Origin of the sequence: Collinsella aerofaciens (assembly GCF_015558785.1) — a bacterium.
GTDB lineage: Bacteria > Actinomycetota > Coriobacteriia > Coriobacteriales > Coriobacteriaceae > Collinsella > Collinsella aerofaciens_P.
Genome location: NZ_JADMOP010000004.1, coordinates 1 through 45611, shown reverse-complemented (window position 1 = coordinate 45611; position 45611 = coordinate 1). Strand labels below are relative to the sequence as shown.

34 protein-coding genes and 2 tRNA genes are annotated in these 45611 nt (G+C 58.5%); 4 read left to right on the top strand and 32 right to left on the bottom strand.

The features are described from left to right. Positions 1 to 3: 3 nt before the first annotated feature. The 29 genes from I2G40_RS02950 to uvrA all read right to left on the bottom strand — a co-directional run bounded on the left by I2G40_RS02950 (position 4) and on the right by uvrA (position 35514). Positions 4 to 79, bottom strand: a tRNA-Gly gene (locus I2G40_RS02950). 105 nt (positions 80 to 184) lie between these two features. Beyond that, a complete protein-coding gene (locus I2G40_RS02945; protein WP_195544126.1) occupies positions 185 to 931 on the bottom strand; it encodes an anti-sigma factor antagonist in 747 nt (248 codons plus the stop codon). Positions 932 to 1008: 77 nt separating this feature from the next. Continuing rightward, positions 1009 to 3354, bottom strand: a complete 2346-nt coding sequence (locus I2G40_RS02940) for a GAF domain-containing SpoIIE family protein phosphatase (protein ID WP_195544125.1) — start codon at positions 3352 to 3354, stop codon at positions 1009 to 1011. Positions 3355 to 3413: 59 nt separating this feature from the next. Beyond that, positions 3414 to 3503, bottom strand: a tRNA-Leu gene (locus I2G40_RS02935). Between the two features lie 593 nt (positions 3504 to 4096). Further along, positions 4097 to 5125 carry an ABC transporter ATP-binding protein gene (locus tag I2G40_RS02930; protein ID WP_195544124.1) on the bottom strand — a complete coding sequence of 343 codons (1029 nt, stop codon included), beginning with the start codon at positions 5123 to 5125 and terminating at the stop codon, positions 4097 to 4099. Then, on the bottom strand, positions 5125 to 6216 hold the full coding sequence (locus I2G40_RS02925) for an ABC transporter ATP-binding protein (RefSeq protein WP_195544123.1): 1092 nt from the start codon (positions 6214 to 6216) through the stop codon (positions 5125 to 5127). Before I2G40_RS02925 ends, I2G40_RS02930 begins: the two co-directional genes overlap by 1 nt. Before the next feature lie 2 nt (positions 6217 to 6218). After that, positions 6219 to 7154: an ABC transporter permease gene (locus I2G40_RS02920; protein WP_035138881.1), complete on the bottom strand. Its 936-nt coding sequence runs from the start codon at positions 7152 to 7154 to the stop codon at positions 6219 to 6221. A gap of 14 nt (positions 7155 to 7168) precedes the next feature. Next, positions 7169 to 8206 carry an ABC transporter permease gene (locus I2G40_RS02915; RefSeq protein WP_022094885.1) on the bottom strand — a complete coding sequence of 346 codons (1038 nt, stop codon included), beginning with the start codon at positions 8204 to 8206 and terminating at the stop codon, positions 7169 to 7171. A 156-nt stretch (positions 8207 to 8362) separates the two neighbouring features. Next, positions 8363 to 10039: a peptide ABC transporter substrate-binding protein gene (locus I2G40_RS02910; protein ID WP_195544122.1), complete on the bottom strand. Its 1677-nt coding sequence runs from the start codon at positions 10037 to 10039 to the stop codon at positions 8363 to 8365. Between the two features lie 291 nt (positions 10040 to 10330). Next, positions 10331 to 10585, bottom strand: a complete 255-nt coding sequence (gene secG / locus I2G40_RS02905; RefSeq protein WP_006236144.1) for a preprotein translocase subunit SecG — start codon at positions 10583 to 10585, stop codon at positions 10331 to 10333. A 164-nt stretch (positions 10586 to 10749) separates the two neighbouring features. Continuing rightward, on the bottom strand, positions 10750 to 12303 hold the full coding sequence (gene gpmI, locus I2G40_RS02900; protein WP_055310511.1) for a 2,3-bisphosphoglycerate-independent phosphoglycerate mutase: 1554 nt from the start codon (positions 12301 to 12303) through the stop codon (positions 10750 to 10752). A gap of 5 nt (positions 12304 to 12308) precedes the next feature. Beyond that, positions 12309 to 13076 carry a triose-phosphate isomerase gene (tpiA, locus tag I2G40_RS02895; RefSeq protein ID WP_022094882.1) on the bottom strand — a complete coding sequence of 256 codons (768 nt, stop codon included), beginning with the start codon at positions 13074 to 13076 and terminating at the stop codon, positions 12309 to 12311. Beyond that, positions 13069 to 14259 (bottom strand): phosphoglycerate kinase, encoded by a 1191-nt coding sequence (locus I2G40_RS02890; RefSeq protein ID WP_006236149.1) that lies wholly within the window; start codon positions 14257 to 14259, stop codon positions 13069 to 13071. Before I2G40_RS02890 ends, tpiA begins: the two co-directional genes overlap by 8 nt. 140 nt (positions 14260 to 14399) lie before the next feature. Next, complete coding sequence (gene gap, locus I2G40_RS02885; protein WP_055286941.1) at positions 14400 to 15425, bottom strand: type I glyceraldehyde-3-phosphate dehydrogenase; 1026 nt, start codon at positions 15423 to 15425, stop codon at positions 14400 to 14402. 193 nt (positions 15426 to 15618) lie between these two features. After that, the gene (gene whiA / locus I2G40_RS02880) at positions 15619 to 16548 is read right to left on the bottom strand and encodes a DNA-binding protein WhiA (RefSeq protein WP_195544121.1); all 930 of its coding nucleotides are present in this window, start codon (positions 16546 to 16548) and stop codon (positions 15619 to 15621) included. 6 nt (positions 16549 to 16554) lie between these two features. Further along, positions 16555 to 17475 carry an RNase adapter RapZ gene (gene rapZ / locus I2G40_RS02875; RefSeq protein ID WP_022094878.1) on the bottom strand — a complete coding sequence of 307 codons (921 nt, stop codon included), beginning with the start codon at positions 17473 to 17475 and terminating at the stop codon, positions 16555 to 16557. A 98-nt stretch (positions 17476 to 17573) separates the two neighbouring features. Beyond that, positions 17574 to 18260, bottom strand: coding sequence for an N-acetylmannosamine-6-phosphate 2-epimerase (locus I2G40_RS02870; protein ID WP_006236154.1), 687 nt, complete (start codon positions 18258 to 18260; stop codon positions 17574 to 17576). Between the two features lie 141 nt (positions 18261 to 18401). Further along, positions 18402 to 19367 (bottom strand): ROK family protein, encoded by a 966-nt coding sequence (locus tag I2G40_RS02865; RefSeq protein WP_195544120.1) that lies wholly within the window; start codon positions 19365 to 19367, stop codon positions 18402 to 18404. A 172-nt stretch (positions 19368 to 19539) separates the two neighbouring features. Further along, complete coding sequence (locus tag I2G40_RS02860) at positions 19540 to 20460, bottom strand: dihydrodipicolinate synthase family protein (protein ID WP_035138887.1); 921 nt, start codon at positions 20458 to 20460, stop codon at positions 19540 to 19542. 68 nt (positions 20461 to 20528) lie between these two features. Beyond that, complete coding sequence (locus tag I2G40_RS02855) at positions 20529 to 21380, bottom strand: acetylxylan esterase (RefSeq protein WP_055286947.1); 852 nt, start codon at positions 21378 to 21380, stop codon at positions 20529 to 20531. Next, complete coding sequence (locus I2G40_RS02850) at positions 21373 to 22350, bottom strand: acetylxylan esterase (protein WP_055310506.1); 978 nt, start codon at positions 22348 to 22350, stop codon at positions 21373 to 21375. Before I2G40_RS02850 ends, I2G40_RS02855 begins: the two co-directional genes overlap by 8 nt. Positions 22351 to 22430: 80 nt before the next feature. After that, a complete protein-coding gene (locus tag I2G40_RS02845) occupies positions 22431 to 23258 on the bottom strand; it encodes an ABC transporter ATP-binding protein (protein ID WP_006236159.1) in 828 nt (275 codons plus the stop codon). Next, positions 23259 to 25274, bottom strand: coding sequence for a dipeptide/oligopeptide/nickel ABC transporter permease/ATP-binding protein (locus I2G40_RS02840; RefSeq protein ID WP_022094872.1), 2016 nt, complete (start codon positions 25272 to 25274; stop codon positions 23259 to 23261). Positions 25275 to 25277: 3 nt separating this feature from the next. Beyond that, positions 25278 to 26234 carry an ABC transporter permease gene (locus I2G40_RS02835; RefSeq protein ID WP_022094871.1) on the bottom strand — a complete coding sequence of 319 codons (957 nt, stop codon included), beginning with the start codon at positions 26232 to 26234 and terminating at the stop codon, positions 25278 to 25280. A 155-nt stretch (positions 26235 to 26389) separates the two neighbouring features. Then, entirely contained in the window at positions 26390 to 28003 is a 1614-nt protein-coding gene (locus tag I2G40_RS02830) for an ABC transporter substrate-binding protein (protein WP_195544119.1), read from the bottom strand. A gap of 365 nt (positions 28004 to 28368) precedes the next feature. Next, complete coding sequence (gene uvrC / locus I2G40_RS02825) at positions 28369 to 30309, bottom strand: excinuclease ABC subunit UvrC (protein WP_022094869.1); 1941 nt, start codon at positions 30307 to 30309, stop codon at positions 28369 to 28371. Positions 30310 to 30315: 6 nt separating this feature from the next. Next, the gene (gene murJ / locus I2G40_RS02820; protein WP_195544117.1) at positions 30316 to 31896 is read right to left on the bottom strand and encodes a murein biosynthesis integral membrane protein MurJ; all 1581 of its coding nucleotides are present in this window, start codon (positions 31894 to 31896) and stop codon (positions 30316 to 30318) included. 105 nt (positions 31897 to 32001) lie between these two features. Next, positions 32002 to 32502: a Cys-tRNA(Pro) deacylase gene (gene ybaK, locus I2G40_RS02815; RefSeq protein WP_195544116.1), complete on the bottom strand. Its 501-nt coding sequence runs from the start codon at positions 32500 to 32502 to the stop codon at positions 32002 to 32004. A gap of 132 nt (positions 32503 to 32634) precedes the next feature. Continuing rightward, the gene (gene uvrA / locus I2G40_RS02810; RefSeq protein ID WP_195544115.1) at positions 32635 to 35514 is read right to left on the bottom strand and encodes an excinuclease ABC subunit UvrA; all 2880 of its coding nucleotides are present in this window, start codon (positions 35512 to 35514) and stop codon (positions 32635 to 32637) included. Between the two features lie 193 nt (positions 35515 to 35707). Between uvrA and I2G40_RS02805 the strand changes: the two genes are divergently transcribed. The 4 genes from I2G40_RS02805 (at position 35708) to I2G40_RS02790 (ending at position 41830) form a co-directional block, all read left to right on the top strand. Continuing rightward, a complete protein-coding gene (locus tag I2G40_RS02805) occupies positions 35708 to 37861 on the top strand; it encodes an LTA synthase family protein (protein ID WP_195544114.1) in 2154 nt (717 codons plus the stop codon). A gap of 145 nt (positions 37862 to 38006) precedes the next feature. Continuing rightward, positions 38007 to 38837, top strand: a complete 831-nt coding sequence (locus I2G40_RS02800) for an Mrp/NBP35 family ATP-binding protein (protein WP_006236172.1) — start codon at positions 38007 to 38009, stop codon at positions 38835 to 38837. Next, complete coding sequence (locus I2G40_RS02795) at positions 38838 to 40109, top strand: NAD(P)/FAD-dependent oxidoreductase (RefSeq protein WP_195544113.1); 1272 nt, start codon at positions 38838 to 38840, stop codon at positions 40107 to 40109. 80 nt (positions 40110 to 40189) lie between these two features. After that, positions 40190 to 41830 (top strand): NAD(P)/FAD-dependent oxidoreductase, encoded by a 1641-nt coding sequence (locus I2G40_RS02790; RefSeq protein ID WP_195544112.1) that lies wholly within the window; start codon positions 40190 to 40192, stop codon positions 41828 to 41830. A 65-nt stretch (positions 41831 to 41895) separates the two neighbouring features. Here the strand turns inward: I2G40_RS02790 and uvrB are convergent, their stop codons facing one another. From uvrB to coaE, 3 genes are read right to left on the bottom strand one after another with little or no spacing between them, the layout of a single operon-like run. Next, positions 41896 to 44136, bottom strand: coding sequence for an excinuclease ABC subunit UvrB (gene uvrB, locus I2G40_RS02785; protein WP_035138903.1), 2241 nt, complete (start codon positions 44134 to 44136; stop codon positions 41896 to 41898). Positions 44137 to 44187: 51 nt separating this feature from the next. Then, positions 44188 to 44769, bottom strand: a complete 582-nt coding sequence (locus tag I2G40_RS02780) for a lytic transglycosylase domain-containing protein (RefSeq protein WP_195544111.1) — start codon at positions 44767 to 44769, stop codon at positions 44188 to 44190. Next, entirely contained in the window at positions 44762 to 45403 is a 642-nt protein-coding gene (gene coaE, locus I2G40_RS02775) for a dephospho-CoA kinase (protein ID WP_055286973.1), read from the bottom strand. The genes I2G40_RS02780 and coaE overlap by 8 nt, the downstream gene beginning before the upstream one ends. Between the last annotated feature and the right edge of the window lie 208 nt (positions 45404 to 45611).

The following is a 45611-nucleotide window of genomic DNA, read 5'->3' as shown; positions in this document are numbered from 1 at the left end:
CAATGGAGCGGACAACGGGGCTCGAACCCGCGACCCCAACCTTGGCAAGGTTGTGCTCTACCAACTGAGCCATGTCCGCTTGCGGGTTATTAATTTACGCGAGTTGTCCAAAAGACGCAAGTACTTTTTTCAAAAAAATTGCCTGCCGCATGTTCTTGGTAGCTAAACGCGCTAAAGCGATTGGCTAGGCACACGATTCCGGCGCTCCGTTAAACAGCTTCACCATCTGCACACGCGTGCCGGCGCCGTCCGTACGACGAGCAACCTCCACGTTATCGACGAGCATACGCATAAGCTTGATACCACGGCCGCGCTCCTCAGATGCGACCGGTTCGCTCGTTTCATCGATAGAGTAGCCGGCACCTCGATCAAGTACCTCGACCACAACGCGATCGCCATAGGCCTGAACCGTCAGGACGCACCCGATACCGCCCGCATGGTCATAGGCATTACCCAGCGCCTCCCCCGACGCCAATGCGACATCGTAGCGCTCGTCACGGCGCAACGGAAGCGATTCGAGGAGTTCGGCGATGCGATGTCGGTAGTATGGAAGGTTCTCGATACCTTGACGGACCTCGACGCTCTTGCTCCAGCGAGGCAGCTCCCCCACCGGAATGGCGGGAATAGACTCCCGTGCCGGACCCGCAACATGCAGGATGTCGACAAGTCGGGCAATCTCCAAAAAGCGAATAACCTCATCGGAGGCGTTAACAAGCGAAAGCAGGCCCTCTCGCCTCATGAGCTCTCTGGCACGTGTAAGCAAAAACGCCAAACCTGTCGAGTCGATAAAGCCCACGGCCTGGCAATTGATGACAACGCGACGCACGCCCCGGTCGATCAAATTATCCAACCGTCGGCGCAGCACCGGCACCGATGCGATGTCGACATCACCCGGTGGCGTCAAAACCGCTATGTCATTCCACTCATTCATACGACCATGGTTCCCAAAAAAGCCCACTCGATGCATTCGTTTCCCCAACCGTGCGGATTCAGCCCGCCCAGCGTCGTCTATGAACGACCCCGTAAAAACTCAAGGGACACCAATGCAATGTCATCGTCCAGCGCCGATTCGGTAAATCGGTCAAGCTCGCCCAAGACCTTGCCGCAAATGCCCGACACGCCCTCCCCCGAAATAGAAAGCAGAAGGTCGCGCAAGCGCTGCTCGCCAAAGAACGCTCCGGTGCGGTCGCGGGCCTCAATCGTTCCATCCGTATACATGAAGAGCATGTCGCCGGGGGCAAACGTAAACACGCCTGTCTCGTACACCATGCTCTCAAAGGCACCGATTACGCCCGATTGGCATCCAAGCAGCTCAACCTCTCCCCCACGGGCCTCGCCGCCACCCAGCGGCATCGACTCTGGCCTGATGACCATGGTCGGAGGATGGCCCGCCGAACAATACGTTGCGCGTCCGGCTTTAAGGTCAATCTTGGCGATAAAGGCCGTCACGAACGTCTCGACCCTCGAAAAGCCCATGAGCATGCTGTTAAGGGAGCGTGCCATACGGGCCGGTCCAGCGCCCTCCCAGGCATATGCCGTCAGGGCCGTCTTGACGAGCGCGGACATCGATGCGGCCTCAATGCCTTTGCCAGACACATCACCCAGAATCATGACGGCGCAGTCGTCGGGAAGACGGATGAGCGTATAGAAATCGCCGCCGACCAACGCCGAGTTCGTGGCCGACAGGTACACCGAATCGGTTGCGATACCCGGAACATCCCCCAGGGAATTTCTCATGCCGATCTGAAGGGTCTGAGCGATACGGCGCTCCTCGCGCTTTTGAGATTCGCCTTCGTAGATCAGTTCAAAGTCATGCGCCAAGTGCACCAAGTAGTCATATTCAAGATCATCAATCGGCTCTTGGCTACCATCACGAAGCAGCAGCGCGCGCGTCGTAGGGCTCTTCGCAACAGAAGCAGGAACAATCGCGTCGTTACTGTGCTTGCCATCACCCTCAGAGCGCGGGCGCCCCGCCTCGATGCCGGAGTCAACGTAGAGACCTTGACAAGGCAGACCGTGCGCCCTAAGCCAGCCTCCCATAGGCATCGATTCGTCAACGCGAGTTATACGGACGTGTTTAAGGTCCTCGGCACTCGTACCGCCCAAAACAGATGCCTCAAAGCCATCAGGGCCAGCCCCCAGACGTGCCGCTGGCGCCGTCGTGGAAAAGAAAAGCTTCTCGGGATCGTCCGGCAAAGCAACGCGACTGCCACCTTCAAAATCTATGACGTAGGAATCCAGACTGGCGTCATACTCAACAGGGCAAAAATGGCAGTTAAGCATATTGCAGATCTCGGACGATACCGCCTGGGTAGCCGCGGCGGAATCGTCTAGAAAGGCAAACAACTCTTCACGTAAGACATTGAGCGAGCGGCCAAGCTCGGCCGTGCGACGGGAGCGAAGGCTCGATGCCATGCCGACCAGCTGGATAGACAGGTAATCGCAAATGACCTCGAGCACATTAACGTCATAGGCGAGCGGTGCCTGGGGGCGTTTCCAACCAACTTCCAGCACGCCAAGAATCTGCGTACCGTAAAAAACGGGAAGACAGATCTCGCTGCGGTACGGAGGCATATCCTGCATGCGCAACAGGTGCTTAGAACGATTGTCCAGGTCCATAAACATACCGGAGGCGGCCCTATCGCCCTCAAGGTCCTGTTGAATCGACAAGCGACAGGCACGCGACTCACGAAGAACATACGTCGGAATGCCAGCGCCATACGGCAAAAACTCGGGCAGGTAGCTGTCGTACAGCTCCTTGGAAACACCGCGAAGTTTAAAACCGCCGCTCTCAGAAAAATAGATAGCGGCACCCGAAGCATCGAGCGTTCCTACAAGCTGGTTCAAAACAGTATCAAGCAGGCTGGGTAACTCATCGGAGCCCACAGTGCTCATAATGACCGAGAGCGTGCCAGAGAGACGCTTGTTCGCCACTCTAAGCTCCGATAACGCACGCTTGAGTTGACGGTCGTGAGAATACTGTTCTTCGATGCTATGGAGCGCCACCAGGACACGTGGCGCGCGGCGCCCAAAGATGCGTGGAGGCGTCACGGAGCCCGCACGAACCAAGACGGGGATAAAGGAGCCGTCACTCAGCTTGAGCATTAGTTCGTTCTCGGAGCCATCAGTTTCAAATGGCAGACAATGTTCCGTCGCACGTTCAAAAGCGGATGAGTACAGGACGTCTTTAACATCTCCACCGATGACGTCGGCGCGTTCCTCGCACATCAAACCAAGTAAGCGATTATTCACATGCAGAATGGTTCCGTCGAGCTCACAGATGATGACAGCATCGCTCGTGATCTCGACTAGTTGGGCAACGTCTGCCCACTCGTTGCGTTCAAGCGTTTCCATCGTGGACCCCACCGTCTGTCGGTAACAAAAAAGCCTCCGAAGAGGCTTCTCAAATGCGATGGTGTCGGAGGCGGGACTTGAACCCGCATGACCAAAAAGCGGTCACTAGCACCTCAAGCTAGCGCGTCTGCCAATTCCGCCACTCCGACATGCTATGTTGTTGATTTGCGGTCCGTTTTGTTGGACCCGCGCGTTCAACGAGGAAGATAATAACCTATGATTCGAGAACTGTGCAAGCACTTTTTAGAAAAAAGTTTACGAATTTGTAAATGCGCAGGTAGATCTATATGTCCGGCCCCGTATCGGTGTTGCCTCCCGGCGCGTCCTCGGGCATGAGCGATATTTTGCTACGCACTTCGTGCTGCGAAATATCGCTCCCCCTGCGGAATGCGCCGGGAGGCAACACCGATTCGGGGCCTGCAAATACGTACTTCAGACACAGTTCTCAAACATGTTCTGGGGGCTGATATAAATTTAGTGGCTCGGCTTTGCCGAGCCCTTATATGAGGAGGCCGGAGCCAAAGGTCCGGCCTCACTAACTTTTCCATTTGATTAAGTGAGCGATCGAGGAATCGCACTCCCCCTGCCGAGTTGCCGCAGGGCCCGCCCTGAAGTTATTTTTCAGAACACTCCGCAGGACGCAAGAAACCCCCGCCGCACGAAGTGCGCAGCGGGGGTTTCTTGCATGTCCGAGGACGTTCTGAAAAATAACTTCAGGGCGGGCCCGGACGATAACAACCGACTACAGGTCGATGTGCGATTCCTTAATCGGGAACGGCTCCGCGAAGTGGCAGGCGCAGCGGTGGCCCGGGGCAACTTCCTTAAACTCGGGAAGCTTCTCGGAGCAGATGCCCTGCGCGATCGGGCAGCGCGTGTGGAAACGGCAGCCGGTCGGCGGATCCAGCGGCGACGGCGGATCGCCGGCGAGGATGATGCGCTTGCGGGTCTTCTGGATATCCGGATCGGGCACCGGCACGGCAGACAGCAGCGACTGCGTGTACGGATGGTGAGGCTCGCTATAGAGCGTCTTCCAGTCCGAAACCTCGACCATCTTACCCAGATACATAACGGCAACGCGATCAGAAATGTGCTGCACGACGGACAGGTCGTGAGCGATAAACAGATACGCGGTACCGAACTTGTCCTGCAGTTCCTTGAGCAGGTTCAGAACCTGGGCCTGAATGGACACATCCAGAGCGGAAACCGGCTCGTCGCAGATAATCAGCTTAGGCTTCAGCGCAAATGCACGGGCAATGCCGACACGCTGACGCTGACCGCCGGAGAACTCATGAGGATAGCGGTTAATGTGCTCGGGGTTCAGTCCGACAACGTCGAGAAGCTCGCGGACGCGCTCAATGCGCTCCTCCTTGGTGCCCACGCCGTGAATGGTCATGGGCTCGGAGACGATCTCGCCGATGGTCATGCGGGGATTCAGCGAAGCATAGGGATCCTGGAAGATAAACTGCATCTCGCGACGCATGTCCTTGATCTCATGCTTGCTCATCTCGGCAACATCTTTACCCTGGAAGAACACTTTGCCTGCCGTCGGCTTGGTCAGGCGCATGATGGTACGGCCCGTGGTGGACTTACCGCAACCAGACTCGCCGACCAGGCCAAAGGTCTCACCCGGATAAATCTCGAACGAAATGTCATTCACAGCAGAGACGACACGCTTGGAGAAGCGCTTGGCGAACATGCCGGACTCAGCGGGAAACTCCTTAGAGAGGTGCTCGACCTTCAGCAGCGGAGTGCGCTCGTTGGTATCTGCCATTACGCCTCGCCTCCCTTCTTGGAATCCTTGCGCGTACGGGACGTCTTAGGAGCGTTCTTGAGGAACTCGGGGTCACCGGAGTAGTGGCACGCAGAGTAATGACCAGACTCGGTGACAACGCGCTCGGGGCGCTGCTTGCGGCACTTGTCCGTCGCATAGGGACAACGAGGCGAGAAGACGCAGCCCTCAGGCAGGTTCATGAGCGAAGGCGGGTTGCCGCGAATCGGCGTAAGCGGCTTCTTCTCATCGATGGCCTGCTCCGGGATGGAGCGGATAAGGCCCCAGGTGTAGGGGTGGCGGCTCTCGTAGAAGATTTCCTCAGCAGTACCGAACTCGACGGGACGGCCTGCGTACATAACCATGATCTTATCGGCCATATCGGCAACGACGCCCAGGTCATGGGTAATCATGATAATGGCGTTGCCGTTCTTCTCCTGCATCTCCTGCATGAGCTCGATAATCTGAGCCTGAATGGTAACGTCCAGAGCCGTCGTGGGCTCGTCGGCAATCAGGATATCGGGATCGCAGGCAAGAGCCATAGCGATCATGACACGCTGACGCATACCGCCCGAGAACTGGTGCGGATACTCATTGACGCGCTTCTCGGGCTCGGGGATACCCACGAGGTCCAAAAGCTCGGTGGCACGCTTGAGCGCCTCCTGCTTGGAGTAGCCACGGTGCAGACGAAGGCCCTCGCCCACCTGCTTGCCGATCTTATAGACCGGGTTCAAGGAGGTCATAGGATCCTGGAAGATCATCGCGATATCGTTACCGCGAATGTGCTGCATCTCTTCCTCAGTCATTTCGAGGATAGAACGACCGCGATAGCGAACGTCGCCGCCCTCGATCTTTCCCGGAGGCATCGAGATAAGACCCATGATGGTCATGGCGGTCACGGACTTACCGGAGCCGGACTCACCGACGACGCCCAAGGTCTCGCCGCGATCGAGCGTGTAGGACACACCGTCGACAGCGCGAACGACGCCGTCCTCGGTATGGAAATACATCTTAAGGTCATCGACCTCGAGCAGATGCTGGCCCTCGGGAACAGGCTGGTCCTTCAGGTCCACATAGTTCTTGTTCTTCTTCATCCTTATGCGTCCTTCATCTTGACGTCGAGGGCGTCGCGCAGACCGTCACCCAGCAGGGTGAAGGCGAGCACCGTCGAGAGAATTGCCAGACCGGGCATGATCATCATCCAGGGAGCAGTCAGAAGATACTGCTGACCGTCCTGAATCATGGAGCCCCACGAAGGCGTAGGCGGAATAACGCCCATGCCGAGGAAGGACAGAGCGGACTCGGTCAGAATGGCGCCACCAATGTTCATGGTCGCGTAGACCACGATGGAAGCGACGGAGTTCGGGAAGATGTGACGTACGACGATACGAGCATCAGATGCACCCATCGCGCGCGCAGCATCAACATAGTCGTTTTCCTTGACGGTCAAGATCGCAGAGCGGAAGACGCGCGCAATCGAAGGCCAGCCGAGAATACCGATGGCGATAAAGACGTTCTGAAGACCACGGCCGATAACGGCGATCATGGCGACAACGAACAGCACGTACGGGAACGCCAGGAAGATGTCCGCACAGCGCATGATGATCGTATCCCAGATGCCGCCGTAGAAACCGGCCAGAGCACCCATGACCAGACCGATCAGCGTGGAGATCGCGGTGGCCATAATTCCGACAGACAGCGAAACGCGCGCACCGTAGATAACGCGGACGAGAATGTCACGACCAAGGGCGTCGGTGCCAAACGGGTGCTCGGCACACGGAGCCAGCAGCGACGTCTCGGCCATGGTGGTCGAGTCGGAAGCCGTCGGAGAACCGAGCCAGGGCTTAGCCCACAGATCTGCGGTCAGGGCAACCACAACGACGATGATGATCCAACAGACACCGATAACGGCGAGTTTGTTCTTACGAAGACGCTTAAAAGCGTCGCCCCACAGCGTGCGGGACTTGGCGGGAGCAGATGCGGCCTTGGTGGCGGTAGCCTGCTCCTGAGACTGAGAATCAGTTTCCTGCATGAGACGTACCTCCCTTAGGCCTTATCCGACGGACCGCCAAGGCGGATGCGCGGGTCGAGGAATGCATAGCTAATGTCGACGAGCAGGTTGATCACCATGACGACGACAACGATGAGCGTAACGCCGCCCATAACGATGGGCCAGTCACGCATGCTAATGGCGCGATAGACCTCATAGCCGATACCGGGCCAGTTAAAGACCGTCTCGGTCAGGATGGCGCCCGAAAGCATGCCGCCAAAGTCGACACCAATATAGGTAACGACGGGGATGAGTGCATTCTTAAGCGCATGCTTGACGATGATCGCGCGATTGGAGAGACCCTTGGCCTTTGCCGTACGGATGTAATCCTGGTTCATGACGTCAAGCAGCTGCGAGCGCATAATGCGGGCGGCGTAAGCGGTCGAAACCGAAGCCAGCGTAATGGTCGGAAGCACATAGTGCATCCAATCCTGATACTGAGAGCTGGAACCGCCGGCACCCGAGATCGGCATGGAGATTGCACCGCCCGTGGCGTCCTTGAGGATGACGCCAAAGAACAGCTGCAGCAACATACCGAGCCAGAAGGCCGGGACCGCAACGAGGATCGACGTGGTAAGCGTTACCAAAATATCCCAGAAGGAATACCGCTTTACCGCCGAAATGATACCCGCACCGATACCCATAATTGCCTCGAGCACGATGGCGCACGCGGCAAGTTTGACCGTATACGGATACTTCTGGGCAAAGATTTCCGTAACCGGCAGCTTGCGCTGATACGAATTGCCCAGATCGCCATGAAGCAGGCCGTTCATGTAATACAAGTAACGGTCCACGAGCGACGTTTGAACGGGATCGCCGTTCTCGTCAAGAATCGCGTTGCCGTCCTCGTCCGACTGGACTAGGTGATAGCGGACGCGAAGCTGAAGCTCCACCTCGGGGGACAGAGCCTTGTCTCCACCGATCAGCTTGATCGGATCTCCCGGCACGATATTCTGGAGGGCGAACAGAATCAGCGTAACGCCCAAAAACACCGGGATGAACTGAAGCACACGTTTAACGATGTACTTACCCATACCACTCCCCTATCTAGGGATTAACCTAAATGGGATGCCGATCGCCAGACCGGCATCCCAAAATTACCATCAGCCAGTTTACCCCAGGTTAGGGAGAACTGTATGTTTCCCATGAGGTCTACGTAAATACTTGACCCTCACGGAAGCTGCAAACTCTTAGGCGAGCTCAGCGGTACCCAGCTCGGCATGCTTCTGCGGATCGACATAGAGGTGCTTGATGCGATCGGAACCGACGATGGTGTGCGTGTAGAACATCACAGGGATGACCGGGCAGTCGGCAGCGACCATTGCGTCGGCCTCCTGCATCTTAGCGACGCGCTCCTTGTCGTCAACAATAGTACGAGCCTCGTCGACCTTGGCGTCGAACTCGGGGTTGCTGTAACCAGAGCGGTTGTCGCCACCGAGGGAGTCGGAGTGGAACAGCGGATACAGGAAGTTGTCCATGATCGGGTAGTCGGCAATCCAACCCAGACGACCGAACTGATAGTTAAAGTTCTGATACTGCTCGAGCAGGGCAGACCACTCAGGGGTATCGGAGACAGCGGTAACGCCAACCTTGGCGAGGTCGCCGATGATGGACTCCATGATCTCCTTGTGACCGCCGTCCTGGTTGTAGGAAAGGGTCACGCTAATGCCACGATCCCCGTTAGCGCCAGCGGGAGCGACCTTGTCGAGGTACTCGTTAGCCTTGTCGACATCGTAGGCGCAGAACTCCCATGCGCCCTCCTTGTAGCCATCGATGCCCGGAGGAACAATGCCGTCGGCAGGGGTACGGGTACCCTTGAAGATGGTCTTGCAGATGGCCTCACGGTTGATGGCCAGGGAGATGCCCCTACGCAGGTCGGCGTTGTTGAACGGCTCGGCCGTGGTGTTGCAGGTCAGATAGTACGTGGAAGGCTCGGCGCCGAGCAGCATGCGCTCGCCGTCACCCATGGTGTAGCCGTCCTTGGACACGCCGCGATCCTTCTTGGCGGCATCGATCTGAGCAACGGGAACGTCGCAGACATCGAGGTTACCGGCCTGGAACTCCTTGTAAGCAGTCTCCATGTCCTTGATGACCTGGAAGTGGATGCTATCGATCTTGGCCTTGTCGCCATAGTAATCGTCGAACTTCTTGAGGTTGATCTCCTGACCATCCTCCCACTTGCCGTCCATCATGAACGGGCCGTTACCGACCGGTGCAAGATAGAAGCTCTTGACATCGGACTCGGCGCACTCGGGAACCGGGGCCAGAGCCGGGTGAGAGGCGACGAAGGGGAAGTCGGCGTAAGCGGAAGACAGCTTGACGACGAGGGTCTCATCGTCGGGGCAAGTAACACCGCTGAGCTCGGTAGCGTTACCGGCAAGCAGGTCGTCATAGCCCTCGACCATAGAAAGGTGATAGGAGACCTCGGAAGGGCCGTACTCGGTAGCGATGGCCGACTTGGTGTTGACCAGACGCTCCCAACCGAGCTTGAAGGACTTGGAGGTAACGTCGTCACCGTTGTGGAACTTGGCCTTCTTGATCTTGAAGGTAAACTCGGTGGCGTCGTCGTTGGCCTCGAAGGACTCGCAAGCCAGCGGAACGATCTCGCCCTTCTCGGCGTCGTAAGAGGTCAAAGCGTCAAAGAGCTGGTACTCGACCTGAGTGCCCTGGTCCTCCTGGACGTTATAGGGGTCGATGCAGACCGGGTTGTTGATGTAGAAGTTCAGCGTCGAACCGGACTCAGAACCGGAAGCGTCGCCGCCCTTCTTGCCGCATGCGGCAAGAAAAGCCATGGAGCTCGCAGCAAGGGTACCGCCGACAAAGGCGCGACGACCCATAACGGGCTGGTGGAACATAGAATCAGCCATGCCATCCTCCTTATGAGATAGGACAAAGTAAGTTCGGTCGGGCAACGTCAAGACAGCCCAATCAAACCATTCAAACGCGGTCCGCCGTTTTGGCTGGTTATACAAAGCGGACCAACGTATTGCAATACAGTAGCGCATTTTATGCACGATTTGGGGCTAATTCCGGTTAACGGTCGAGATTTTCTTTAGTTGGGCGAAGTATATGAGGATATTTTGACTCTGTTACAAATATGTAAACAAAAAGGGTCCCGCACTTGCGGGACCCTTTTCAAGTATTTACGCGGCTCGTGATTAGTAGCCCACGATGCCCTGCGGGAAGAAGAACATGCACAGCACGACGCACACGGCAAACACGACAGCCATGATGACGGTCAGGCGGTCAAGGTTCTGCTCCATAACGCCCGTGGCAGAGCTGGAGTTATACAGCGAGCTGGCAATCATATCCGAAACGCCGGTACCCTTACCGGAATGCATCAGGACGAGAATCGTCAGCGCCACGGCAGAAACAGCCCAAACGACAAACAGAAGAATCTGGAACGGACCCATAGATAAGCTCCTTAATAGAACAGTTCAAACTCCAGTACTGTACCACAATCCCCCGCTCTCCCCTACCTGCCACTCAAGGACGGGGTGGAAATGGCAGAAATACCAAAAAGGGGGTTGTCCGGTTGTGGACAACCCCCTTGCTAGAAAACGGTATTTGTTTTCTATTAGGCCTCGGTAGCGAGCACGCGGCCCGTCATCTCGGCGGAAGGCTCAATACCAGCCATGGTGAGCATGGTCGGAGCGATATCGGAAAGACGGCCGTCCTCGATACCGGTGAGCTTGGCCTTCTCATCAACGATGATGAACGGCACGCGGTTGGTGGTGTGAGCCGTAAACGGATGCTTGGAACCGTCGGAAGCAACGTCAAACATGTGATCGGCGTTGCCGTGGTCGGCGGTAATCAGTGCAAAGCCGCCCTTGGCGAGAATCGCCGGGACAACCTTGGACAGGGCATCGTCAACAGCCTCAACGGCCTTAACGGCAGCGTCGAAGACACCGGTGTGACCAACCATGTCGCAGTTCGCGAAGTTCACAATGTAGAAATCAGCGCGATCCTCGTTGATGGCGGCGACGAGCTTCTCGGTAACCTCGGGAGCGCTCATCTCGGGCTGCAGATCGTAGGTAGCAACCTTGGGGGAAGCGACGAGCACGCGCTCCTCGCCCTCCTTGGGCTCCTCGATGCCACCGTTGAGGAAGAACGTCACGTGGGCGTACTTCTCGGTCTCGGCAGTGTGCAGCTGCTTCAGGCCATTGGCGGCGATAACGTCGGCCAGGACGTTCTCGGGGAACGTCTTGGGGAAGGCGACCTCGACGTCAAACGTCGGATCATACTCGGTCATCGTCACAAAGTGCGAAAGCTTGATCTGCTCGCGCTCAAAGCCGTCGAACTCCTTGTCCGTGAACACGCGGGTCATCTGACGAGCGCGGTCGGGACGGAAGTTGAAGAAGATGGCCGCGTCGCCCTCGTGAATGCCCTCGTTGTGGGCAGCGAAGGGCTCCACGAACTCGTCGCCGCGCGGGTCCTTCTCGTAGTAGGCCTTGATACCGGCAACGGGGTCGGTATCAGCATCGGACGCGTTGACCATGACGTCGTAGGCGCGCTGGATGCGCTCCCAACGATTATCGCGGTCCATGGCCCAATAACGGCCCGAGACGGTGGCAACGCGAGCGTCGCAACCGGTCTCCTCGGAGATCTTAGCCAGGAAGGCGCAGAACTCACTCATGTAACCGGCACCGGACTGCGGGTCAACGTCGCGACCATCCATGAAGGCGTGGACGCGAACGGTCTTGACACCGTGCTCGGCAGCCATCTTGACCAGAGCCTCGACGTGGTTCATGTGAGAATGAACACCGCCAGGGCTCATAAGGCCCATGAGGTGGAGAGTCTTACCGTCAGCCTTGACATCGTCCATAGCCTTGACGAAAACCTCGTTCTTGGCGATGGAGCCGTCCTTGATGGCATTGTTGATGCGCGAAAGCTCCTGGAACACGATGCGGCCGGCACCGATGTTGAGGTGACCCACCTCGGAGTTACCCATCTGGCCGTCGGGAAGGCCCACGTCCTCGCCCGAAGCACCGAGCGTGGTGTGGGGGTACTTCTCGTACAGGCCATCAAGGAAGGGCGTCTTGGCAGCGGCGACGGCGTTCTCGCCATCGGCCGGAGCAAGGCCGCAGCCATCCATGATAATCAGGAGTGCAGGAAGATGACGTTGTGCCATATGTCCTACTCGCCTGCCTTGACGACCATAGAGGCGAAGTCGGCAGCCTTGAGCGAAGCGCCGCCCACGAGGGCGCCGTCAACGTCGGGCTTGGCGACGAGCTCGGCGATGTTGCCGGGCTTGGCGGAACCGCCATACAGCACGCGGATGCCGTTAGCGAGCTCCTCGCCGAACATCTCCTTGAGGGTCTCACGGATAGCACCGCAGACCTCCTGAGCGTCCTCGGCGGTAGCGGTCTTGCCGGTGCCGATGGCCCAGATGGGCTCGTAGGCGACGACGACCTGCTTGGGGCAGGTGATCTCAAGACCAGCAAGGCCAGCCTTGACCTGGTTCACGACGTGCTCGACATAGGTGCCAGCCTCGCGGACCTCGAGGGACTCGCCGCAGCAGAAGACGGGAACAAGGCCGGCGGCAACGAGAGCCTTAGCCTTCTTGTTCTGGTCCTCGTCGGTCTCGTGGAAGTAGTCGCGACGCTCGGAGTGACCGATGATGCAGTAGGTGCAGCCAGCGGACTTGAGCATGTCGCAAGAGGACTCACCGGTGAAGGCACCCTTGGCCTCCCAGTACACGTTCTGTGCACCGAGGGCGATGGGGGCAGCCTGAATGCGATCATGAACCGTGGTGATGTCGATGGTCGGAGGGCAGACGAGCACCTCGACGCCAGCCGGAACCTCGGGCAGAGCCTGAGCCAGCTCGTCGGCGAGCTTGGCAGCCTCGGCGACGTCGTTGTTCATCTTCCAGTTACCAGCGATAAGAAGGGTGCGATTAGGCATCGAGAAGCGCCTCCACTCCGGGCAGGGCCTTACCCTCGACGAGCTCCATGGAAGCGCCACCACCGGTGGAGATCCAGCTCATCTTGTCGGCCAGGTTGAACTTGTTGACAGCTGCGACGGAGTCGCCACCGCCGATGATCGAGGTGCAGTCGGCCTCGGCGACAGCCTCGGCGATAGCCTGAGTGCCGTGAGCGAAGTTGTCGAACTCGAAGACGCCCATGGGGCCATTCCAGAACACGGTCTTGGCGCCCTTGACGGCCTCGGCGTAGAGCTCCTCGGTCTTGGGGCCGATGTCCATGCCCTCACGATCGTCGGGGATAGCGTCGGAAGCGACAACCTCGGGGACAGCGTCCTCGCCAAAGTGATCGGCAACGCGGTTATCGATGGGGAGCAGGATCTTGACGCCCTTCTCCTCGGCCTTCTTGAGCATCTCGCCAGCGCGCTCGACCCAGTCCTCTTCCTTGAGGGACTGACCAACGGACAGGCCCTGAGCCAGGAAGAAGGTGTAGGCCATGCCGCCACCGATGATCAGGGTGTCAGCAGAGTCGATGAGGTGATCGAGCACGCCGATCTTGGAGGAAACCTTGGAACCGCCGACGATAGCGACGAAGGGACGCTCGGGCTCGGCGAAGATGCCGGTCAGCGTGTCGACCTCCTTCTCGAGCAGGAAGCCAGCGACTGCGGGCAGGTAAGCGGCGGGGCCCACGACGGAACCCTGGGCGCGGTGAGCGGTGCCGAAGGCATCGAGAACGAAGACGTCACCATAGGAAGCGAGCTTCTTAGCGATCTCGGGATCGTTCTTCTTCTCACGCTTGTCAAAACGGACGTTCTCGAGAACGAGAACCTTGCCCGGCTCGACGGCGGCGACAGCCTCAGCAGCCTTCTCGCCGTAGGTGTCGGCGACAAAGGCAACGTCGAGACCAGAGAGCTCAGCGAGCTTCTTGGCGACGGGCTCGAGGGACAGCTCGGGCTGGAACCCGGTGCCCTCGGGACGGCCGAGGTGGCTCATGAGGATGACGCGAGCGTTGTGCTCAACGAGGTAGTTGATGGTGGGCAGGGCAGCCTTGATACGGGTGGTGTCGCCAACGACGCCATCCTTGATAGGCACGTTAAAGTCAACGCGGACGAGAACGCGCTTGCCGTCGACATCGATGTCGCGGACGGTCTTCTTGGTAAAGGCCATGTTTGCTTCTACCTTTCGTACGTGTCTGCCTCCCATTACGGCAGACGATTTCCTATAAAAAGGGCGCGACCCTAGGGTGTAAGCCCTATAAGGCCGCGCCCTTCTTTAGACGCTCAACGAGCTATTCGCTAAAAACTAAATTAAGCAACGAACTTCTCGAAGTACTTGATGGTGCGGACCATCTGAGAGGTGTAGGAGTTCTCGTTGTCGTACCAAGAGGTGACCTGAACGAGGGTCTGGCCGTTGCCGAGGTCAGAGCACATGGTCTGAGTGGCGTCGAAGATGGAGCCGTGGGTCTCGCCGACGATGTCGCGGGAGACGATCTGGTCCTCGTTGTAGGCGAAGGTCTCGGGGATGGTCTCGGCGTAGGCCTTCATGGCAGCGTTGACCTCGTCGACGGTGACCTTCTTGTCAACGACGGCGTAGAGGTTGGTCAGCGAGCCGGTCGGCGTCGGGACGCGCTGGGCGGCACCGATGAGCTTGCCGTTGAGCTCGGGGAGAACCAGGCCGATGGCCTTGGCAGCGCCCGTGGTGTTCGGGACGATGTTCTCGGAGCAGGCGCGGGAGCGACGGAAGTTGCCCTTGCGCTGCGGGCCGTCGAGCGGCATCTGGTCGCCGGTGAAGGCGTGGATGGTGGTCATGATGCCGGACACGATGGGAGCGAAGTCGTTCAGACCCTTGGCCATCGGGGCGAGGCAGTTGGTGGTGCAGGAAGCAGCGGAGATGATGTTGTCCTCAGCAGTCAGCGTCTCATGGTTGACGTTGTACACGATGGTGGGCAGATCGCTGCCGGCCGGAGCGGAGATGACGACCTTCTTGGCGCCAGCGTTGATGTGGGCCTGAGCCTTAGCCTTGCTGGTGTAGAAGCCGGTGCACTCGAGAACGACGTCGACGTCAAGGTCGCCCCAAGGCAGGTTGTTAGCGTCGGCCTCCTTGTAGATCTTGATCTCCTTGCCGTCAACGGTGATGGAATCCTCGCCAGCAACGACCTCGTGATCGCGAGCGTAGTTGCCCTGCGTGGAGTCGTACTTCAGCAGGTAAGCGAGCATATCGGGAGAGGTGAGGTCGTTGATAGCGACGATCTCGGAGCCCTCATGACCGAACATCTGACGGAAAGCCAGACGACCGATGCGACCGAAGCCGTTAATAGCAACCTTTACTGCCATTGTGTCTCCTTTCGTAAGGCCCCCGCGAGCTACAGCGCCCGCCGTTGAGGCCCACAAACTAACCACTCGCCTAATATACCTTTTTTTTGACTTGAATTTCACGAGAATGCTCGAAATTGAAAATCAAATTTACGTTAAAACGTTTTAAAGACTAAAATAGCAGCTAAATCCATATATAAGTCGTTACTTCAAACTACCTGTTTGCTTCAATGAGCTTTTCAAGCCGTAAAACACGATGGTAGAGGGCTGACTTCGACAAGGGAGGGTCAGCCATCTCCCCCAAATCACGCAGCGACAGATCAGGATAGCGCTCGCGCAGGTCGCAAAAGACCGCCAAGGCGTCCGGAAGCGTGTCGCGCAAACCTCGCTGTTCGAGCTCATCGATCAACGCAAGCTGATGCTGGGCGGCACCCGCACTTCTGGTCTGATTGGCCAGCTCGGCATTCACGCGACGGTTCACATCGTTCTTAACCAACTTGACCGCGCGCGCCTCCTCAATCTCGGCAACGCTGCGCTTGGCACCAATCAGCTTTAATAGATGCTCGATTTCCTCGGCGCTCTTAATGTACACGGCATATGACCCCCGCCGTGCATTAACACGAGCATGGACCCCAATCTGCTCCAACAGATCGCAAAGTCCCTTGGCATATTGCTCGCCTTGCACCGCGATCTCCAAATGAAAATCGCCGCGCGGATCGGCCACGAAACCGCCGGCGATGAGCGCGCCGCGAATGTAGGCAAGCCTGCAGCAGGGACGGGCAACGATGTGCCGGGGAACACCAGCGACAAGTCCTCCCCTACGGTCGAGGATACCCAGCAGAACCAAGGCCTTATCCAGGTCTGGCTGATCAGGCAAGGTGATGAGGTAGTTTCGAACCTTATGCAATACAGATTTACGGACGGTGAACTCCGTTTTGAGCTTAAGGATACGATGCGTCAACGTGATCATCGTGCGCGCGACGGCTCCCGTCTCAGTCGCAACCGTCAAACGATACCGCCCAGAGCCGGCAAGCGAGAGCGTACCGCTCACGCGCGTGAGGGCGGCAAGCGTCGACAAGTCGCAGTATTCACATTCGGGTTCGCAGCGCGCAAGCTCGTCACGCACCTCGGCGGTAAACGACATGCAGGCCTATGCCTTCGTGTTGGCGCGCGACAGGTCGCGGTGGGAGATGCTCACATGATACTGAGCGCCTTCCAGGTAACGGGCCGTGGCCTCGGCAATGGCAACGCTGCGGTGCTGGCCGCCCGTACAGCCGATGGCGATAGAAAGCTGCGGCTTACCCTCCGCGATATAGCCCGGCATCACCGTATCGAGCAGCTGTGTCCAAGCCTTCCAAAACTCCTGCGTCTTGGGATGATCCAGAACAAAATCGGAGACCTTTTTATCGAGACCGGTCATCGTGCGCATCTCGGGATCGTAGAACGGATTGGGCAGGAAGCGGACGTCGATCATAATGTCCGCCTCGACGGGCATGCCGTGCTTAAAGCCAAACGAGAACACGTGGACGTCCATGAGCTGCTGGTCGGACAACTCGGAAAATGCCATACGTAGCTTGTTGCGCAGCGCAGAGGTACGCAGACGGCTCGTGTCGATAATCATATCGGCTCGGTCGCGCACGCCCTGCAGCTGAAGGCGCTCGCGCTGAATGGCATCGGCCGTAGTCTCCCCCGGCTTGGCAATGGGATGACGGCGGCGATTTTCGCTGTAGCGACGAATCAGCACCTCGTCAGAGGCCTCGAGAAACACGATGTCACAGCTCATCTCGCGCTCCTCGAGTGCGGCAACGGCATCGAGCAGCTCATCGAACAAGCCCTGGCTGCGCAGGTCGCAGGTGACGGCAAGATGCCTGCCCACGCCCGTATTGATGCCGACGAGTTCGGCAAGCTGGGCGATCAGACGCGGAGGCAAGTTGTCGATGCAAAAGTAGCCCATGTCCTCGAACACATGCATGGCCTGCGTTCGGCCCGATCCAGACATTCCGGTGATGATGACGATATCGGGGATGCGCTCCGAGCGCTCCGCCGCATCCATGGCATCTCCCTTTTGCATGTGCGCCTCCTAAAACAAGCGCGGGACCCGGCCAGCGGATCCCGCGCGATCAATTGCCTTTATTGAGTATACCGCCCCGAGCGGATACGAGGCCTGTCTTACGCCTCAAGCGCAGCCTTGAACCAACTTGTAATACTCGTGGGATGCGTGATGGCGGTGCCGACGACAACGGCCCAGGCGCCAGCATCGATCGCGGCGCGAGCCTCCTCGGGCGTGTGCACGCGGCCCTCGCAGATGATGGGAAGACCGGGGAATTCCTCGGTCGCCTGACGCAGGAGCGGCAGATCGGGGCCATCGGCCATGGTGCAGTCGATGGCAGCGACACCGTGAGAAAGCGTGGTAGATACCAGGTCGAAGCCCATATCAACCGCACGGCGAATGTCCTCGATGGTGGCACAATCCGCCATCAGGAGCACACCCTCCTCGTGCAGCGGGCGGAAGGTATCCTCGACCGACTTGCCGTCGGGACGCGGACGATCGGTGGCGTCGATCGCCACGATATCGGCACCCGCAGCAACGCAGGCGCGAGCGTGACGCAGCGTCGGCGTGATGTAAACGCCCTCGTGCCCATCCTTCCACAGGCCGATAACGGGGACCTCACAGCGACCCTTAATGGCGGCAATGTCGGCAAGGCCCTGGCAGCGAATGGCGGCGGCGCCGCCGAGCTCGCAAGCACGAGACATTTGAGCCATGGTCTCGGGCGTACGAAGCGGCTCGCCCATATACGCCTGAACGCTCACGACGAGCTTGCCCTTCAGGGACTGGATCAAAGGATCAACGGTCATGTTCGACTCAACCTTTCTCAAAAACAGCCTTCTGAGACACCGCACCTTGACGTTCAAACCGTCGCTCGCGTACCGAAGTACGCTTCGCTCCTCTTTCACGTCAATCTGCGGCACCTCAGAAGGCGCACTTGGTAGCTATGTTTATTTCAACGACGCAAGAAGGTGTTCGGCGGCACCGATGAGCGGAGCATCGCCCTCAAGAGAACCGATGAGGATCGGCGTGTCCTGAAGCGGATCGAGCGCCTGGCTGGCATAGCCCTCGTGTACCGAATCCTTCCACGTCTGTGAACGCCAATCGGGACCTTGGTGAATCACGCCACCCGAAAGCACGATGACCTCAGGGTCCAGGATGTTAGCGAGCGAGCCCAAGCTGGCACCCAGCGCAAAGCCGGCGTCATGGATGACCTCAGTCGCCTTTGCGTCGCCCGCGCGGCACAGGTCGTTTACATCGCGACCGACCGAAGGACGGCTGGGGTCGACGCGGCCAAAGCGCTCGTCGTACATGCGACCAATGGAAGTGCCCGAAGCAACAGACTCCAGATGGCCAGAACGCCCGCAGGCGCAGGGAATGCCGGCGGCAGCCGAGCACTCGATGTGGCCCATATGACCGGCAGCACCGTGGAAGCCCTGCATCACGCGGCCGTTCTCGACATATGCGCCGCCGATGCCCGTACCGATGCCCAGACACAAGACGGAGAACTTGCCCTTGCCGACGCCCCAGTGGGCCTCGCCCAGAGCATGAGCCTGCACGTCGCCCACCACGGCAACGGGAAGACCAAGGTCCTCGCGCAGACGCGGCCCCAACTGAACGCCAGACCAGCCGGGCATGATCTCGTTGGCGTAGGCGATGGCGCCCGTCTTGGGGTCGACGACACCGGCGGCGCCAATACCGATACCGAGGACCTCGACATCGGGATTCGCCTCGAGAGCAGCTTTGATGGACGCCTCGATACGCTGGAAGACGGCCTCGCCGCCCTCCTGGGCCTCAGTAGGAACCTCGGCCTCAAAAACGGGATGGGGCACGCTGCCGTCAGCCGGGTACTCCATGATGGCGGTCGCGATCTTAGTTCCGCCGATATCGACAGAGCAGACGTACTTGTTCTCCATGTCGTTCTCCTTCGGAGACAAAACAACAACTACAGGAAATGAAGGCGGTGTTATCGCCGCAGCTTGATAAAGGTTTCCCAGGTGCCCGAGGTTGGGGTGAAAGTGGTCGGGCGTTGACCTAATGGGTCACGCCCGACCACTTGAGCCTCAAGATCGGGTGCCTGGGGAAGCTTTACAGGAGACCGTTGTCCTGAAGGACCTTCTTAATCGCCTCGACGTTCTCACCGGTCATGGCCTTCACCGGGCGCGGCATGGTCGGGCTGTCGAAGATGCCCATGAGGTTCATAGCGGTCTTGAAGGCGCCGACGCCACCGGCATAGCCCTGGACGCCCGAGGTGACATCCCAGATGTGGGAGATCTCATTGAGACGATCCTGCTCGGCCTTGACGGTAGCCCAGTCACCAGCCTGAGCGGCCTTCCACTGACGCACGTAGCCCTCGGGCTCAACGTTGGCGAGACCCGGGACGGAACCGTCAGCGCCGCCGAGATAGGCGCCGTCGACAACAACCTCGTGACCGGTGAGGATGCTCATCGGATGGCCGTTCTTCTCGTTCTCCTGAACGAGGTAGCGGAACGAGATGTCATCACCCGAGGAATCCTTGACGCCAGCAAGGACGCCCTCGGCGCCGAGCTTGGCAAGGAGCTTCCAGGGGAGCTTGGTGTGAACGCAGACGGGAATGTCATAGGCAAAGATGGGCAGGTCGAGCTCCTCGTGCAGGATGCGGAAGTGCTCCTCGACCTCGGTCATACCCTGCAGGGCATAGAACGGGCAGGTGGCGACGAGGGCATCGGCGCCCAGCTCCTGGGCGACCTTGCCGTGCTCAATCATGCGCTCGGTCTCGGTATCGATGATGCCGACCAGAACAGGCACACGGTGGTCGACGATACGAACGGCCTCGGCGATAATCTGGCGACGGCGCTCATCGGTGGAGAAGACGACCTCGCCCGAAGACCCCAAGAAGAACAGACCATCGACGCCGGCATCGATCATGCGGTTGATGCTGCGCTCAAAGGAGGCAACGTCGAGCTGGTGGTCTTCGGTATCGGGAACAACGACGGGAGGGATAACGCCGGTGAATTTCTGAGTTGCCACAAGAATCTCCTTAGCTGTCTGGCGAGCGGCCCTATGCCGCTCACTCTTGTTGGCAGTGTCCAGGCCGTCTAGGCCAAAGAACACGGATAGAACGTTTGGTTAAAGAAGTCGACGACTTCGTTTTCGAACGCGTTAATACGCTCATGAGCGTATTTGGCATAGATGATATGCCTCCGGTCACACTCAAGACCGTTGAATACGGCAAACTGACCCTTGGGGTCGCTCACGGTATCCATGAGCGACGTGCCCATGAGCACCGATCCGCGCACCCGAGACGACAGAGCCTCGAGGCCACCGGGAATTGGATTGGCAACCGCCGTGCAGGCAAGTCCGCGCTCGTCCAGAGCAGAAACCGCCAGCGCGACACCGCCGCCAAGACCCTCGCCCCATGCAAAAATGCGATCGGGATCCATGCCATCAAGATTGCGCGCGACCTTCGCCAACGCGCAGCCCCAACGGACGCGCTTGACAAAAGCGGGCGAAGCAATCCCCCACTGCAGGTCGTCCGCACCAGCAACATCGTCATCCAGCGCGAGAACGGCATACCCCATGGCGGCAAATCTCGTCATGTGATGCCAGCCACGCACAGGCCGATCGATGTCGTGAAACATCAGGCACAGCGGCACGCGCTCAGACACTCGGGCACGACCGACAGGCTCGATCAAACGAGCGTGAATCGCATCGTCACCGAGCTCAAAGGAGACCTCCGAGTAACGGGCGCAGGGGTTAACAAAGTCAATCGCCGTAATGGCCAGGCCTTGAATCTCAAGATTCGAAGCGCATGTCTCTAAATCAGAAACATCTGCTTGGACATCACCGCGCCAGTCCCGATATTCTGCGAGCCTTGACGAAACCGTTCCAGGCATCTCCGCGAGCCCGGGGACGATCAGCTCGTCGATATTGCTCTCGCACTTAGACATGAGCCTCCCCTCCCTCGCAGAAAAACGGAATGATCAGATCGTCAAAGTCCTGAATCTCCTCGTGGCCAAAGCCCTCAAAGAACTCGCGTCGCTTCTCACAGGCCAGATTGTTGTAGACCGCAAACTGCGTCGCCGGCGGACAGACGATATCGGCTGTGCCCGTGCCAAACAGCACGGGGCATTTGACCATGGGGGCAAAGTTCTTGGAATCGAAGTACGCCAGTTTGGCATAGGCCTCCTCAATACGAGTCGAGTCCTCGTCAAACCAACGCGACCAATAACGCAGGCCTTCATAAGCGATATCGTCGGCATCCAGATCCCAAACAAGGCGGAAATCCGACAGGAAGGGATAGAGGATGGCAGCGCGATTGATAAGCTCACTATTAAGCGCGCAGGTCGCAATGCCCAAACCGCCGCCCTGCGATGCGCCGTTCACAAATACGCGGGAAAGATCGATGCCCTCGAGCTCGCGAACAATACGGCACAGAATGCGGATATCCTGGTGCAAGCGGACATAGTAAAGATTGGCCGGGTCGCCGTCGATACCGGCGACGATATGCCCAGCAACCGTCGTGCCTTCAAATCCACCAATATCCTCGGAGGGGCCACCCTGGCCAGGACAATCGAGAGCGATGAGTGCCATGCCCATGCCCGCAAACGACGCCTGCTCGAACCAGCTGCGGCTTGCACCCGGATAGCCGTGGAACTGTAGCACCAGCGGCACGGGCTCGTCCGAAACCGGCTGGAGATACTTGGCATGCAGGCGTGCACCGCACATGCCGGTATACCAGAGGTCGAAAAACCGACAGGTCGCGGAATCCGCAACCGAAGCCGCCTCAATCGCATAGTCGAGCTCGACGGCGTCGGCCTCGGCCATGCGGTCCTTCCAAAAGAGATCGAAATCCGATGGACGGGGCATAGCGCCTCGATATTCACCAAATTGCTGTTGTAGCTCCTGAGCACTTGGCATGGCTCGTGAACCCAACCTTTCGAAATCGCAACGGAGGTGCGCCCGGCAAGGGAACCGGGCGCACGGGAGGGAAAGCGAGGCTACTCGCCGAGCTTGGGATGCAGCAGCGACGGCGCAGCGCCGAGCAGCATCTTGGTGTAGGGGTCCTGAGGGTGCTGGAAGACCTGCTTGGCCTCGCCCTGCTCGACGATCTTGCCGCCATTCATAACGATGATGTCGTCAGAGATATAGCGGACCGTCTGGATGTCATGGCTGATGAACACCATGGCCAGGCCGAGCTCCTTCTTAAGGTCGGTCAGCAGGTTCAGAATCTGCGCGCGGACCGAAACGTCCAGAGCCGAGGTGGGCTCGTCGGCGATGATGGCATCGGGGTTCAGCGACAGGGCGCGCGCAATTGCGACGCGCTGGCGCTGGCCGCCCGAAAGCTGGCCGGGAAGAACCTCGGCGGCGGAGCTGGGCAGACCGGTGAGCTCCAAGAGCTCCTTGACGCGCTTCTCCTGCTCGGCCTCGGTACCCAGGTTGTGGACGCGCATGGGGTCGAGCAGTTGCTCGCGAACGACCATGCGGGGATTGAGCGCCGTGGCCGGGTTCTGGAACACGACCGAGATGACGCGACCCATGTGGCGACGGTCCTCGGCGGTACGTTTGGTAACGTCCTTGCCCTTAAAGTAGACCTTGCCGCTCGTGGGGGCCTGCAGGCCGCACATGACGTTGGCGGTGGTGGACTTTCCGCAACCGGACTCGCCGACGATGCCGATGGTCTGTCCGGGCATGAGCTTAATCGTTACACCCTGGACGGCGTGAACCAGGTTGGGGTGCAGAATCGAGCCGGTACGGGTCCTAAAGGTGACGTGGACGTCATCAAGGAAGATGATCGGCTCGACGCCGTTGACTGCGGTCTCGCTCATCTACATCACCTCCGCGTGAGGGGTCAAACCATTTGCCTTGAGCACCTCGTCGGGGAGCTCGGAATAGAAGTGCTCGGTGCCGGGCACGCGCTTGAAGACCGGACGGGTGTCCAGGCCAATGCGCGGATGGCTCGAGCGGGGTGCGAAGCGATCGCCCTTGGGGAAATCGCGCGGGCTCGGAACGGCGCCGGGCACCTGGTGCAGGCGGCCCGAACCGCTCTCGATGGACAGGACGGAACCCAGAAGGCCGCGGGTGTACTCGTGAATCGGGTTGGTGAGCAGCTCCTTGGTGGGCGCCTGCTCGATAACCTGGCCGGCGTACATAACCGTGATGTTATGAGCGACCTCGGCGACCAGTGCCAGGTCGTGCGAAACGAAGATCATGGCAAAGCCGAGCTTGGCCTGAAGATCGTTAAGCAGCTTGATGACCTGCTTCTGGACGGTAACGTCCAGAGCGGTCGTGGGCTCGTCGCAGATGACCAGTTTGGGGTCGCGGGTAAGGGCCATAGCGATCAGAACGCGCTGACGCTGACCACCGGAAAGCTCATGCGGATAGCTCTCGAGCGTACGCTTGGGGTCGAGGCCCACGAGCTCCAGGAGCTCCTCGGCGCTACGGGTACCGCCGCGCTTGGTGAGCTGCTTCATCTGGGCGGAAATGAGCATGGAGGGGTTGAGCGAGGACAGGGCGTCCTGATAGACCATGGCGATATCGGTACCGCGCAGGCCGAACCACTCCTTCTTGCTCATCTTGAGCAGGTCGCGGCCCTCCCAGAGAACCTCACCGGAAAGATGCTCGTCATCGTCGGTCAGGCCCATGATGGCCAGCGTGGTGATGGACTTACCGCAGCCGGACTCACCGACCAGGCCCATGGTCTGGCCAGGACGGACATCAAAGTTGACATGATCGACGACGTTGATATCACCGTGGTGCTCAAACTGGATGCAGAAATCACGGACCGAAAGGATCGGCTCAACGGACTCATCGGGCACATGGCGGTCGTTACGCTTGAGCTCGACATCGCGCAGGGCGCCAAGACGGGCGGACAGGGACTGAGCCTGCTCCTTGTAAGCGCGAACAGGGTCGGAGACCAGCAGGTCGGCCTCGCGGCGCTTGGAGGAATCGGTCGGATCCAGGGCGGCGGAGGGAGCAGCGGCCATGGCGTCGGTAATGCCCTCGGAGAGGATGTTGAGCGCCAGGCAGGTGATCATGATAGCCAGACCCGGGAACAGCGCCTGCCACCAACGGCCAGCGAGCACGCCACCGCGGGCGTCGGCGAGGATGTTGCCCCAGGTAGCGGTGGGCTCCTGGATACCAGCGCCGATAAAGGTCAGCGAGGCCTCGAAGATGATGGCGTCGGCGACCAGGGTAACGGTGAAGACCATGATCGGGGCGATGCAGTTACGCAGAACATGCTTGATCAAAATCCACGGAGCCTTGGCGCCGGAAACGATGACCGCGCGGACATAGTCCTCGCCGTACTCGGACACGATGTTGGCGCGCACGATACGGGCAATCTGCGGAGTGTACATAAAGCCAATGGCGAAGATGATCGACGGCACGGAATTGCCCAGGATGGAGACGAAGACGGCAGCGAGGGCGATGCCCGGGATGGACATGATGATGTCCAGGATGCGCATGATCGCCTCGGAAACGGACTTGCGCGAAACCGCCGCGAGGGCGCCCACGACCGAGCCGCAGACCAGAGCCATGGCAGTAGCACCGAAGCCGATGATCAGCGAGTAACGGCCACCGTAAAGCATACGCGACAGGATGTCGCGGCCCTTATCGTCGGTACCGAAGATAAATCCATTGCCGGGAGCCTGGCGAGCCGTAAAGATCTCGACCGGGCTATAGGGGGCAAGAAGGGGCGCCAGAATCGCAGTCAGGGCGACCAGCACCAGCACGACGGCGGCAATCTTAGAAGACAACGTCATCTTCTTCCAGCCACCGAGCTTGAGCCCCTTGGAGGCAGCCTTCTCGAGCTGCTCGGTTTGCTTCTCTCGAATCTTTACCATAATCTACACCGTCCTGATGCGCGGGTTGATGAGCAGGTAGAGCATGTCAACCACGATGTTGATGATGATGAAGGCAAGAGCAACGACGATGACGACGCCCTGAACCAGGTTCGCCTCGTTGCCCTGAACGCCCTGCAGAATCGCAGTACCCATGCCGGGGAGGTTGAAGATGACCTCGATGACGACGGCGCCGCCCATAAGGTAACCGATCTTAAGACCGAGGGTGGTGACCGGGGTGATCAGCGCGTTGCGCAAAACGTTGATGCCGACGACGACCTTCTCGGGAACGCCGGCGCCACGGGCCATGCGGACGTAGTCCTTGTCGAGCTCCTCAACCATGGCGGTACGCACGATACGAGTCATCTGGCCCGTCAGCGGGAATGCCAGAGCGATAGCGGGCATGATCATACGTCCCAGATAGCCAGCCGGGTTGGTGGTGAAGTGAGGCAGAGCACCGGATGCCGGGAGCACCTTAAGGTAGGAAGAGAACAGCAGGATCAACAGAACGGCAAGCCAGAACGACGGGGTTGCCAAGCCGGCGATGGAAAAGACGCGGATCACTTGGTCCGGCCATTTATCGCGATACAGTGCCGCGATGACGCCGAGCAAAAACGAGACGACCGCGCCGATGGCAAGACCGATGAAGGTCAGCTGCATCGTGACGGGCAGGGCCGTGGAGATGCGCTTGGCAACGGAGTTGCGAGCAGCACCATAGGTGCCCATGTCACCATGGATCAGATCGCCCATGTAGCGCACGTAGCGCACGGGCCAGGGGTCGTCCAGACCATACTTCTCATGGTACTCGGCAACCGCCTCGGGCGAGGCACCGTCACCCAACGCCGTATAGGCGGGGTCGGTCTTGGAGAACGACATAAGGAAGAACACCAGGACGGTGACGCCCAATGCCATGATCGGCAGCGCCACGAGACGCCTTCCAATCAAACGTAGAAAGTTGTTCACGTTCTCTCCCCTTTCTTTTGTCGGTAGGACCAACTGGTATATGAGTATGGATACTCATTACAAGACCCGAGCGACATCGAGGCCGCCCGGGTCTTTGTTTCAACTATGAGGACGTTGCCTTACGACCGACGCCCCACATATGACTCAAACGAGTCTTAGGCCTTGACGGTCGCGACGCCCCTGAAGGACATGCTCGTCGTGCCGATGCCCTTGAAGCCATCGAGGGCCTCGCCGTTGGGCGCGGTAGACGGATCGTCCCAGGAAGCGGAGACGGTCTTGACGTGGACAACGGGGTACAGAACAGCGTTGTCGGCGATGATGTCGAAGCACTCGTTCCACTTCTTCTGCTGCTCGTCGCCCTCGGCGGCAAGAGCCTCGTCCATGAGACCGTGGAGCTTCTCCCACTCAGCAGACTCCTTCCACGGGCAACGGGTCTGCATCCAGACGTTGTCGCCGTACCACCAGTTGAGCAGCAGGTCGGGGTCAGCGCCGAAGCAGGACGGATCGCCAGGGGCAAGGAGGATATCGTAGGCCTCGCCGCCGTCGATGGCAGCGTAGGTGGCCGGCGAGGTATCGGTCTGGATGGTCACATCGAAGCCGAGAGCGTCGAGGTCGTTCTTGACCTGGGCGGCCATGCCCTTAATCTGCTCGTTGTCGGTGGTGCGCAGGGTGATGGCACCCGGGGTGATGCCGGACTCCTCGATGAGCTTCTTGGCCTTCTTGGCGTCGGTCTTGTACACCGTGGAAGCCTCATGATAGTTGGTGAAGCTCTTGGGCAGGTAGCAGCTGGCAGCGGTGGCAAGGCCGGCGAAGGTGTTGGTGATCATCTTCTCGGTGTCGAGCGCGTACATGACGGCCTGACGGACCTTGACGTTGTTCCAAGGCTCCTTGGCGACGTTGAACATGATGAAGCGGGTGCCGAAGCCCTGGACGTTGTCGATCTTGCAGCCAGCGCTCTCGAGCTGGTCGACGGCGTCAGCGGTGACGAGCTCCATAACGAGCGTGGAGCCTTCCTGCTGGGCGGTAACGCGAGCGGTGGGGTCGGTCAGGATGCTGTACTGGATCTTCTTATCCTCGGCAGCATACTCACCGTTGTACTCGGGGTTGGGAACCAGGGTGATCTCGGTATCGGAGATAGAGTCGTACATCCAGGGGCCGGAACCGATCGGCTGCTTGGCGCGATCCTCCTCGGACTGAGTAGCCGGGGTAACACGGATGATGGCCAGACGATCCTTGAGCAGGGAGAAGTTGGGGACCTTGGTCTTGACCGTTACAGTGCTGGCATCCTTGGCCTCGATGGACTCGAAGGGCTGGAAGAACGGAGCATAGGTAGCGGAAGCGGCGCAAGCGGTGTAGGAGGCAACGACATCGTCAGCGGTGACCTCGGTACCATCGGAGAACTTGGCGCCCTTGCGGATGGTGACCTCGAAGGTAGTGTCGTCCACGGACTTGGGATCGTCGGTGGCGAGCTCGTTGAAGGTGCTGTAGTCGTGGTAATCGATGCCGTAGAGACCCTCGACGACGTGCCAGTTAGCACCCAGGCCCACAGCGGAGCCGGTGCTGGCGGGATCGAAGCTGGACGGAGCGTAAGCGGAACCAGCGGTAATCACACCGCCGCCACGGTTGGCGGAATCGGCGGAACCGGAAGCGGAACCCTCGTCGTTGGAGCTGCCACCGCAGCCGGTGAGACCAAGCCCTGCGACAGCAGCGACGCTGCCGGTGAGGCCGAGGAACGAACGCCTGGACATACCCTTGTTGATGATGGCCATGTCTTCTCCTATCAATAGAGAATCTTACCCGGGAGCACCTAGACTTGCCCCCGCGCAACTTGCGGACGATATATACCTTACCTACCGACGAACCCAACTGAGGTGCCGCGCTCGGCGACCGATACATACATACGCTTGAACGGTATTTACTACCGTTCACCGAATTCATTGACAAACGATTCGCCAGACAGTATGTATCGACGAGGTGAGATATCAGTCATCGTCAACCCGCAGGATAGCAGGGTTGTTCACCATGGCTAGTCAAACGTTTTAGCGTTAATAAAACCCGAAATCGACAGGTAATCGCCGCGAAATAAATGATTGAAAATCGACCAATCATGTATATCAGTTGTTTAGAAGCGCGTTTAGTTTTCGGAACGGTTGGCCGATGCCTGGGCGCGTTCGGCATTCCATGCAACAAGTGCCTCGTGGACCGCTTTGGCGACATCGGCCGGAACGCCTCGAACTTCCGCGATCTCTTGCTCGCTCGCCGCGCGCAAACGCTTCATCGAGCCAAAATGGCGCATAAGGGCACGTTTTCTGGTGGGTCCCACGCCTGGAACGTCATCGAGTACCGAAACCGTCATGGCTTTATCGCGCAATTCGCGATGGAACGTGATGGCAAAACGGTGCGATTCATCGCGCACCTGTTTGATTAGATAGAGCGACGCGGACCCGGTCGGAAGCACGACTGGAGTCTCGTCCCAAGGCACGAAAACCTCCTCATCGGCCTTTGCCAAGCCACAAACTGGTATATCGAGCCCAAGAGCCTCAAGTTGCTTGATCGCAGCGGTCAATTGCGGCTTACCGCCATCGACAACGAGCAAATCGGGGCGCGATCCAAAGCGCTCGTCGGCCATGCGCTCGGGAGCATAGCGTCGTCCCAAAACCTCGGACATCGACACGAAGTCGTTTGCCTCGTCCAATTCGGCCTGAATTTTAAAACGACGGTACTGGCTCTTGTCGGCGCGTCCGTTGGTAAACACCACCATCGAGGCGACGGTAAAGGTTCCGTGCAGCGTCGAGATATCGAAGCACTCGATACGCATCGGCGGCGCTGGCAGCGCCAGCGCGCTTTCGAGCTCCAGGAGCGCCTGATTGGTGCGGTCGTCAGCGTACCCCGTTCGCATCATGTAGCGCATGAGGGCATGGCGCGCATTTTTGGATGCCATATCGAGCAAACGGTGCTTTTCGCCACGCTGCGGCCTATGGAGATGGCAGGAACGCTCGCGCTTGCCCGCAAGCCATTCCCCCAGCGCCTCCGCATCCTCAAGCTCGACGGAAAGGTTGACCTCAGCTGGAATATCAGCCGTCTCGTCGTAATAGCGCTTAAGAAAGCCCGACTGGAGCTCTTCCTCGTCAACATCAAGACCCTTGTCGAGAATGAACTCGCAGGTGCGAACTGTTCGGCCCTCGCGAACGACGAAGACGCAAGCGGCGGAGATGGTCTCCTCGCGATAGAACCCGATGACATCGATATCGACACTGGAGGGAAAAACGACTTGCTGACGATCGTCCAGACCCCTGATGACCTCCAAACGACGTTTGACGCGTGCCGCGCGCTCAAAGTCGAGCGCCTCGGCGGCATCCGTCATCTCGGAGGTCAGCTCATCGACGACATCCTTGCGATGGCCCGACAAAAAGCGCTCGACACGCTTGACGTTCTTGGCATAGTCTGCCGGGGAAATCGCGCCGACACACGCACCCGGGCCGCGCCCGACATGGTAGTCAAAGCAGGGACGCCCGTTTTGCGCGCAAATCATATTGACGATGTCTTCCTCGCCCTTGTGGGACTCAACGATACGGCGACAACGACGCCACTCCGCACAGGATGCGGAGCAGATGGGAATAACCTTGCGCAGCGTATCTATCGTCTCACGTGCCGCACGGCTATCGGTATAGGGTCCAAAATAGCGCGTTCCCGGCTTATGACGCTCACGCGTATATTTGATAGCGGGATACAGGTCGCCCTTTGTAATGGCGATAAAGGGGTAGCTCTTGTCATCCTTGAGGTCGACGTTAAAGTACGGATGGTACTGACCAATCAAATTGCGCTCGAGCACCAACGCCTCATGCTCGGTCTCCACCACGATATAGTCAAAGCTCGCCACCAGCTGCATCATCAGCGGAATCTTTTGACGCTCATCCTGCAGTGTCACGTATTGACGCATGCGGGCGCGTAGGTTTTTCGCCTTGCCCACGTAGATGACATCGCCCTTGGCATCCTTCCAAAGGTAGCATCCGGGCTGTGTGGGAACGCGCGAAACCTGCTCGGCAAGCGTTGGAATGTTGTCGTGACCGGCCACGCGCACCTACTTGCGACGAAGCAGCGCCGAGACCTCGGGCATCTTAAGGACGACGGCAAGGCCAAAGGTAACAGCAAGCGAGACGACACCCGCAACGCAAACATAGCCAAGAGTAATCAGAATCGAACCGCCAAGCGCCCCGACAAAGTGCTCAAGCGCCCACATGACGCCGGCGCCTGCGGCAGCACCCAGGCCACCGAGCAAAAGGCCAAAGAAACCGCCATGTAGGATAGATTTGACCTGAAGGCCACGCAGACGACGACGCAGCCACCGCAGCGAACAACCGACCAAGATCACGTAGTCGACGACATACGAAAGCGCGATTGCCGGCATGCCGAAGCCCAGCACAACGCCAAACAGCAGAACCGAGCCGGCCTGGCCGATGGCAGAATACAGGCAATAGCGACTATAGGGCTTCATGTCGAGCAAGGCAGAGAAGCTCTTCTGCATCAACACGACCACGCCGTAGAGCGGCAGCGAGAGCGCCAGGTAGACAAGGTACTCGGACACCAGCGTCACGCCGGATTCATCGAACTTGCCAGCACAGTAGATCATGTTGAGCGGACGCGCGAAGACAATCAGGTACAGCGCGAACGGAATCAGGAAGAACAGCATCTGGGCGACGCCACGCGAAATGCCCGTGCGAACGCTGTCGTAATCCTTCTCCTGCGCGTCGTGAGAGAGCTCGGTATAGAGCGCCGTCGAAAGCGAGGCGGCAATCAGCGCGTAGGGCAGCGTGTACCACAGGCGCGCATAGGCGATGACGGAAGGACCAGTCTCGGGCTGGACCACCAGCGCGGCAGCGTTGGTGATAGAAGTCGAGACAAACATGCACACCGTGGCGAGCAGCGTCGGGATACCGAGCGCAATCGTCTGCCGCAGTGCGGGGTCCTTAAAGTCGATATGGATATGGGGATGCACGCCGTGCTTGCCAAGCGCGGGGATCTGACATGCCATCTGAACAAAGACACCGAGGGTCGTACCGGCCGCAATCAAGATGATGCCGGCACGTTCGCCAAACTGTGCGGACACGGGCGCAAAACCCATAAAGCTCGCAATGACGATCACATTGTTGAGGACCGGAGCAAACGTCGACCAGAAGTAGTCGCGGTGTGCGTTGAGAACGCCCGAGAACACCGAGCCCAAACCATAAAACAGAATCTGGATGGCAAAGAAACGGAACATGAACGCAGCGGTATCCATGCTGCCGCCGTCACCCGAAAGGAACGATTGCGTCCAGATAAAGCCCGGGGCGAACACGGTCCCCAGCAACGAAATGCCACCCAGCACCAAAAGCAGAATGCCGAGCAGGTTGCCCACGTACTCGTTTGAGGCCTCGCGACCCTGCTCACGCCTCACGCCCATGTACACGGGCAAAAACGCCGTCACGAGCATGCCGCCCATCACGAGTTCGTAGAGCATATTGGGCAGGTTGTTGGCGACCTGATAGGAGGACGAGAGTAGCGACATGCCGATAGCGGCCGCCATTGCCCACGTGCGGATAAAACCGGTGACGCGAGACACGATAGTCAGGATGGTCATAAGCCCGGCGGAACGACCAACCGTGGAGTAGTCCGACGAGCCCATGTCGTCAGTGTCATCTCGCGACGAAGAAGCTTCGGATGAGGGTGTCTGAGGCGCAGATTCTTTTGCAAAATGAGCTCCGCGCTTCAATTCTTCCTGCGGCATCGCTCAGTCCTCTCTCGTAATCGCGGCAACCGTCGCCCCGCAAAATGCAATTAAATCATCGGGTGCAAGCCCGAGCTGATAACCACGCTTGCCTCCCGAAATAAAAATGGTATCCCAAAGGACACATGTCTCATCAATGAGCGTCCGGTAGCGTTTTTTCATACCGACCGGGCTGCAGCCGCCGCGAACGTAGCCAGTCGCCGCAAGCAAATCCTTCACATGCATCATGGCCAAGGACTTCTCCCCCGCGGCACGCGCGGCGGACTTTAGATCGAGCTCGTCGGCAACAGGGATGCAGCACACGACATAGTCGTTGGACGGTGTCACACAGACCAAAGTCTTAAATCCTTGACCGGGCTCCTCGCCAAGCTGCTCCGAAATCGCGACCCCCAGGCCCACCGACTCATCGCCATCGTCTTCGTACGTATGTAGAACATAGGAAATGCCGGCGCTTTCCAGCTCGCGCATCGCATTGGTTTTTGGCGTCTTTACAGCCTTTGCCATGACATATCCTTTCCCTCGCATTCGGACGCAAGAATTAAGTATATGTCCAATTCGGCTGCATACGTCACTTCGGCACAGCAAGCGCCATCGAATCACAAGGAGTCGATGGCGCCCATAAACTGAATCGCCTATTTATTGAGCATCAAGTTGAGCCTGGCGCTCCCGGTCACGCCTGAGCAACGGCGCCAAAAACTTGCCCGTATAACTCTGCGGACAGTCCGCAACCTGCTCCGGTGTACCCGAAACCACGACGGTTCCGCCGCCGTTACCGCCCTCGGGACCCATATCGATCAGGCGGTCGGCAACCTTGATGACATCAAGGTTGTGTTCAATCACCAGCACCGTGTTGCCCGCATCGACCAAGCGCTGCAGTACATCGAGCAGCTGGCGGACGTCCTCAAAATGAAGGCCGGTCGTCGGCTCGTCCAAAATATAGAACGTCTTGCCCGTCTGGCGTCGATGAAGCTCCTTGGCGAGCTTTACACGCTGCGCCTCGCCGCCCGAAAGCGTCGTGGCGGGCTGGCCCAGGCTCACGTAGCCCAAGCCTACATCGTACAGCGTCTGGAGCTTGCGCTTAATCTGCGGGATATTCCCAAAGAAGGCCAGCGCCTCGGTAACGCTCATGTCGAGCACGTCCGAGATGGTCTTGCCACGATAGGTGACCTCGAGTGTCTCGCGGTTGTAGCGTTTACCGCCGCAAACTTCGCAGGGAACGTAGATATCGGGAAGGAAGTGCATCTCGATCTTGATCTGTCCGTCGCCCTTGCACGCCTCACAGCGCCCGCCACTCACATTAAAGGAGAAACGACCTGGCGAGTAGCCGCGCGCCTTCGACTCCGGCGTACTCGCAAACAGTGCGCGAAGATCATCCCACAGGCCGATATAGGTAGCAGGGTTGGAACGCGGCGTGCGGCCAATCGGCGACTGGTCGATATCGATAACCTTATCGATACACTCGATGCCCTCGATTTTCTTATACGGACCCACAGGGCGCGTCGAGCGGTGAATGGCATTCGTAAGGGCAGGCGCAATGGTGTCGGTAACTAGGGAGCTCTTGCCCGATCCCGACACGCCGGTAACAACCGTAAGCGTACCAAACTCGATCTTGGCAGTAACGTTTTTGAGGTTGTTGGCTCGAGCGCCCGTAATTTTAAGGCAGCCGCGACCGGGTTTGCGCCGTTCATCAGGCACCCGGATCATTCGTTTGCCGGTCAGATAAGCGCCCGTCATCGACTCAGGACACGCCATGATATCGGCAGGCGTTCCCGCCGCGACTACGTGTCCGCCGTTGACGCCGGCGCCGGGCCCCATGTCGATCACGTAGTCGGCGGCACGGATTGTATCCTCGTCGTGTTCGACGACGATAACGGTATTGCCGATATCGCGCAGGCGCTCGAGCGTCTTGATCAGGCGCTCGTTGTCACGCTGATGAAGACCGATCGAGGGCTCATCCAGAATATAGAGCACGCCCATGAGACCCGCGCCGATCTGCGTTGCCAGTCGAATACGCTGTGCCTCGCCACCGGAAAGCGTCGCCGAAGCACGATCGAGCGTCAGATAGTCGAGTCCAACATCGACCAGAAAACGCAAGCGCTCCAGGATTTCCTTGACGATACGGCCGCCGATAAACCGTTGACGCTCGGTAAGTTCCAAGCCCTCAAAAAACTCGAGCGACTCACGGCACGACAGGCAACAAACCTCGTAAATGGACTTGCCGCCCACGGTGACGGCGAGCATCTCAGGGCGCAAACGAGCGCCGTGGCAGCTCGAGCACGGTTCCTCGCGAATGTACTTCTCCAGGCGCGCCTTGGTGTTCTCGTTCGTCGTCTCGGCATAGCGTTCGTACAGGATGTTGCGAACGCCCGAAAACTTTGTATCCCACTGGCTACGACGTCCGTCGAGCTTTTGGTAGTCGACCGAGATCTTCGTATCGCCCAGGCCATCCAAGAATGCACGACGCACGCGAGGGGGCAAGTCCTCCCACGGCGTATCGGCGCTCACCTTAAAGTGTTTGCAGACCGCAGCAAAAAACTGCGGATAGTAGTTCGAATTGCCAAACAGGCTACCAAAGACTCCGTCGGCAATGGACTTCGAGGGGTCCTCAATCAGCGCCTCGGCATCAACGGTTTTCTTAAAGCCCAGGCCGTCGCACTCAGGACATGCGCCATAGGGAGCGTTGAACGAAAAATCACGCGGCTGAAGATCGTCAATGGAGTGTCCATGCTCCGGGCACGCCAAGGCCAAAGAATACTCCAGCAGTTCGCCCTCGGTCCCCTCGGGAGCATCGCGATCGGGCAGCATGTACACGTTTACATTGCCGTGCGCCAAGGCAGTCGCCTGTTCAACAGACTCGGCGATGCGGCCCAGAGAGTTTTCCCGAATCGCGATGCGGTCGACCACGACCTCGATATCGTGCTTGAACTTCTTGTCCAGATCGATCGGATCGTCGAGCGAGCGCACTTCACCGTCGACACGCACGCGGCTAAAGCCCTCGGCGCGAAGGTCCTCAAACAGTTTGGTGTACTCGCCTTTTCGCCCGCGCACCACCGGTGCCAGCACAAACGCGCGGCGGCCCTCCCCCGCCGCCAAGACCTTGTCGGCAACCTGGTCGGTCGTCTGACGCTCAATGACGCGGCCGCATTCGGGGCAGTGCGGGGTGCCCACACGGGCGAACAGCAGGCGCAGATAGTCATAAATCTCGGTTACGGTGCCAACCGTCGAGCGAGGGTTTTTAGACGTCGTCTTTTGGTCAATCGACACCGCCGGCGAAAGGCCGTCGATTGAATCCAAGTCGGGTTTGTCCATCTGGCCCAAGAACTGGCGCGCATAGCTCGAAAGGCTCTCAACGTATCGACGCTGGCCCTCGGCATAGATAGTGTCAAATGCCAGCGAACTCTTGCCCGAGCCAGAAAGACCGGTAATGACCACGAGTTGGTCACGCGGAATGGAAACATCGATATCACGGAGGTTGTGCTCACGAGCGCCGCGAATAACGATAGAAGAATCAGACATGGAAGCTCCTTGCCTCCTATTGCATCGAATCATACTGTCGATGAGTTTAGCGCACTCGACGCGCACAGATGTTCGTAATACAAGATTCGCAGACCTTTAGCTTTGCGTATCGGGCGCTTTGTTTCTCGAAATGCCGTGGAAAGGTTACAGTAATCTAATACTGAACTTAATTTGCCGTAACAGAGGAACGTCCATGACCGAAGATATCCCCCTTGAAATCACTTCGAGTGACATGGCCAATCTGCCCATATTCATCGCCATCCTTATCGTGGCCACCGTCGTCGTGCGCGTGTATTTTTCAATCAAACACAATGAAAAGCCACCCATTGCCCGCGTCTTTTGGTGCGCGACGCTCCTCATCCCGCTCGGCATGGTAGCTGCATGGATTACGAATCAATTGCTCGTAAATGAGGACAGTTCCCTATGGGTCCTTTCTTATTCGGCGCTCGGTGCTGCCGCCGTCATACTTCTTGTCGAGCCCTTGGTTTCGGGACTTATCGACCAAACCGATCTTGCGACGGGAACGGTTGCCTGTATTTGCCGTGACATCCTTGTCATCGCCGCTGTTTCAGCGCTCTCGTTCGTTTCACTCGAAATTGCCTGCAACGAAACGTTCTATCGCATTCCCGCCAACTCATTCGGGTTTTCCGTCGGGCTGCTCGCGACGGTTCTGCTCTCCCTTTATTTGCTGGGACAGCGTCATGGAGGCGTCATGGCCCTCGTGCCCGTCGCCTGCTGCATCCTTGGCATTGCCGAGCACTTCGTCATAACGTTTAAAGGCGAAGCCATCCTGCCAAGCGATATCTTGGCCCTTGGCACCGCAATGGAGGTGAGCGAGGGATACGAGTTTACCTTTACCGCCGGAATCGTAACCTCTCTCGCCCTGCTGGAGATTTCCCTGGGGCTTCTTTCGCTTATCCGTCCGCGAAAGCTCCGTACGCCCACCCATGTCTTCCCCGCAATCGCCGCTAACCTCTGTGCTTTTCTGTTAGTGACCGCTGTGGGGCTCTCGGGCTTTTCCAGCATCGACTTGGAGCAGGCGCTGAATTTTGGATTTGACCGTTGGCAGCCCATCACCACATATGCGTCTCAGGGTTTTATCACTTCGTTCACCGAAATGGTCAACGAGTTGCCCATTGAGAAGCCCGAAGACTATACGCCCGATGAGGCGCAGAGCATCGAGCAGGAGCTCGCCGCCACCTACGACAGCACGTATGGCTCGAGCGAGCAGCGCGCGGCGGCCGTTGCCCAGTTCAATGAAATCAAGCCGACGATTGTTGCCGTCATGAATGAGAGTTTTAGCGACCTTTCGTGCTTTGAGCAGCTCCAGGCGGCCGGGTACACCGGCCCCGCATTCTACAACTCGCTTCCCGACACACTTGTTCGCGGCACCATGCTCGCTTCGGTCGCCGGTGGCGGAACGGCGAACTCCGAATTCGAATTTTTGACCGGAGCGACAACGGCCTTTGTCGGATTAGGCAAAATCCCCTATCAGCTATATCAGATGAATGGCGTCGACAGCCTGGCAAAGGACCTTAAGGAGCTTGGGTATACCGCTACCGCTATGCACCCGCAAAACCCCGTCAACTACCATCGAGATAAAATCTATCAGCAGCTGGGCTTTGGAGACTTTCTTTCAATCGGCGATTTCGAAGGTGCGCCCTGTTACCATGCCGGCGTATGCGACTACGCCACCTACGACAAGATACTCGACCTGCTTAGAACCGACGAAGCCCCGCAGTTCATCTTTGACGTCACGATGCAAAATCATGGCGGCTACGACTATGGCACCGTTCCCGCCGAGGAGCTTACAAACTATTGGGTCGAGGGAGCCAGCGAGGGTGCCAATAGCGCGCTCAACACCTATCTTACCTGCATCAACGCATCCGACCGGGACCTCGAGTACTTTATCAACGAGCTCCGCAATATCGGCAGACCGGTTGTCCTTGTCTTTTTTGGCGACCATCAGCCGAGCGCCGCAACGACTCTCAACGACGAGCTGTACCCTCAGGAAGATACGGCAAGCCACGCTTTCCGTATCTATCAGTCGACATATTTTGTCTGGGCTAACTATGAAATCGCCGGCAATACCGAGCTCAACGTCTACGACACCGTCGGGGCAAACGAGGTTGCAGCCATTACCCTTAATAAGATCGGCGCCCCGCTCACCGACTATCAAAAGGCTCTGCTTGCAACAAGGTCAGATGTGCCCACCATCAATGTCGCCGGCTACCTCGGTACCGACGGGCTGCGCTACGACTTGGAATCTGAAGACAGCCCATACGCCTCGACGATCAACAAGCTGCAGCGCATGCAATACCTCGAGTTCGCCAGCAAAGTTCAGTAAGCCCGCCCATTCGCTTGGACCCATCGTATTGCAAGCACGCTCGGCCCAAATGCATCGTAAATGACTCCCGCTCGCAAACGAGGGTACAATGACGCTCGTGTCACATCACGGGGCCCCGGCCCCAACATATACAAAGGAGTCATACATGGGTTGCGAGCACGCACAGGCCGCCGGCGGACAAACGTCGCCGTCGCAATTTGAGGAGAATACGCTGTCCGAGGTCAAACGCGTCATCGCCGTGCTTTCCGGCAAGGGCGGTGTCGGCAAGTCGTTTGTCACCGGTGCCATCGCCACCGAGCTTGCCCGTCACGGCCACAAGGTCGGCGTCCTCGATGCCGACATCACCGGTCCCTCTATCCCCAAGATGTTCGGTATGAGCGGACGCCACGTCCATGCCCTTGGCAACCTCATGCTGCCTGAAATCTCCGAGCACGGCGTCAAGGTCATGAGCTCCAACCTTCTGCTCCAAAACGAGACCGACCCCGTCCTTTGGCGCGGTCCGGTCATCGCAGGCGCCATCAGGCAGTTCTGGAGCGAGACCTCGTGGGGCCCCATCGACTACCTGCTGGTCGACATGCCTCCGGGAACAGGCGACGTCGCGCTCACCGTCTTCCAGTCACTGCCCGTCGACGGCATCGTCATCGTCACGAGCCCGCAGGATCTGGTCTCGATGATTGTCGCCAAGGCGGTCAACATGGCCGAGAAGATGAACGTCCCCATTCTGGGCATCGTCGAGAACATGAGCTATATTGAGTGCCCCGACTGCGGCAAGAAGATCGAGGTCTTTGGCAAGAGCAAGCTCCCCGAGGTCGCAGAGCGCTATAACCTCGACATCTTGGGCACGCTTCCCATTAATCCGGCACTCGCCGAGGCCTGCGATAAGGGCGAGGTTGAGACCGCGCTGCCCGATGGCATGTTGCCCAAGGCAGTCTCTGCCGTCGAGGCTATTACCCCGCACGAGACCGACGAGGCCTAAGTGAACACGAGCGCCTTCTATGACGTCCTGGTAATCGGCGGCGGGGCTTCAGGCCTCGCCGCCGCCATTACGGCCGCACGTGCTGGCAAAAGCGTCTGCATCGTTGAGCGCGATGTCGCCTGCGGCCTTAAGCTCCTTGCGACCGGTAACGGCCGCTGCAACCTCTCCAACGAATCGATTGATCCTCAGCGGTATAACCACCCCGCATTCGTCGAATCTGTCATGGGCCCCCAACCCGAACAAGAGCTTATGGGTTTCTTCTCCTCGCTGGGCATCATGACAACCTCCGAGGAAGGCCGACTGTACCCGCGCTCCCTTCGCGCCGAATCGGTGCGCGACGCGCTTCTCAACGTTTGCGACCGCCTAGGTATCACCTTAATCTGCGGAGCCAATATTGCCACGGCGCGCAAAGCTTCCGAAGGCTGGACACTCCAAATAGACCGTCCAGCGCGGGCACTCAAGGCAAAAAAGCGCGACGACCGAAAATCGGAGCTCCGCTCGCTTCGGAAAGCGCTCGCCGATGTCCCTCGCAAGAACGAGGCCCTGCAGGCACATGCCGTAATTATCGCCACGGGTGGCAACCCCACTGGTATCGCCGATACGTTTCGCCTCCCCCTCACTTCGCTGCGCCCCATCCTCTGCCCCGTATCGGCAACGGTCGTCGGCGATCGGGCGGCAATCAAGACGTTGGATGGCCTGCGCGTCCGCGCCCGCTTGACGCTCGCCCGCAATCATAATGAGCTCTGGCACGAAGACGGTGAAGTCCTGTTTCGAACCTTCGGTATCTCGGGCGTCGCTGTCTTCAACCTCTCCCGTCGTATCCAGCACGGCGATACGATCCTGCTCGACGTTTTCCCCGACCTCTCCAAAGACGAGCTGCTCGATATGCTCAACCGGCGCGTTGAGCTGCTCGGCGGCTTTTCGCCCCGCGATCCCCGTTGGCTCGACGGCATGCTCGCCCCGCAACTCTCCCGCGTCGTCTGCACGGCGTTCGAGCAGTGCCATCCAGGCTCCAACGATGTCATCCACCTGGTCTCGATCCTCAAGCACTTTAAGTTGCTCGTCGAGGGAACAGCCGAGGAGCGCTCGGCGCAGGTCACGCGTGGTGGCGTATCTGTCGAGAGCATCTCAACACCCAGTCTACGCGCGAGCAGCGCTGTCGACGCCCCGCTTTACGTCTGCGGCGAAGCGCTCGACATCGACGCCGATTGCGGAGGCTTTAACCTTGCGTGGGCCTGGCTCTCGGGCATTCGCGCTGCAAGCAGCCTGTAGCCGCGCAGTCTATAATCAAAAACGCATTCGGGCCGTCTGGGATACCGGACGGCCTCTTTCTTGCCTCTAAGGAGACCTCGATGATCGAAATCACCCAAGTCAACGCGTCGCTCGATGAAGCCGGCGATGAAAATACCTGCCTCATTGTTGGCAAGCGAGTCGCCAAGCGCATCCTACGTTGCAAGGACTCCGAGATCAAGTCCATCGAACTCCACCGCAAGTCAATCGACGCTCGCAAAAAACGAGACGTCCATTTTATCCTGAGCTTTCGTGTTGAGCTGACTAGTCCCCACCTCGAGCGAGAGGCGGTCGACAGCGTTGCCGAGCGTGACCGCTCGCGCGTACGCGCGATAGAAGACGATGAGCCTTCATTCCCCTCCCCCGTCTCCGACGCACCTCAAGAACGCCCTGTCGTTGTCGGCGCCGGATGCGCCGGCCTTTTCGCTGCGCTCACGCTCGCCAAAGCAGGTCTTAAGCCCTTGCTTATCGAGCGCGGCGACCCGGCATTTCGCCGCTCGCAGGCGATCGACCTCTTTCTAAAGGAGCGCATCCTCGACCCCGAGAGCAATATTCAGTTTGGTCTGGGCGGCGCGGGGACCTTCTCGGACGGCAAGCTCAATACGGGAACAAAAAATCCCGCCCATCGCCTTATCCTCGAAACCTTCGTCGAGGCGGGTGCGCCCCGCGATATTCTGTGGGATGCCAAGCCGCACATTGGCTCCGACATCCTTCCCAAGGTTGTCACCGCTATATCCCAGCGCATCGAGCAGCTCGGAGGTGTCGTCCGTTATCGAACGAAGCTCGTCGACATTCGCATCGACGCGTCTGGCGCCATCACCGGTATTGATGTCCAATCGTCCCAAGACGCCGCTTACGAGCCAATCGAGACAAAGCACCTCATCCTCGCCTGCGGGCATTCTGCTCGCGATATTTTTGAGCTCCTTAAGGACCACAACGTGGCCCTCGCACAAAAGACCTTTGCCATGGGCGTTCGCATCGAGCATCCGCAACGCAACATCGACAGAGCCCAATATGGAGCCTCGGCGGGACATCCAGCGCTCGGGGCGGCCCCCTACAAACTTGTTGCCCATCTTCCCAACGGCCGCAGCGTGTTCTCGTTTTGCATGTGCCCCGGCGGACAGGTTGTTGCCGCCTCTTCAGAACCGTGCCATCTGTGCGTCAACGGGGCCAGTCTCAATGCCCGCGACGGACGCAACGCAAATGCCGCCCTGCTCGTTAACGTCACGCCTGAGGACCTTCCCAACGATGACCCGCTCGCCGGCATCGAGCTCCAGCGTGCCTGCGAGGCGGCCGCCTATCGCCTGGGCGGTTCCAACTGGAACGCACCGGCACAACTCGTCGGAGATTTCCTCGCAGGACGCGCCAGCAAGGCGCCCGGAAAGGTAAAGCCCACCTATCCGCTCGGCGTGACCTGGACGGCAATTGACGAAGCCCTACCGCAGCATATCGTCGAGTCGCTCCGCCTGGGACTTCCCCTACTCGGAAAAAAGCTACGAGGCTACGACCGTCCCGATGCCGTTCTTACCGGCGTGGAGACTCGTTCGAGCTCACCGGTCACTGTTACCCGAGACCGAACGTGCCATGCCGTGTCGACCCCGGGCCTCTACCCTTGTGGTGAGGGAGCTGGATATGCCGGCGGCATCATGAGCGCGGCCACCGACGGCATCCGTTGTGCTGAAGCCCTGATCGCAGACCTCTAACGCACAAATTCCAGCGCGCAAAAGACATAGGCCCCGAGCTCCACAGAGAACTCGGGGCCTGTTCGCTATTTCTTAAACCGTGCACCCTGGCGTTTTCTGCCCGATGCGAACGTGGAACCCTTGCGGGCCTGCGAGCGTAAGCGCTCGATCGTCTCGTCCTCAGACGCACCCTCGAGCATCGCCCGAATCTGAACGACGGCATCGCGCAGGCGCGCCGCCTCCTCAAAGTCCATAGCGGCAGAAGCGTTACGCATATCCTCTTCCATGGTTTCGACGATCCGCACAAGCTCGTCATGCGGCAGTTCTTCCAACTGCTCCGCAAGTGTCTGCTCGGGCGCCACCGTTTCCGGCACACCGCCCTCGCCCGACTCATCGGGCGTATAGAATGCGCCATGGCCAAGAGAGTCGCCCTTCGAGCGTCCCTTGGAGCCCACAGTTTTTTCGGCCTCGGCAATAAAACTTGAGATGTCGTTGATGGCCTTGCGCACTGTCTTGGGCACAATGCCATGTTCTTCGTTATATGCCATCTGAATCTCGCGACGGCGCTGCGTCTCCTCGATGGCCTCTTTCATCGAATCGGTCACAACGTCTGCATACATGATGACTTCACCATCGGCGTTACGGGCCGCACGGCCAATCGTCTGAATCAGCGAACGGCGGTTGCGCAAGAAGCCTTCCTTATCGGCATCGAGAATTGCCACCAGTGAGACCTCGGGGAGATCCAAGCCCTCGCGAAGCAGGTTGATGCCAACGAGAACATCGATCTTGCCCTCGCGCAGCGTTCGCAGGATCTCGACACGGTCCATTGTCGCCGTATCAGAGTGCATGTAATTGACCTTAATGCCCGCGTCGAGCAGATGGTCGGTCAGGTCCTCGGCCATGCGCTTGGTCAACGTGGTCACCAGCACGCGCTCCTTGCGGGCAACGCGCTCGCGAATCTCGTCCTCAAGATCGTCAATCTGACCGCGAACCGGACGCACATCGATCTTGGGATCGAGCAGACCGGTCGGACGAATAATCTGCTCAACGTCGTTCTGGCTCACCCGCAGCTCGTAATCGCCCGGCGTGGCCGAAACATAGATAAACTGGGGTATCCTTGCCTCAAACTCATCGAAACGAAGCGGGCGGTTATCGAGCGCCGAGGGCAGGCGAAAACCGTGTTCCACCAGCGTCACCTTACGCGAGCGGTCACCTTCGTGCATGCCGCGAATCTGCGGCACCGTCACATGGCTCTCATCGATGATGCAGAGCATATCCTTAGGAAAGTAATCGATCAGGGTAAACGGCGGCTCACCCGGCTTGCGACCGTCCAGATGACGCGAGTAGTTCTCGATGCCGTTGCAAAAGCCCATCGTCTCGAGCATCTCAAGATCATAATCGGTGCGCTGCTGCAGACGCTGCGCCTCGAGCAACTTGTCGGTCGCCTTGAGCTCCGCCACGCGCTTCTCGCACTCTTCGCTGATCGATTTCAGAGCCGCCTTGACCTTCGGCTTCTCGGTCACGTAGTGCGATGCCGGCCATACGGGGATGGCCTCGTACTCACGAAGCATCTCACCGGTGACCTCATCGATCTCGGCAATCAGCTCGACCTCGTCGCCAAAGAACTCAAACCGCAACGGATGCTCGGCATAAGGCGGATACACGTCGACAACATCGCCGCGCACGCGGAACGTGCCGCGTGCCAGGTCATAGTCATTGCGATCATATTGAATGTCGATAAGTGCATGGATAAAGTCATCGCGCTCGAGCGGCACCTTCTTGTCGACGTTTGGAGCCAGACCCGCATAGTCCTCAGGAGAGCCAATGCCATAGATACACGAGACCGATGCGACAACGATCACATCGCGTCGAGAGAGCAGCGATGCGGTCGCCTGATGTCGCAGCATCTCAACCTCTTCGTTAATCGAGGAGTCTTTCTCGATATATGTATCGCTTTGCGGCACATACGCCTCGGGCTGATAGTAGTCGTAATACGAGACAAAGTAGACCACAGCGTTATTGGGAAAGAACTCTTTGAGCTCGCTCGCAAGCTGAGCAGCGAGCGTTTTATTCGGAGCCATGACCAGCGTCGGCTTTCCCAGGGCCTCAATAGTCTTTGCCATCGTGAAGGTCTTGCCCGAACCAGTCACGCCCAGCAAAACCTGATAGCGGTCTCCGTCCCTCACGCCCTGCACAAGCGACTCAATGGCTTTAGGCTGGGAACCGGCAGGCTCATAGGGAGAAACGACCTTAAACGGCACGTCAGAGCCTTCAACGCCAAAGCGCTTAAGTTCACCACCAACGCGTTCTACTTCAAATTCCGCCATGGATACTCCTAACTCATATATCTGCAGTATACGCAGGCGGCAGGCATAGTCCTATACGAACCGATCGGGATAGAGGGTCTTGTAGCGAGCCCAGGCATTATTGACACGAATCAGATACGCCTGCGTCTCGGGAAAGGTAATTGCATTATGAAGCGACATACCCTGCTGCGCCCATCCGTCGACATTGCCCATGCCGGCGTTATAGGCGGCGATGGCACTATCCGTCGACCCGTTGAAATAGGCGAGAAGATACGAGAGGTATGCGCAGCCAAACTCGATATTCGTAGCCGGATCGTTAAGATTGTCGGCCGAATACTCCCCTCCGTCGACAAGGCCCTTGGCAATCATATCCTGGGCAGTCTCGGGCATCAGCTGCATCAATCCCTGAGCACCCTGATTCGACTCGGCCTCGGGATCCCAATTCGATTCCGACTTAATGACAGCGCACACCAGATACGGATCCAGATTATGCGAAATACTGGATTGCTTTACATACGCCTCGTAGTCAATCGGATACAGCGGCTTAAAGAAAGCGGCAGGGGCACACGAGTAGACGAGCGAAATAAGGCCGAAGACGAACACAACGGCAAGTGGCGCCACGCGATACCACGTAAAGAAACGTGCCTTAGGCATCGGCCTCCTCCTTATCCGGAGTATCTATAAACCCGTGGCATGCAAGCCATGAGTCAAGCTGCTCAAAGAGCGAATTATCGCCTGCGGCATTATCAATCACCGTTGTAGCGAGATTGCACAGCGCAGACTCATCGGGCTGGCAAGCAGAACGAGCATCGAAATCGGATGGCTCCATGCCACGTTGAATAGCGCGCTCGCGACGAACTGACAAAGGGGCGCTGATGACCAGAATTTCATCAGCCAAGCCAAATGCATCCTCAAAACCAGTCGGAGCAGAAACCTCGACCACCGCAAAGGGATAACGGGGAGATGAAACCGTACAACAAACCGGATCGAGAATCCTAAGCGAAAGCTGTTCAATCAGAACGGGATGCACGATGCCATTGAGCCGTGCGACCGAATCAGGAGAAGCGAAAGCTCGAGAAGCGAGGATGCTGCGGCGAATGCCGCCTTCCTCATCCAAAATGTCCCAACCGAATTCATCCGCGAGAGTATTGACGATATCAGAGCCCGGCACATACAGAGATTTTGCAAGCTCATCCAGATCGATAAGCATAGCGCCACGAGATTCGAAATAGCGGCAGGCCGTCGACTTACCCGAAGCAATATTGCCCAAGACAAATACGGTAAACATCAAGCCCTCCCTAACGCCAATGCGAGTAATTATCGCTCAAATACACTAGAAGGACTCAAAATACAGCCAAAGAGTAAGAGCGCATACGGGGGAGGTAGGTCCCAAAGCACAACGTGTATACAACGCAAAAAGGGGGAGGCCGCGAGGCCTCCCCCTTCTCAGTTCAAGCGTACGGCTCGGTGCCGTCCACCGGTCAGCGGCGCCCTGG

What these genes read in the sequence shown, in the direction of transcription:
- I2G40_RS02945 (WP_195544126.1), bottom strand. Translation starts at nt 931, where the DNA reads ATGAATGAGTGGAATGACATAGCGGTTTTGACGCCACCGGGTGATGTC.
- uvrA (WP_195544115.1), bottom strand. Translation starts at nt 35,514, where the DNA reads ATGTCTGATTCTTCTATCGTTATTCGCGGCGCTCGTGAGCACAACCTC.
- I2G40_RS02920 (WP_035138881.1), bottom strand. Translation starts at nt 7,154, where the DNA reads ATGCAGGAAACTGATTCTCAGTCTCAGGAGCAGGCTACCGCCACCAAG.
- tpiA (WP_022094882.1), bottom strand. Translation starts at nt 13,076, where the DNA reads ATGCCTAATCGCACCCTTCTTATCGCTGGTAACTGGAAGATGAACAAC.
- I2G40_RS02865 (WP_195544120.1), bottom strand. Translation starts at nt 19,367, where the DNA reads ATGGAGAACAAGTACGTCTGCTCTGTCGATATCGGCGGAACTAAGATC.
- I2G40_RS02940 (WP_195544125.1), bottom strand. Translation starts at nt 3,354, where the DNA reads ATGGAAACGCTTGAACGCAACGAGTGGGCAGACGTTGCCCAACTAGTC.
- I2G40_RS02850 (WP_055310506.1), bottom strand. Translation starts at nt 22,350, where the DNA reads ATGCCAAGTGCTCAGGAGCTACAACAGCAATTTGGTGAATATCGAGGC.
- rapZ (WP_022094878.1), bottom strand. Translation starts at nt 17,475, where the DNA reads ATGCAAAAGGGAGATGCCATGGATGCGGCGGAGCGCTCGGAGCGCATC.
- whiA (WP_195544121.1), bottom strand. Translation starts at nt 16,548, where the DNA reads ATGTCGTTTACCGCCGAGGTGCGTGACGAGCTTGCGCGCTGCGAACCC.
- I2G40_RS02915 (WP_022094885.1), bottom strand. Translation starts at nt 8,206, where the DNA reads ATGGGTAAGTACATCGTTAAACGTGTGCTTCAGTTCATCCCGGTGTTT.
- I2G40_RS02925 (WP_195544123.1), bottom strand. Translation starts at nt 6,216, where the DNA reads ATGAAGAAGAACAAGAACTATGTGGACCTGAAGGACCAGCCTGTTCCC.
- I2G40_RS02830 (WP_195544119.1), bottom strand. Translation starts at nt 28,003, where the DNA reads ATGGCCATCATCAACAAGGGTATGTCCAGGCGTTCGTTCCTCGGCCTC.
- gpmI (WP_055310511.1), bottom strand. Translation starts at nt 12,303, where the DNA reads ATGGCACAACGTCATCTTCCTGCACTCCTGATTATCATGGATGGCTGC.
- I2G40_RS02855 (WP_055286947.1), bottom strand. Translation starts at nt 21,380, where the DNA reads ATGTCTAAGTGCGAGAGCAATATCGACGAGCTGATCGTCCCCGGGCTC.
- I2G40_RS02790 (WP_195544112.1), top strand. Translation starts at nt 40,190, where the DNA reads ATGATCGAAATCACCCAAGTCAACGCGTCGCTCGATGAAGCCGGCGAT.
- I2G40_RS02930 (WP_195544124.1), bottom strand. Translation starts at nt 5,125, where the DNA reads ATGGCAGATACCAACGAGCGCACTCCGCTGCTGAAGGTCGAGCACCTC.
- I2G40_RS02910 (WP_195544122.1), bottom strand. Translation starts at nt 10,039, where the DNA reads ATGGCTGATTCTATGTTCCACCAGCCCGTTATGGGTCGTCGCGCCTTT.
- secG (WP_006236144.1), bottom strand. Translation starts at nt 10,585, where the DNA reads ATGGGTCCGTTCCAGATTCTTCTGTTTGTCGTTTGGGCTGTTTCTGCC.
- I2G40_RS02845 (WP_006236159.1), bottom strand. Translation starts at nt 23,258, where the DNA reads ATGAGCGAGACCGCAGTCAACGGCGTCGAGCCGATCATCTTCCTTGAT.
- ybaK (WP_195544116.1), bottom strand. Translation starts at nt 32,502, where the DNA reads ATGGCAAAGGCTGTAAAGACGCCAAAAACCAATGCGATGCGCGAGCTG.
- murJ (WP_195544117.1), bottom strand. Translation starts at nt 31,896, where the DNA reads ATGGGCTCGTCGGACTACTCCACGGTTGGTCGTTCCGCCGGGCTTATG.
- I2G40_RS02805 (WP_195544114.1), top strand. Translation starts at nt 35,708, where the DNA reads ATGACCGAAGATATCCCCCTTGAAATCACTTCGAGTGACATGGCCAAT.
- I2G40_RS02800 (WP_006236172.1), top strand. Translation starts at nt 38,007, where the DNA reads ATGGGTTGCGAGCACGCACAGGCCGCCGGCGGACAAACGTCGCCGTCG.
- I2G40_RS02890 (WP_006236149.1), bottom strand. Translation starts at nt 14,259, where the DNA reads ATGGCCTTTACCAAGAAGACCGTCCGCGACATCGATGTCGACGGCAAG.
- I2G40_RS02870 (WP_006236154.1), bottom strand. Translation starts at nt 18,260, where the DNA reads ATGACCGTTGATCCTTTGATCCAGTCCCTGAAGGGCAAGCTCGTCGTG.
- coaE (WP_055286973.1), bottom strand. Translation starts at nt 45,403, where the DNA reads ATGTTTACCGTATTTGTCTTGGGCAATATTGCTTCGGGTAAGTCGACG.
- uvrB (WP_035138903.1), bottom strand. Translation starts at nt 44,136, where the DNA reads ATGGCGGAATTTGAAGTAGAACGCGTTGGTGGTGAACTTAAGCGCTTT.
- gap (WP_055286941.1), bottom strand. Translation starts at nt 15,425, where the DNA reads ATGGCAGTAAAGGTTGCTATTAACGGCTTCGGTCGCATCGGTCGTCTG.
- I2G40_RS02840 (WP_022094872.1), bottom strand. Translation starts at nt 25,274, where the DNA reads ATGGTAAAGATTCGAGAGAAGCAAACCGAGCAGCTCGAGAAGGCTGCC.
- I2G40_RS02780 (WP_195544111.1), bottom strand. Translation starts at nt 44,769, where the DNA reads ATGCCTAAGGCACGTTTCTTTACGTGGTATCGCGTGGCGCCACTTGCC.